Source organism: Streptomyces sp. NPDC001348, assembly GCF_053597535.1.
Window position 1 is genome coordinate 56,107 of sequence record NZ_JBSFIK010000028.1, and the last position, 53,391, is coordinate 109,497.

A 53,391-nucleotide genomic window follows, 5' to 3' on the forward strand; every position below is an offset into this window, starting at 1 on the left:
CAGCCACGCGCCGCCACGTTGACGCGCCCGACCTCCACGCCGTCCATCATTTGGTAAAAACCTCGGCCGGTGACGCCGCCGAGCACCCGATCGGCCGGAACGCGCAGGCCGTCCATGATGAGCTCGGTGGTGTCGACGCCCTTGTAGCCCATCTTGTCGATCTTGCCGGGGATGGTGAGGCCGGGCCGGACCTCGCCGAAGCCGGGCTCCTTCTCCACCAGGAAGGTCGTCATCGACTTGTGCGGCGCCGTGGCCGTTTCCGAAGGGGAGTGTCCTTCGTCACTTCTGACCAGGACGGCCACCAGGGACGAGGTTCCGCCGTTCGTCAGCCACATCTTCTGGCCGTTCAGGACGTACTCGTCGCCGTCCTTCACCGCCTTCGACGTGATCGCCGACACATCGGAGCCGAGGCCCGGCTCCGACATCGAGAACGCGCCCCTGATGTCGCCGGCCGCCATCCGGGGGAGGAAGTGGTCCTTCTGCTCCTGCGTGCCGTGCTGCTTGAGCATGTACGCCACGATGAAGTGCGTGTTGATGATGCCGGAGACCGACATCCAGCCGCGGGCGATCTCCTCGACGCACAGGGCGTAGGTCAGCAGCGACTCGCCCAGGCCCCCGTACTCCTCGGGGATCATCAGACCGAACAGGCCGAGTTCCTTCAGCCCGTCGACGATCGCTTGCGGGTACTCGTCGCGGTGCTCCAGCTCGGTCGCGACAGGAATGATCTCCTTGTCGACAAAATCCCGTACGGTGGAGAGGATCTCCTGCTGGACGTCGGTCAGACCGGCGGTCTGGGCGAGACGGGCCATGCCTACTTCTCCTGCTGCTCGGGTTCCGGGCGGCCCGGCTGCTCGCCGCCGCGCTCCTTGATGTACGTCTCGGTCGGCACCATCACCTTGCGGCGGAAGACGCACACGAGGGTGCCGTCCTGCTTGTAGCCCTTGGTCTCGACGTGGACGATGCCGCGGTCGTTCTTCGACTTCGACGGCCACTTGTCGAGCACGGTGGTCTCGCCGTAGATCGTGTCCCCGTGGAAGGTCGGCGCCACGTGCCTGAGCGACTCGATCTCCAGGTTGGCGATCGCCTTGCCGGAGACGTCCGGGACGGACATGCCCAGCAGGAGGGAGTAGATGTAGTTCCCGACGACGACGTTCTTGCCGAAGTCCGTCGTCTTCTCCGCATAGTTCGTGTCCATGTGGAGGGGGTGGTGGTTCATGGTGAGGAGACAGAACAGGTGGTCGTCGTACTCCGTGACCGTCTTGCCCGGCCAGTGCTTGTACGTCGCCCCGACCTCGAACTCCTCGTAGGTGCGTCCGAACTGCATGGCCGTCACGCCTCCGGGATCTCGAACTTGCCGGTGCGCCGCATACCCGCCGCCCGGCCCTTGCCCGCGATGACCAGCGCCATCTTGCGGCTGGCCTCGTCGATCATCTCGTCGCCGAGCATCGCGGAGCCCTTCTTGCCGCCGGCCTCGGACGTGTAGTAGTCGTACGCGTCCAGGATCAGCTCGGCGTGGTCGTAGTCCTCCTGCGACGGCGAGAAGATCTCGTTGGACGCCTCGACCTGGCCCGGGTGCAGCACCCACTTGCCGTCGAAGCCGAGGGCGGCGGCACGCTGGGCGACCTCGCGGTAGCCGTCCACGTTCCTGATCTGCAGGTAGGGGCCGTCGATCGCCTGGAGGTCGTTGGCGCGGGCGGCCATCAGGATCTTCATCAGGATGTAGTGGTAGGCGTCCGCCGGGTAACCGGGCGGCTGCTCGCCCACCACCAGCGACTTCATGTTGATGGAGGCCATGAAGTCGGCCGGGCCGAAGATGATCGTCTCGACGCGCGGGGAGGCCTGCGCGATCTCGTTGACGTTGTTCAGGCCCTGGGCGTTCTCGATCTGCGCCTCGATGCCGATCCGGCCGACCTCGAAGCCCATCGTCTTCTCGATCTGGGTCAGCAGCAGGTCCAGCGCGACGATCTGCTGGGCGTCCTGCACCTTCGGCAGCATGATGCAGTCGAGGTTCTGGCCCGCGCCCTCGACCACGGTGACGACGTCGCGGTAGGTCCACTCGGTCGTCCAGTCGTTGACCCGCACCACCCGCGTCTTGCCCGTCCAGTCGCCCTCGTTGAGGAACTTGACGATGGTGTGCCGCGCCTCCGGCTTGGCGAGCGGCGCGCACGCGTCCTCCAGGTCGAGGAAGACCTGGTCGGCCGGGAGGCCCTGCGCCTTCTCCAGGAAGCGCGGATTGCTGCCCGGTACGGCCAGGCAGGAACGCCGCGGGCGAAGGCGGTTGACGGTCGTCATGCGGGGACCTCCAGGGGGTCGAGCTGGTTCGCTTTCCGGATCTCGTCGACGATGCGGCCGATGATTCCGGTGATGTCGAAGTCCTTCGGGGTGAACACCGCCGCCACACCGGCGGACCTCAGCTGTTCGGCGTCACCGTTCGGGATGATGCCACCTGCGATCACCGGGATATCTGTGGCACCGGCCACACGGAGCCGCTCCAGCACGTCCGGCACCAGCTGGGCGTGCGAACCGGACAGGATCGACAGGCCGACCGCGTGCACGTCCTCGGCGAGGGCCGCGTCCACGATCTCCTCCGGCGTCAGCCGGATGCCCTGGTAGACCACCTCGAAGCCGGCGTCCCGGGCCCGTACGGCGATCTGCTCGGCGCCGTTGGAGTGCCCGTCCAGGCCCGGCTTGCCGACCAGGAAGCGCAGCTTGCCCACGCCCAGGTCGCGGGCGGTCGCGTCCACCCGGGCGCGGACGTCGGCGAGGGCCGAGCCCGCCTCGGCGGTGACCGCCACCGGAGCGGAGGAGACCCCGGTCGGCGCCCGGAACTCCCCGAACACCTCGCGCAGCGCCCCCGCCCACTCGCCGGTGGTGACCCCGGCGCGGGCGCACTCCAGGGTGGCCTCCATCAGGTTGTCGGTGCCCTTGGCGGCCTCCTTCAGCTTCTCCAGCGCCTTGCAGGGGCGCGGGTGGTTGAAGGGCGGCTGGTAGCGGGTGTCGCGCCACCGCTGCAGCGAGGCGATGACACGGGCCTCGACCGCCGGGTCGACCGTCTGGATCGCGGTGTCCAGGTCGGCCGTCAGCGGGTTCGGCTCGGTCGTCTCGAAGACGTTGACACCGACGATCTTCTCCTGCCCGGACTCGATCCGGGCCCGGCGCTCGGCGTGCGAGGCGACCAGCTGCGACTTGAGGTAGCCGGACTCCACGGCGGCCATCGCGCCGCCCATCTCCTGGATCCGCTCGATCTCCGCGAGGGACTCCTCGACGAGTTCGCCGACCTTCGCCTCGATCACGGTCGAGCCCTCGAAGATGTCCTCGTACTCCAGCAGGTCGCTCTCGTGGGCGAGCACCTGCTGGATGCGCAGGCTCCACTGCTGGTCCCAGGGCCGGGGCAGACCCAGCGCCTCGTTCCAGGCGGGCAGCTGGACGGCACGCGCGCGTGCGTCCTTGGACAGGGTCACGGCCAGCATCTCGAGGACGATCCGCTGCACGTTGTTCTCGGGCTGCGCCTCGGTCAGCCCGAGGGAGTTCACCTGGACGCCGTAGCGGAAGCGGCGGTGCTTGGGGTCCTCGATGCCGTACCGCTCACGGGTGATCCGGTCCCAGATGCGGCCGAAGGCCCGCATCTTGCACATCTCCTCGACGAAGCGGACGCCCGCGTTGACGAAGAAGGAGATACGGCCGACGACGTCGCCCATGCGCTCCTGCGGCACCTGCCCGGAGTCGCGCACCGCGTCCAGCACCGCGATCGCCGTCGACATCGCGTACGCGATCTCCTGGACCGGCGTGGCGCCCGCCTCCTGCAGGTGGTAGCTGCAGATGTTGATCGGGTTCCACTTCGGTATGTGGGAGACCGTGTACGCGATCATGTCGGTCGTCAGACGGAGCGACGGCCCCGGCGGGAACACATGGGTGCCCCGGGACAGGTACTCCTTGACGATGTCGTTCTGGGTCGTGCCCTGGAGCTTGGTGATGTCCGCGCCCTGCTCCTCGGCGACGACCTGGTAGAGCGCCAGGAGCCACATGGCCGTGGCGTTGATCGTCATCGAGGTGTTCATCTGCTCCAGGGGGATGTCCTGGAACAGCCGGCGCATGTCACCGAGGTGCGCGACCGGCACGCCGACCCGGCCGACCTCGCCGCGGGCGAGGACATGGTCGGAGTCGTAGCCGGTCTGCGTGGGCAGGTCGAACGCGACCGACAGGCCGGTCTGCCCCTTGGCGAGGTTGCGCCGGTACAGCTCGTTGGACGCCTCGGCGGTGGAGTGACCGGCGTACGTGCGCATCAGCCACGGCCGGTCCTTCTGACGCTCAGTCATCTATGGCCTCCGCGGTCCTCAGATGTTCCGGAAGCGGTTGATGGCGTCGATGTGCTGCGCGCGCTTGTCCGCGTCGCGCACGCCCAGGCCCTCCTCGGGCGCCATGCACAGGACGCCGACCTTGCCCTGGTGGAGGTTGCGGTGCACGTCGTAGGCGGCCTGGCCGGTCTCCTCCAGGGAGTAGACCTTGGACAGCGTCGGGTGGATCTTGCCCTTGGCGATGAGGCGGTTGGCCTCCCATGCCTCACGGTAGTTCGCGAAGTGCGAGCCGATGATCCGCTTCAGGGACATCCACAGGTAGCGGTTGTCGTACTCGTGCATGTAGCCCGAGGTCGAGGCGCACGTGGTGATGGTGCCGCCCTTGCGGGTGACGTACACGGAGGCGCCGAAGGTCTCGCGGCCGGGGTGCTCGAAGACGATGTCGATGTCCTCGCCGCCGGTGAGTTCACGGATGCGCTTGCCGAAGCGCTTCCACTCCTTGGGGTCCTGGGTGTTCTCGTCCTTCCAGAACTTGTACCCCTCGGCGTTGCGGTCGATGATCGCCTCGGCGCCCATCGCGCGGCAGATCTCCGCCTTCTGCGGGCTGGAGACGACGCAGATCGGGTTGGCGCCGCCGGCCAGCGCGAACTGGGTGGCGTAACTGCCGAGGCCGCCGCTCGCGCCCCAGATGAGCACGTTGTCGCCCTGCTTCATGCCGGCGCCGTTGCGGGAGACCAGCTGGCGGTAGGCGGTGGAGTTGACCAGGCCCGGGGCGGCGGCCTCCTCCCAGCTGAGGTGGTCGGGCTTCGGCATCAGCTGGTTGGACTTCACCAGGGCGACCTCGGCGAGGCCGCCGAAGTTGGTCTCGAAGCCCCAGATGCGCTGCTCGGGGTCGAGCATGGTGTCGTTGTGGCCGTCGCTCGACTCCAGCTCCACGCTCAGGCAGTGCGCGACGACCTCGTCACCGGGCTTCCAGGCGTTGACGCCGGGACCGGTGCGCAGGACGACGCCCGCGAGGTCGGAGCCGATGATGTGGTACGGCAGGTCGTGGCGCTTGGCCAGCTCGTTGGTGCGGCCGTAACGCTCCAGGAAGCCGAACGTCGACAGCGGCTCGAAGATCGACGTCCACACGGAGTTGTAGTTGACCGAGGAGGCCATGACGGCCACCAGGGCCTCGCCCGGTCCGAGCTCGGGCAGCGGCACCTCGTCGAGGTGGATCGACTTGCGCGGGTCCTTGTCGCGGGTCGCGAGGCCCGCGAACATCTCCGTCTCGTCCTTGTGCACGGTGATCGCGCGGTACGACTCGGGGAGCGGCAGAGCGGCGAAGTCGGCGGACGTGGCGTCCTGCGACTGGATCGCGTCCAGGATGTCCTTCACGGTCACGGTGTTGCCTCCGGCGGTGAGCGCCCTGAGGGAGGGACGCTGAGGGTTCGTCGGTGCTGCGATGAGTGCTGCTGAGGGTTGGGTGGGGTTTGCCGTCGGTTCGGCGGTGGTGCTTCGGCAGCGCTTTGTGGCGCGGGAGGTTGCCTGTGACGCAGGCGTCCGGGCGCGCAGGCCGTCCGGCTTGCGGGGACAGCCGACGCGCGAAGAGGTCGCTGCGCGCCGGCCGCCCGGACTTCCCTCAACGTATGACACCCCGTGTCAGGTCGCAAGGCACTGAGTGCCAGAACTTGCTCTCACCTGAAATCTTTACGTAACAAATGAGCGATGATCGATCGAACGGCCCCTGAAATGCCCGCGAAAACATGCCCTGACATGCCAAAACGGCCACCCCGTGGGGTGGCCGTCATCACAGGACGAGGGCGCGTTCGATGGGCGCTCAGCGCTCCTTGAGGGCCTCCTCGATGGTCCGCATGACCTCGTCCAGCGGGGCGTCGGTCCGGGCCACCGTCACCAGCACCTCGCCGTGCGGGGACACCGTGGCGGGTGCCGTCGCCGGCTGCGGGGCGGCACCGCGCCCGGCCCCGATGCCCGTACCGAAGGTCTTGCGCACGATCGCGAAAGCGTGGTCGAGCTGCGCCTCGACGTCGCCCTGGCCGCCCGCTCTGAGCCAGCGCCGCAGCACATGGTTGTGGGCGGTGACCACCGCCGAGGCGGCGACCTCGGCCAGCAGCGGGTCGTCGTTGGCGTCGTCGTCGTGCGCGTGCTCGTCGAAGTGGCCGAGGAGGTAGCGGGTGAACAGGCGCTCGTAGCGGGCCACCGACGCGATCTCCGCCTCGCGCAGGGTGGGCACCTCGCGGGTCAGCTTGTAGCGGGCGACCGAGATGTCCGGCCGGGCCGCGTACATCTTCATGACTTCCTTGATGCCGCGGCACACGGTGTCGAGCGGGTGCTCGTGCGCGGGGGCGGCGTTGAGGACCGCCTCGGCGCGGATCAGTGTGTCGTCGTGGTCGGGGAAGATCGCCTCTTCCTTGGAGCGGAAGTGGCGGAAGAAGGTGCGGCGCGCGACCCCGGCCGCGGCGGCGATCTCGTCGACGGTGGTCGCCTCGTACCCCTTGGTCGCGAACAACTCCATCGCGGCTGCCGCCAGTTCTCGGCGCATCTTGAGCCGCTGGGCGGCGGCACGGCCGCCTGCGGCACTTTCCGGCGCGTCGGGCGTAGCTGGTGTACGGGAGGACTTGGCGGGCTGGGACATGACCCGAACGTACTGCATGTCCGCAGCTCGGTGCGTGGATCCCGGGTTTCCCCCGCCCGCTCGGGGCGGGGGGCCGCCAGGCCGGGCGGGCGGGGGTGATGCCGCCGAGTCGAGCAGTCCGCCCCAGTCGCCGGGACGGTCAGCGGCGGGCATGTTCGCGGAAGCCCCGGCCGGTCTTGCGGCCGAGGCAGCCCGCGGCCACCAGGTGCTCCAGGAGAGGCGCCGGGGCCAGCCCAGGGTCGCGGAACTCCCGGTGCAGCACCTTCTCGATGGCCAGGGAGACGTCGAGCCCGACCACGTCCAGCAGCTCGAAGGGGCCCATGGGGTAGCCGCCGCCCAGCTTCATCGCCGCGTCGATGTCGTCCAGGGACGCGTAGTGCTCCTGCACCATCTTCACCGCGTTGTTGAGGTACGGGAACAGCAGCGCGTTCACGATGAAGCCCGCCCGGTCGCCGCAGTCCACCGCGTGCTTCCTGATCTTCGCGCACACCTCGCGGACCGTGGTGTGCACGTCCTCGGCCGTCAGCACCGTGCGGACGACCTCGACCAGTTTCATCGCCGGCGCCGGGTTGAAGAAGTGCATGCCGATCACGTCCTGCGGGCGCGAGGTGGCCCGGGCGCAGGCGACGACCGGCAGGGACGACGTCGTGGTCGCCAGGACCGCGCCCGGCTTGCACACCTTGTCCAGCGTGGCGAACAGCTGCCGCTTGACCTCCAGGTCCTCGGCGACCGCCTCGACGGCCAGGTCCACCTCCGCGAAGGCGTCGTAGGAGCCTGCCGGGGTGATCCGGTCCAGGGTCGCCGCGGCGGCCTCGGCGGTCAGCCGGCCCTTGTCGACCGAGCGGGCCAGGGACTTGCCGATCCGGGCCTTCACGGCTTCGGCCTTCTCCTCGCTGCGGGCGGCCAGGACGACGTCGTACCCGGCCTTGGCGAAGACCTCGGCGATGCCGGACGCCATGGTGCCGGAGCCCGCCACGCCGACGGAGCGGACCGGACGGCCGGGGGCCCTGGAACCGGCGGAGCCGGGCGTCAGCGCGTCCGGCACGACGGTCGCGCTGCCGGGTGCCTGGTACGTGTAGAAACCGCGCCCCGACTTCCGGCCGGTCAGGCCCGCCTCGGCGAGCTGCTTCAGGACCGGGGCGGGAGCGTGCAGCCGGTCACGGGACTCGGCGTACATGGCGTCCAGGACGGTCCGCGCCGTGTCGATGCCGATCAGGTCCAGCAGGGCCAGGGGGCCCATCGGCAGGCCGCAGCCGAGCCGCATCGCCGCGTCGATGTCCTCACGGGAGGCGTACTTCGCCTCGTACATCGCGGCGGCCTGGTTGAGGTAGCCGAACAGCAGGCCGTCGGCGACGAAACCGGGGCGGTCACCGACCGCGACGGGCTCCTTGCCGAGGTCGAGGGCGAGGTCCGTGACCGCGGTGACGGCCGCCGGCGCGGTCAGCACGGAGGAGACGACCTCGACCAGCCGCATGGCCGGGGCCGGGTTGAAGAAGTGCAGGCCCAGCACACGCTCCGGACGGGCGGAGTCGGCGGCCAGGCGGGTCACCGACAGGGCGTTGGTGCCGGTCGCCAGGATCGTCTCCGGCCGCACTATGCCGTCGAGTTCGCGGAAGATCCGGTGCTTGACCTCGTACGACTCGGGGGCCACCTCGATGACCAGATCGGCGTCCGCGGCGGCCGTGAGGTCGGTGCCGGTGCGCACCCGGCCGAGGAGGTCCGCGCGCTCCTGCTCGGTGAGCCTGCCGCGCTGCACGGCGCGGGCGGTGGAGGACTCCAGTGCGGCGAGCGACCCGGCGGCCTGGGCCTCGCTGATGTCGATGCCGATCACCTCGCGGCCGGCCTTGGCGAGGACCTCGGCGATGCCGGTGCCCATGGTGCCGAGACCGACCACGGCAATGGTCTTGAGCGGGGACAGAGGGGTGTCGGACAGGGGAGTGGCCATCGCGGACTCCAGGAATGAGGGTGACGACGAGGGCGCGCCGGGTGCGCCGAGGGGCGCACACCGGGGCGTGCAGAGCTGCGTGAGTGGCGGGTGCCGACCGGGCTGCTGAGCGCACACGCCCGGGTGCCGTCGCGGCGGGCGCGAACGCCCGGGGAACGGCGGATCCGACCGGCTCTGTCCCGAAGCCGCGTCGTACTGCGGTGCACGAGGTACCGAAACACGGTGCACCGAACCGACCTGTGCTCGCTACGGCCGCGTCACCAAACCGTCGCAAGCGGGTGCGAGTGGGTAACTCGCTCGTCTGAGCTTAACCGGCGGGTAACGAGCGCGCCAGCCCCTGGAGTTTGTGATGTAGGTCCCTCTCGTCCGCCAACACGCCTACGCTGGGCTTCGTGGACGAAGAGTTGCGATCGCTCACGGAGCGTTTACGGCAGGAGTCCGGGGGCTCGGCGGCGTACGAGCGCCTCGTGGCCACCGGTGACCTCGACGAACTGGCCGAGGTGCTGACCGCGGCCGGACAACCGCTGTGGGCCAGGGAGCTGGCCGCGTTCCGGCTGGGGCTGGCCGGCGACCGGCGGGCCTTCGAGTCCCTCGTGCTCCTCCTCAACCACCGCGACCCGCCGCGCTGCGCCTCCGCGGCCCATGCCCTGGCCCGCCTGGGCGACCCGCGCACCGCACGCGCCGCCGCGGCGCTGGCCACCAACGAGCTGCGCGTCGCCTACGCACTGCATCCCGTGCGGCTCCTGGTCGAACTGCGGGCCCCCGAGTCCGTGCCCGCGCTGATCACCACCCTGGAGCGACGGCTGCGCCCGCACGACCCCTACCGGCGGGTGGCCCTCGCCTGTGTGGAGGGGCTCGGCGCGCTGGGGGACGCCCGGGCCAGACGCGTGCTGAACGAGTCCCTGGCGCATCCCGCGCTCGCCGAGGCGGCGGTGCACGCGCTGGCGCGGATCCCGCAACAGCGGTGAGCCCAGGAGGTCAGCCGGCCGGCTCCCGCACGTACCGGACCTCAGGCACCTCCACCCCGCCCACCTCGAAGGGCTCCTCGGTGCCGTCCGCGCGAAACCCCGCCCGCTCGTAGAAGCGGCGGGCGGGGTCGTTCTCCTTCAGGACCCAGAGGAACACCCGCGGGCGGCCGGCGGCGGCGCAGCGCCGCATCGACTCCCGCAGCAGAGCCCGGCCGACCCCGGTGCCGCGCTGCCGATCGTCGACGTACATGGCATACAGCTCACCGTCGCCGGTGTACGTGTCGTCCTCCCGGTAAGGACCGGACGCGGCCCATCCGAGCACCTCGCCGCCCCGCTCGGCGACGAGGTTCACCAGGCTCCCGTCCCCCTGCCCGAACCGGGCCCGGCGCCGCGCCGCGTCCTCGGTCACGCTGAGCGCGTCGAGGTACGACTGCGGCATCAGTCCCCGGTAGGCGATCTGCCAGCCCCGGACACGGATCTCGGAGACACGGTCGCAGTCGGCGAGGGTCATCGGTCGAAGACGAGGGGGAGCGTGGTCCATGGCGGCACCCTAGGGACCGCCCGGCGGTGACGCCCGCGAATATTCCGGGCAGCATCGGCCAGGGCGTCTCAGCGCCTGAAGCCCAGCAGCGCGTGCAGGCCGGCGCCCGGGGAGGAGACGGCCGACGCCCGGGCGGCGGGGGGCTCCGGATCGGGCAGGGCCGGGCACACCGCGTCGGCCACGCCGGAGCCGCGCGGCACCCTGCCGTCCGCCAGATAGCCGGCCAGGTAGGTGTCCAGGCAGCGGTTCCCGCTCAGCGTGATGCCGTGGTTGCCGCCGCCCTGCTCGACCACCAGGCTCGAGCCGGCGAGCAGGCGATGGACCGTCACACCGCCCTGGTACGGGGTGGCCGCGTCGTTCGTCGCCTGGAACAGCAGCGCCGGCGGCAGCCTGTCGTTGGCGACGTCCGTCCGGCGCAGGGAGGCCGTCGGCCAGAACGCGCACGGCGCGTTGTACCAGGCATTGCTCCAGGCCATGAACGGGGCCCGTTCGTACACCGCCCAGTTGTCCTTGCTCCACTGCCGCCAGTCACGTGGCCACGCGGCGTCCCGGCACTGCACCGCGGAGTACACGGCGTAGCCGTTCTCGTCCGAGGCGCTGACGGCGCCGAGGTCCCGGTAGGCGTCGAGCAGCGGGCCGGGGTCGTCGCGGTTGACGTAGGCGGCGAAGGCCTCGGCGAGGTGGGGCCAGTAGCCGTTGTAGTAGCCGCCGGGGATGAAGGTGTCCTCCAGTTCGGAGGCGCCCACCTTGCCGCCCGCGGGACTGTGGGCGAGCGCCGCCCGCATCGCGTACCACTTGGCCTCGACCTGCCGCGGGTCGGTGCCGAGCCGGTACCTCGGGTCGTGCCTGGCGATCCACGCCATCAGGGCGCGGTGGCGGTCGTCGAAGGCGTAGTCCTGGGCGATGTTCGCCTCGTACCAGACGCCGTCCGGGTCGACCACCGAGTCCAGGACCAGGCGGCGCACCCGCAGCGGATGGAGCTTGGCGTAGACCGCCCCGAGGTAGGTGCCGTAGGAGTAGCCGAAGTAGCTGATCCGCTCGGCGCCCAGGGCCCGGCGGACGGCGTCCATGTCCTGGGCGGCGCTGACCGTGTCGAGGTACGGCAGCACACTCGCGTACTTCCTGCCGCAGGCCGCGGCGAAGGCCCGCACACGGGTCAGGCCGGCCTCCTCGAGCGCGGGTGTCGCGGGGACCGAGTCGGGGCGCACGGCGGCGAAGTGGCCGGGGGCGCAGTTCAGCGCGGGGGTGCTCCTGCCGACACCGCGCGGGTCGAAGCCGATCACGTCGTACTGGGCGGCCACGGACCGGGGCAGCGCGGAGGCGACGAAGCCGGCCAGTGCCAGACCGCTGCCGCCGGGGCCTCCGGGGTTGACCAGCAGCGGGCCCTGGTAGGTCTCCGCGGTGTGCGGGACGCGGGACAGGGCGAGGGTGATCTGCCGTCCGGACGGGTTCGCGTGGTCGAGCGGCACGTCCAGGGACGCGCACTGCAGCGTCGGGTAGGAGGTGGTGCCGCACTGCTTCCAGGCGATCCGGGCGGCGGACGCGGCCGGGGACGTGCGTGCGTCGGCGGGAGCGGCCGTGACCGATCCGGCCAGGACGAAGGCGGCAGCGCACAGCACGGCTGCGCGTGTTCTCATGGGTCCTCCCGGGACGGAGGGCGGCGGTGGCCGTGAGGCTCACGGTCCTTGCCGCATCGTCCCGGGCTGCCGGGCCGGAAGAACGCCCGGCGCCGATTGTTGACCCGATTGGGCCGTGGGATCCCCTCGAACGCTCTCAGAGCAGAGTGAGTTGGACGGGCCCGGACGTCTCCGGCTCGGCTGCCTCCGGTTCCCGTGTCTCCGGTTCCGCGGTCTCCGGCCCCGCGGTCTCCGGCCCCGCCGTCTCCGGCCCGGCCGCCGCGGGGGCGGCCGGTGCGGCCGGTTCGGCCGGGCGGATCCGGCGGTGCGTTCCCGCACGCGTGGGACCGATCCCGAACTCCCGGGCCAGCTCGTGCACCTGACGGGTCACCATGCGCTGGTACCACTTCGGCGCATAGGCGCCCTCCGCGTACAGCCGCTCGTAACGGCGCACCAGATGCGGATGGTGGTCGGTCAGCCAGGCCATGAACCACTCGCGGGCCCCGGGCCGCAGGTGCAGCACCAGCGGGGTGACGGAGGTGGCCCCGGCGGCCGCGATCGCCCGTACGGTGGCCCGCAGCTGGTCGGGATGGTCACCGAGGAACGGGATCACCGGCGCCATCAGCACCCCGCAGCCGATGCCGTGCTCGCCGAGGGTCCGTACGACGTCCAGGCGGCGCTCGGGCGCGGGTGTACCCGGTTCCACGGTCCGCCACAGCTCGTGGTCGGTGAAGCCCACGGACACCGAGATGCCGACGTCCGTGACCTCGGCGGCCCGGGCGAGCAGGTCGAGGTCGCGCAGGATCAGGGTGCCCTTGGTCAGGATCGAGAAGGGGTTCGCGCGGTCGGCGAGGGCGGAGATGATGCCCGGCATCAGGCGGTAGCGGCCCTCGGCGCGCTGGTAGCAGTCGACGTTCGTGCCCATGGCGACGTGCTCGCCCTGCCAGCGGGGTGAGGCGAGCTGGCGGCGCAGCAGCTCGGGCGCGTTCACCTTCACCACGATCTGCGTGTCGAAGCCGATGCCGGTGTCGAGGTCCAGGTAGCCGTGCGTCTTGCGGGCGAAGCAGTACACGCACGCGTGCGTGCAACCCCGGTACGGGTTGACCGTCCATTCGAAGGGCATGCGCGAGGCGCCCGGCACCCGGTTCAGGATCGAGCGGGCCCGGACCTCGTGGAAGGTGATCCCGGCGAACTCCGGCGTGTCGAAGGTCCGCGTGGCGACCGCGTCGGCGTCGAACAGAGCGATCTCGGCCCGGCCGTGCTCGGGCTCGGCTGTGAGGTTCTCCCAGCGCATGAGGCCTCCTAGGTTGCGCTGGACCCACAATAGAACAAATGTTCGCATGATCGTGCGAAGGTGCTTTCCGACCGCATCGGACAGGTCGGGGCACCCCGATTTGGGAGGCCGGGGACAGGGGTGGTTGGCTTGACCCAACCCCGAGAACACAGGTCCTGGAGGAACGCAATGGCGCAGGTCGAGGCCACTACGGAGCGGGTCGTCGCGGCGGACGCGGAGAAGGTGTTCGACGCCCTCGCCGACTACACCGGTACGCGCGCGAAACTGCTGCCCGAACAGTTCAGCGAGTACGAGGTGCGTGAGGGCGGGGACGGTGAGGGCACCCTCGTCCACTGGAAGCTCCAGGCCACCAGCAAGCGCGTCCGCGACTGCCTCCTCGAGGTCAGCGAGCCCACCGACGGAGAACTGGTCGAGAAGGACCGCAACTCCTCCATGGTCACCACCTGGCGCGTCACCCCGGCCGGCGAGGGCGGCTCCCGGGTCGTCGTCACCACCACCTGGAACGGGGCCGGCGGCATCGGCGGCTTCTTCGAGCGGACCTTCGCCCCCAAGGGCCTCGCCCGCATCTACGACGCGGTCCTCGCCAGGCTCGCCACCGAGGTCGAGAAGTAGGCCAACCTCCAAGCCGCTCAGGAGGTTTCGCCCCGCCTCACCGGTTCGAGTGGATCCCCACGGAAACCGGCCCGGTGCCGTAACTCGTCGTGCTTGCCCGTAGTTGTCGCAGCCGGCGGCAACGCGGGAACCGCGCGGCAGCGCGACGAGGGGAGCGGTACGTGGGCGGGACGACTCTGGCGCAGACCCTGGCGCAGGACGAACCGGCCGTGGCACCCGGCCGGCCCCCCGCCCCGCCGCCCGCACCGGCCGCCGTGCTCAGCCCCCGCCGGGTGCGGCTGGTCTTCGCCGGGCTGCTGCTCGCCCTGCTCCTCGCCGCCCTGGACCAGATGGTCGTCGCCACCGCGCTGCCCAGGATCGTCGGCGAACTGCACGGCCTGGACCGCATGTCCTGGGCGATCACCGCCTACCTGCTCACCTCCACCGTGGTCCTGCCCGTCCACGGCAAGCTCGGCGACCTCCTCGGCCGCAAGGGCGTCTTCCAGTGCGCCATCCTCGTCTTCGTCGCCGGCTCCGCGCTCGCCGGGCGGGCGCAGACCATGGACCAGCTGATCGCCTTCCGCGCGGTGCAGGGCGCCGGAGCCGGCGGACTCATGACCGGCGTACAGGCGATCATCGCGGACATCGTGCCGCCCCGTCGGCGCGGCCGCTTCCTCGGCCTGATCGGCGCCGCCTTCGGCCTCGCCTCCGTGGCCGGGCCCCTGCTCGGCGGCTGTTTCACCGACCACCTCTCCTGGCGGTGGTGCTTCTACGTCAACGTGCCCTTCGGCCTGCTCACCCTGGCCGTCGTCAGCGCCGTGCTGAAACTGCCGAAGCCGCCCTCCCGGGGCCGGTTCGACCTGCCCGGCGCGATCCTGCTCGCGGCGGCCTCCACCTGCCTCGTGCTGCTCACCAGCTGGGGCGGCACCCGCTACGCCTGGGACTCGCGCGTGGTCCTCGGCCTCGGCGCCGGCGCGGTGGCCGCCACCGCCCTCTTCGTCCTCGCCGAGCACCGCGCCGCCGATCCCCTCGTCCCGCTGAGGCTGTTCCGCGACCCCGTCTTCACCGTCAGCGGCCTGATCGGACTCGTCGTCGGCGTCGCGCTCTTCGCCGCCGCCGGCTACCTGCCGACCTTCGTGCAGATGGTCGACGGAGCCTCCGCCACCGAGTCCGGACTGCTCATGCTGCCCATGACCGGCGGCATCGTCGGCGGCTCCGTCGTCGCCGGGCAGCTCATCAGCCGCACCGGCCGTTACAAGGCCTACCCCGTGCTCGGCGGCGTCCTCTGCGTGGCCGGCATGTGGCTGCTGTCCCGGCTCCAGACCGACACGCCCCGGCTGCACTGCGGCATCTGGATGGCCGTCCTCGGCGCCGGCCTCGGCCTGGTGATGCCCGTCCTGGTCCTCGCCGTGCAGAACTCGGTGAACCCCGCCGACCTCGGCGCGGCCACCAGCGCCACCAACTACTTCCGGCAGATCGGCGGCAGCGTCGGCGCCGCCGTCTTCGGCACCCTCTTCACCGACCGGCTCACCGATGCCCTGCACCGGCGGCTGCCCGCGCACGCGGGCGACGGTCCCGCCACCCCGGAGTCGCTCACCCCGCAGCTCGTGCACGCGCTGCCGCCCGCACTGCGCGACGCGTACGCCGCCGCCTACGCCGACGCGATGCCCCGGATCTTCCTCCACCTGGTCCCGGTGCTCGTCGTCGGCCTGCTGCTCGCCTTCTTCCTCAAGGAGAAACCACTGGTGTCCCACAACGCCGCCGCCATCGACCAGGAGACCGTGCCGGTGACCACCCCGATCCCGCAGGCCCGACCCCAGCCTTCGGCCGGGGGGACCCCCGTCTCGCCCCGCTCGCCCTACACCGCCGGAATCCCCGTCTGCGGCACGGTGCAGCATCCCGACGGGACAGTGGTGCCCCGCGCGGCGCTCACCCTGATCGACGTGGCCGGGCGGCAGGTCGGGCGCGGCGCCAGCGGTGAGGACGGACGGTACGCGCTGGCCACCCCGGGCCCGGGCCCGTACGTACTGATCGCCGCGGCCGGCGGCCACCAGCCGCAGGCCGTCTCCGTCACCGTCGGTGAACGCCCCGTCGAACTCGACGTCGTCCTCGGCGGCGCCGGACGGCTCGCCGGCAGCGTGCTCACCGCCGACGGCACCCCCGTACCCGGCGCCACCGTCACCCTCACCAACGTGCACGGCGAGGTCGTCGCCAGTACCCGCAGCGGGCGCGAGGGCGGTTACGTCATCACCGAGCTGGTGGCCGGCGAGTACACCCTCGCCGCCAGCGCGCCCGCCTTCCGGCCCGTCGCGCTCCCCGTCACCGTCCAGGCCGCCCGGGAGACCCGCCAGGACATCGAACTCGCCGGCGGCGCCGTGCTGCGCGGCACCGTGCGGGCCGGCGGCGGGCGTCCCGTCGAGGACGCCCGCGTCACCCTGCTCGACGCCGCCGGCAACGTCGTCGACACGCTCACCACGGGAGCCGACGGATCGTTCCGGTTCGTCGACCTCGCCTCCGGCGAGTACACCGTCATCGCCGCCGGATACCCGCCGGTGGCCACGGTGCTGCAGGTGGCCGGCGGCGGCCGGACGGAACGGGACCTGCAACTGGGGCACGAAGACCGGCCGACCTGGCCGGCCTGACCGGCTCCGGCCATCGCCGCCGAGGGGCTCATAGCGTGCGCCGGAGCGCCGCGCACGGCAATTCACCAATTGCCGCACACGCGACGTACGGCGGCCGTACCGTGGAGTAGGCAGCACAGATCATGACGTGGGTCGTGCGGTGCCGACGGGGAGCCCGCGCGTCGAGGGGGAGAGAGGGTCGGGGCCATGGACCGTGGCACGGAAATGGGCGCAGGCCCCGGGGACGGCGCCGCGCCGCGGCATGCCGGGGCCGGCCGGATTCCGCTGGCCGTGGTCGTCGTCGACCGCGACGGCCTCGTGTCGCACTGGAGCACCGGCGCCCGGCGGTTGTTCGGCGTCGAGCGGGAGGACGCCGTGGGGCACCCGGCCGCCGACCTGCTGCCCGTCTCCGGGGCCCTGCCCGACGGCCTCGACACCGAACCGCTGCTGGACGCCTACGGGCCCTACGAGACGTACGACGAACTGGGCCCCGACCTGGAGGACTCGCTCGGCGGCCGGACCGCCTACCCGACGGCGGGCCGCGCCCGGATCTCCGCTCGGCACGACGACGGTTCCGGGCCGGCGGAACCCCGCGGCGACCGGCTCGACGTCCTGTGGTGGGCCTACCCGCTGGTCGGCCCGGGCCCCGCCCGGCTCCTGGTGCTCGCCGCCGACGCCGCCCGGCTGCACCTCGAGCACGGCTACGACGACGGGACCGCCGAACGCATCTCACCCGGTTTCGCCCGCCACACGGAACTCCCCGCCCCCGAGGACCTCGCCCGCCGGCTGCCCGAGATCCTGCCCAACATGGGGCCCGGCCTGAGCGGCCGCATCGTCTCGCAGGTTCTCGAACTGGGCTACCCCGTACTGGAGTTCAGCCAGTTCGACCGGGTGCCGGTGACGCCCGACTGGGGCGTGCCGCGTCGCGCGGGACGCCGTCCGCTCCAAGTCGCCGCTCAGGAGCGGACGGTGGCCGTCGTGCCCGCCGGCGCCGAGAACGACCTGGAGTACGCGGCCGTCCGCGAGCGGCTGGAGTTCCTCAACGAGGTCAGTTCCGGCATCGGTTCCTCCCTCGACCTGGGCGAGACCATCCGCGAGGTCACCAGCGCCGCCGTGCCCCGCTTCACCGACTTCGCGGGCACCCACCTGCGCGCCGCCGTCCTCGCCGGCGAGGGCTTCCCGGACGGCCCGCCGGACGCGCACACCGTGATGCACCGGGTCTGGGTCGAGCACAACGACGAACCGGGCCGCTGGGACGACACCGTGCCGGTCGGCGAGACCTTCGCCTTCCCCGAACACACCCCGTTCTACCAGTGCATGGTCACGGGCGAACCGGTTCTGATCCCGCGGGTCACCGAGGAACTGGCGGCCCGCATCTCCGGCGAGTTCGAGAAGCGCGACCTCAGGCCGCTCATCACCGGCCGCTCCCTGCTGATCGTGCCGCTCAAGGCACGCAACGTCGTCCTCGGCTTCATGGTGCTGATGCGCCGCCCCGACCGCCCGGCGTTCGACGACATGGACCGCACCACGGGCGCCGAACTCGCCGCCCGCGCGGGCCTCGTACTCGACAACGCCCGCATGTACACCTACCAGGAGAACGTCGCCGACACCCTCCAGGACAGCATGCTGCCGCAGGTCGTCCCGCGGATGGCCGGATGCGACGTCGCCACCCGCTACCTGCCCGGCACGCGCCTCGGCCGGATCGGCGGCGACTGGTTCGACACCATAAAACTGCCCGGCTCGCGCACCGCCCTCGTCGTCGGTGACGTCATGGGCCACGGTCTCAACTCCGCCGCGATGATGGGCCAGTTGCGGACGGCCGTACAGACCATGGCCGCCATGGAGACGCCGCCCGCCCAGCTGCTGCGCAACCTCGACGACCTGGCCCGGCGGCTCGGCGAGAACTACCTCGCCACCTGTCTGTACGCGGTCTACGACCCGATCCGCGGCGAACTGCAGCTCTCCAACGCGGGACACATCCCGCCCGTCCTGGTGCGCGCCGAGGACGGCCGCAGCGAACTGCTCGACCTGCCGACGGGAGCCCCCATCGGCGTGGGCGGTGTCCCCTTCGAGTCCACCGTCGTCCGGGTCTCGCCCGGCGACCGGCTGGTGCTGTGCACGGACGGCCTGGTCGAGGTACGCGGCGCCGACATCGGCGACGGACTCGCCGCGCTCTGCGAGTCGGCCGCGCACCCCGCGGCCTCCATGGACGACGCCTGCGACACGATCATCCGCGCCCTCAACACCCGCGGCGGACGCAAGGACGACGTCGCGCTGCTCATGGCCCGTCTCAACGGCGTCCCCGCCGACCACGTCGCCGAATGGCAACTCGCCCGGGAGCCGCGCGAGGTGGCCCGGGCCCGTCGGCTGGTCCGCGGGCAACTGCTCCAATGGGGCCTCGCCGCGGCGGTGGACACGGCCGAGCTGCTGGTCAGCGAGGTCGTCACCAACGCCGTACGACATGGGGACGGTCAGCGGATCGGGCTCCGCCTGGTCCGCACCGACGCGTTGTTGTGCGAGGTCACCGACGACGAACCGGCGCTGCCGGCCCTGCTCGGCGCCGGCATCCACGACGAGTCGGGCCGCGGCCTGCGCGTGGTCAGCCGCCTGGCCCGCGAATGGGGCGCCAGCGCCGCCGGTCACCGCAAGACGGTCTGGTTCGAACAAGCCCTGACGACGGCACCCCACCGGGACTGAGGCGCCGTCAGCGGCGCACGGGACGCCGCTCTGTACCCACCGGTGTGCGCCGGCTCGAACATCCGGTGAAAGGTGGGCACCCGCCCCTTGCCGGTCAGTCCGTGAACGCGATACTTCGATCACGGAACCGAACCTGGGGAGGGCGCATGAAGGTATCGGAGAACTACCGCGACAACTGGGAGAGTTACTGGCGGGAGACGTCCGACGCGCGGGGCGAGGCGATCTGGGACGCCGATCCGTCACTGAGCTCCGGACCGCACAGCGAGCTGTTCCTGCCGTACGCGGACACCACGCGCCCCATAGTCGACCTCGGCTGCGGCAACGGAACCCAGACGCGCTACCTCGCCACCCGGTTCGCCCGCGCCGTCGGCGTCGACCTCTCGCACGCCGCCATCGAGCACGCGCGCCGCGCCACGGACGGCGACACCGTCGAGTTCCAGCAGCTCGACCTGACGGACACCGAGGCCGTGCGCGCCCTGCACGACCGCATGGGTGACAGCAACGTGTACATGCGGGCCGTCGTCCATCAGAGCGAGCCGGCGGCCCGCCCGTCCGTGGCCGGGGCCGTCGCCGAGGTCATCGGTTCGCGGGGGCGGGCGTTCGTCGTCGAACTGACCTCCGACTCCCGGCAGGTGCTGAGCAGCGCCGCGGCCGGCCCCGACGGGCCGCCGCCCAAGCTGCGCCGGGTCTTCCAGCACGGGCTCAAGCCCGCCGACGCAGCCGACGACGAGATCCCGGAGCTGCTGCGCGGGGCCGGGCTCGAGATCCTCGCCGACGGCGACACGACCCTGCCGCAGACCGAGTACCTGGCCGACGGCACGCGCATCGACCTCCCCGCGCGCTGGTTCGTCCTCGCGCGCGCCGCGGCGGGCTGAGCGCCGTACGGCAGGGCGTGCCGGGTCCTGGCCCGGGGCGCCTTCGGCGCGTAGCGTGACGATGTATGAAGATCGTCATCAGTGCGGACATGGAGGGCGCCACAGGAGTCACCTGGCCGGCCGACGTGCTGCCGGGGACGCCCCAGTGGGAACGGTGCCGCACGATGTTCACCTCCGACGTGGCCGCCGCCGCCCTGGGATTCCTGGACGGCGGGGCAGAGCGCGTACTTGTCAACGAGGCCCACTGGACCATGCGCAACCTGCTCCTGGAAGAACTCGACGAGCGGGTGGAGATGCTCACCGGGCGGCACAAGGCGCTGTCCATGGTGGAGGGCGTGCAGTACGGCGACGTGGACGGCATCGCGTTCGTCGGCTACCACGCGGGCGCCGGCATGGAGGGCGTCCTGGCGCACACCTACCTGGCCAACTCCATCACCGGGGTGTGGCTGAACGGCGTACGGGCGAGCGAGGGCCTGCTCAACGCGCACGTCGTCGCCGAGTTCGGGGTTCCCGTCGTCCTCGTCACCGGCGACGACGTGGCCTGCGAGGACGCGCTCGGGTACGCGCCCGGGGCACTGAAGGTCGCGGTCAAGGACCATGTGTCCCGGTACGCGGCCGTGTGCCGGACCCCCGCCAGGACGGCCGTGGACATTCGTGCGGCGGCGAAGGAGGCGGCAGGCCTGGCGGTCCGTCACGAGCCGGTGCGAAGGGGGCCGTTCACGGTCGCCCTCGAGTTCGACGCCGAGCACCTGGCCCTCGCCGCTACCGTCGTGCCGGGGGTGGACCGCACGGGGGAACGGAAGGTGGCGTACACCAGCGACACCATGTACGAGGGCATCCGTACCTTCAAGGCGGTCACCACGATCGTCTCGGCCGCGGTGGAGGAGCAGTATGGCTGACGAGCAGGCACTGGACGAGGTCGTCGGGTTCACCTCCGACCTGATCCGGATCGACACCACCAACAGGGGCGGCGGCGACTGCCGGGAACGCCCGGCCGCCGAGTACGCCGCCGAGCGGCTCGCCGGGGCGGGACTGGAACCGGTGCTGCTGGAGCGGACCCCGGGGCGGACGAACGTCGTCGCCCGGATCGAGGGCACCGACCCGTCCGCCGACGCGCTGCTCGTGCACGGTCACCTGGACGTGGTGCCCGCCGAGGCCCGCGACTGGAGCGTCCACCCCTTCTCCGGAGAGGTCGGCGACGGCGTCGTGTGGGGGCGCGGGGCCGTCGACATGAAGGACATGGACGCGATGATCCTCGCGGTGGTGCGCTACTGGGCCCGGGCGGGCGTACGGCCCCGGCGGGACGTCGTGGTGGCCTTCACCGCCGACGAGGAGGCCAGCGCGGAGGACGGCGCCGGGTTCCTCGCCGACCGGCACGCGGGACTGTTCGAGGGCTGCACGGAGGCCGTCGGCGAGGCGGGTGCGTTCACCTTCCATGACGGCGGCGGGCGGCAGTTGTACCCGATCGCCGCCGGGGAGCGCGGCACCGCCTGGCTGAAGCTCACCGCGCGCGGGCGGGCCGGGCACGGCTCCCGGGTCAACGGGGAGAACGCCGTGACCCGGCTGGCCGCCGCCGTCACCCGGATCGGCGAGCACAGGTGGCCGCTGCGGCTCACCCCGACCGTGCGTGCGGCCCTCACCGAACTCGCCGCCCTGTACGGCGTCGGCGCCGACCTGAGGGACGTGGACGCGCTGCTGGACAAGCTGGGCCCGGCCGCGAAACTCGTGGACGCCACCGTCCGGTGCAGCGCCAACCCGACCGTGCTGGAGGCGGGTTACAAGGTCAACGTCATTCCGGGCGAGGCGGTCGCCCATGTGGACGGCCGGTATCTGCCCGGCTGCGAGGACGAGTTCGCCGCCACCCTGGACCGGCTGACCGGACCGGACGTGGACTGGGAGTACCAGCACCGGGAGGTCGCCCTGCAGGCCCCGGTGGACTCCCCGACGTACGCCCGGATGCGCGCCGCCGTCGAGGAGTTCGCACCCGAGGGCCACGTGGTGCCGTACTGCATGCCCGGCGGCACCGACGCCAAGCAGTTCTCGCGGCTGGGCATCACCGGTTACGGGTTCGCGCCGCTGAAACTCCCCGAAGGGTTCGACTACCAGGCGCTCTTCCACGGCGTCGACGAGCGGGTCCCCGTCGAGGCGCTCCACTTCGGTGTCCGTGTCCTCGACCGCTTCCTGCGGTCGGCCTAGGCGATGGGGGACGGTGTGCGCACGCTTGCCCACGGTTCCTGGCCCTCGCCCATCGACGCGGCACTGGCCGCCGCGCACGACGGACAGCCCGAATGGGTGGGCTTCGTCGGCGACGAGACGTGGTGGACGGAACCCCGGCCCGCCGAGGGCGGCCGTCGCACGCTGATGAGACGCGCGGACCGGGAGGAGGAGCCGGTGCTGCCCGCGCCGTGGGACGTGCGCAGCAGGGTGATCGAATACGGTGGCCGGCCGTGGGCCGCGGTGGTCGACGGCGGACGAACCGTCCTGGTGTTCGTGCACTTCGCCGACCAGCGGCTCTACCGCTACGAGCCCGGCGGCGAGCCCCGCCCGCTGACCCCGGTGTCCCCGGTGGGCGGCGGACTGCGCTGGGCGGAGCCGCTGGTGCTGCCGGAGCGGGGCGAGGTCTGGTGCGTACTGGAGGAGTTCACCGGGGAGGGGCCGGGCGACGTGCGCCGCGTCCTGGCCGCCGTGCCGCTGGACGGTTCCGCCGCCTCGAACCGGCAGGGCGTGCGTGAACTCACCGACGCCCGGCACCGGTTCGTGACCGGGCCGCGCCTGTCCCCGGACGGGCGCCGGGCCGCCTGGCTGGCGTGGGACCACCCGCGGATGCCCTGGGACGGTACGGAACTGATGTGTGCCGGGGTGGGTGACGACGGCATGCTGCATACCGTACGCACGGTGGCCGGTGGGCCGCAGGAATCCGTCGCACAGTGCGAATGGTCGGCGGACGGCGGTCTGCTGTATGCGAGCGACCGCAGCGGCTGGTGGAACCTGTACCGCGAGGGCGTCCCGCTCTGCCCGCGCGAGGAGGAGTTCGCCGGTCCGCTGTGGAAACTCGGGCAGCGCTGGTTCGCACCGCTGACGAGCGGGCTGATCGCCGTCGTCCACGGCCGCGGGCCGACCGCGCTCGGGATACTGGATCCAGCAACCGGTGAGGTCGTCGACGCGGCCGGACCCTGGACCGAGTTCGCGCCCACCCTGGCCGTGCGGGGGGACCGGGTGGTGGGCGTGGGGGCGGGCCCGCGCAGCGGCTACGAGGTCGTCGAGCTGGACGCCGGGACGGGACACGCCCGGGTGATCGGCGCCCGGCACACCGACCCGGTCGATCCCGCCCACTACCCCGAACCGAGGATCCGCACCTTCACCGGCCCCGGGGGCCGGGAGGTGCACGCCCACATCCACCCGCCGCACCACCCCGGCTGCGTCGCGCCCGACGGCGAACTGCCGCCGTACGTCGTACGGGCGCACGGCGGGCCCACCGGCCGGGCACCGCTCGTGCTGGACCTGGGCATCGCCTACTTCACCTCCCGGGGCATCGGGGTCGCCGAGGTGAACTACGGCGGTTCGACCGGGTACGGCCGCGCCTACCGGAACCGGCTGCGCGAGCAGTGGGGCGTCGTGGACGTCGAGGACTGCGCGGCCGTCGCCCTCGCGCTCGCCGAGGAGGGCACCGCGGACCGCCGGAGGCTGGCGATCCGGGGCGGCAGCGCGGGCGGCTGGACGGCCGCGGCCTCCCTGACCACGACCGACGTCTACGCCTGCGGCACGATCGTCTATCCCGTCCTGGACCTCATGAACTGGGCATCGGGGGAGACCCACGACTTCGAGTCGCACTACCTCCAGACTCTGGTCGGGCCGCTCGCCGAGGTGCCCGAACGGTACGCCGAACGGTCGCCGACCGAGCACGCCGACCGGATCACCGCGCCGTTCCTGCTGCTCCAGGGCCTGGACGACGTCATCTGCCCGCCCGCGCAGTGCGAACGCCTGCTCGCCCGGATCGAGGGACGGGGAGTGCCGCACGCCTACCTCGCCTTCGAGGGCGAGGGGCACGGCTTCCGGCGGGCGGAGACCCTGGTCAGGGCGCTGGAGGCGGAGCTGTCTCTGTACGCTCAGGTGTTCGGCCTGCGCCCGGCAGGCATTCCCACCCTGGAGCTGGTCACATGAAGCAGCTGGTCCGCCCCGCCCGCCTCGCCCCCGGCGCCCGGGTGGCCGTCGTCGCCACCAGCGGCCCGGTGCCCGAGGAACGGCTGCAGGCCGGGCTGGACGTGCTGCGCGGCTGGGACCTCGATCCGGTGGTCGCACCGCACGTGCTCGACCGGCATCCGGAGTTCGGCTACCTGGCCGGCACGGACGCGGACCGTGCCGCCGACCTGCAGAACGCCTGGTGCGACCCGGCCGTGGACGCGGTGCTGTGCGCCCGGGGTGGGTACGGCGCGCAGCGCATGGCCGACCTGCTCGACTGGGAGGCGATGCGGGCCGCCGGGCCGAAGGTGTTCGTCGGCTTCAGCGACATCACCGCCCTGCACGAGGCCTTCGCCACCCGGCTGGGGCTCGTCACGCTGCACGGCCCGATGGCGGCAGGCGTCGACTTCCTCAAGAACGCGCGGGCGCAGGAGCATCTGAGGGCCACCCTCTTCGCCCCGGAGACCGTCCGCGCGATCCGCTCCGACGGCCGCGCCCTGGTCCCCGGCCGGGCCCGGGGCGTCACCCTCGGCGGCTGTCTGTGCCTGCTCGCCGCGGAGTGCGGCACCCCGCACGCCCGGCCCTCGGCCCGTGGCGGACTGCTGTGCCTGGAGGACGTGGGCGAGGAGACGTACCGCCTGGACCGCTACCTCACCCAGCTGCTCCGCGCGGGCTGGCTCGACGGGGTGCGGGGGGTGCTGCTCGGATCCTGGGAGAGCTGCGAGGACTACGACCGGGTGCGCGCCCTGCTCACCGACCGGCTCGGCGCCCTCGGCGAGGTCCCCGTGGTCGAGCAGTTCGGCTTCGGCCACTGCGAGGGGGCGCTGACGATCCCGTTCGGGACCGTCGCGGAACTCGACGCGGAGGCGGGCACCCTGACGCTCGACGAGCCCGCCCTCGACTGACCGCGCGCGGGCTGCCCGAGCCCACGAGACGCCGGGCCGACGACGTCGTAGGCTGGCCGGATGCCGCATGCCGCGTCCCGATACCTCGCCGCAGGCCCCCGCGTGGGGATACGTCACTTCACCTACGAGGACGGCCCGGAGTTCGCCGCCCGCGCCCGGGAGAGCAAGGACCTGCACCATCCGTGGCTGTTCCCGCCGACCACCGAAGAGGCCTACACGGCTTACGCGGGACGGCTCATCGAGGACCCGACGAAGGCCGGGTTCCTGGTCTGCGAGAAGGACGACGGGGCCATCGCCGGGTTCATCAACATCAACAACATCGTCGGCGGCGGCTTCCAGTGCGGTGCCCTGGGCTACGGCGCCTTCGCGCACGCGGCCGGGCGTGGGCTGATGCGCGAGGGCATCGGCCTGGTGGTGGGCCACGCGTTCGGGCCCATGCGGCTGCACCGGCTGGAGATCAACGCCCAGCCCGGCAACGCCGCGTCCATCGCCCTCGCCCGCGGCGCCGGGTTCCGTCTGGAGGGCTTCTCGCCCAAGATGATCTACGTCGACGGGGACTGGCGGGACCACGAACGGTGGGCGATCACCGCCGAGATGCGGGCTTGCGGTTGACCTTCATCGTGTCGAGGTCCGTGACAGTGGACCGCAGCCCGGTGAAACCGTAGCGGAGGCCGCGCAGCGTGGTCTCCGCCCGGTCCTCCGCGATCGCCGCCGCCATCTCCTCGCCGTCCGCCGCGTCCGAGACCACCACGTACCGCAGGGAGAAGTGCTTCAGCGGCGACGGCTCGTACGAAAGCGAGCCCTCCTCGGTGAACCGCATGCTCGTCATCCCGTGCTCGGCCGCCTCCGCGAGCAGCCGCGCCCGTGCCTCCTCGGTCAGCCCGTCCCAGGTGCCCCGGACGATGACCCGGTAGGTGTGCTGCTCGCCCATGCGCTCTTCGTACCCTCCGTCGAAAACGGTTGAGGGGCGACTGTATGTCGTGAACGATGTGCCGCATGCGGAATATCGTCGTGCTGGACGCCCCCTCCAACTTAGGCCTGCGCCCACCCGCCCCCGGCACCGTGCCCGGCTGCTACAAGCTGGCCGGCGCCCTGCGGGAGCAGCGGATCGTGCACCGACTCGGTGCCGCGGAGGGCGGGGTGGTGGTCCCGCCCCGCTACGACCGGGGTGACTGGCAGGAGGGCGACGGTGTGTTCAACGCGGCCGCGCTCGCCGCGTACACCGTGAAGCTCGCCGACCGCCTCGAACCACATGTGCGCGCTGGTGACTTCCCGCTGGTTCTCGGCGGCGACTGCTCCATCCAGCTCGGCGCGTCCCTCGCGCTGCGCCGCATCGGACGGTACGGGCTCGCCGTCGTCGACGCCTCGCCGGACTTCCGGCACCCGGGCAACTCCGACCGGATCGGCGCGGCCGGCGGCGAGGAGGTCGCCCTGGGCACCGGGCGCGGGCAGGAGGACCTGACGAACCTGGAAGGGCTCGGGCCCTACCTCCGGGACGAGGACGTACGGTTCTTCGGCATCCGCGACTGCTTCGAGGAGGACCGCGTCGAACTCGCCGCTCTGAAGATGCCGGTGGCCACCGTCGGCGATCTGCGCGAGCAGGGCGCGGACACCCTGGCCCGGACGGCCGTACAGGCCTTCGAGGCGCCGCAACTCGACGGTTTCTGGGTGCACTTGGACGCGGATGTTCTCGACCCGGCGGTGATGCCCGCCGTGGACAGCCCCGACCCGGACGGCCTCGTGCCCGAGGAACTCGTCGCGCTGCTGAGCCCGTTGCTCGCCTCCCCGCGCTGCGTCGGCCTCAACGTGACCATCTACGACCCCGACCTCGACCCCGACGGCACGGTGGCCGCCCTGCTCGCCGACACCGTCGTGGCCGCCTTCGCGGACTGCTGAGGCGCGGGCGGACGGGGCTCAGCCCGCCTGGTCCACGTACTCGAACACCGCTCCGTCCGGATGCATCGCGATCAGGTTGCGGCCCACCGGGGTCGCGACCGGACCCGCGATGATCCGGGCGCCGAGGCCGGTGAGAACCCGGTGAGCCTCCTCGACGTCCTTCACGGCGATGGTCGCGGTCACCTTGCGCAACACCTCCAGTTCCGCCTCGGGGCCGCTCATCAGCAGGAACGAGCCCACGGCGGCGACCTGCACCCCGCCGCGGGCGAAACTCATCGCCCGGCCGCCGGTCAGGCGCTCGTAGAAGGGGATCGCGGTCTCGAGGTCGTCGACGTAGATGCGCAGTGCGGCTCCCTGGATATCCATACGGGCGAGCCTAGTTGGCGAAGGCCGGGCGAGGGAGATCCCTTCACCGTATCCCCTGCGCCCGCCCGGAGCGTCACGCCGGGGCGCGCCCCCATCACGGAACGCGTTATGCGTACGTGTGTGCGGGTACCCGCAGGGCATGGACCGCTTGGATCATCTTGAGCACCTGGACAGGCATCTGGTCGACGAGCTGGCGCAGGTGGCCCGCGAGACCGTGCGCGACGAACTGCGTGAGCAGACCCGCAAGAAGCGCCGCACGGCCACGCTGTACGCGGCGTCCGGCGCCGCCGCCCTGTACGCGGGCGGCGCGCTCGCACTCGCGCTGGGTCTGGCCCTGGCCACCGGCCTGCCGGGCTGGGCGGCCGCGCTGATCACCGCCGTGATCCTGGGAGTCGCGGCCTACGCGCTGCGCGGCGCAGCCCGGCCCAAGCACCCCCACCACTCCGCGGCTCCCGGTCACGTCATCGGCGGCACCCCGCCCGCCGGACCCCCCGCCGGCCTCGGCCTGCCGTACCCGCCCATGCCGAACACGGCGCCGGGCACGGGCGACGACCTGGAGGGACCGCACCACCGGGCCTGAGCCGCGTACCGGATCCGCACACCGGCCGTTCCCGGCCCCGCCGGCCCGCAGGCCGGCGGGGCCGGCTCAGCTCCCCGTCAGCTGCGGCAGCACCTTCGTGCGGTAGAAGTCGAAGAAGCCGCGCTGGTCGGGGCCGATCTGGTTGACGTAGACGCGGTCGAAACCGGCGTCGGCGAAGGCGGACAACGCGGAGACGTGCTCCTCGACGTCGTCGCCGCAGACCCGGCTCTCACGGACCTTGTCCTCGGTGATCAGGGGCTGCAGCTGCTCGAAGTGCCGCGGCGTGGGAAGGATCTGGCCCATCTCGCCCGGCAGCAGTTCGTTGGCCCACAGGTCGCGCACCCGGCGGACGGCCTCGTCGCGGTCGGTGCCGTAGCAGACCTTCGTGCCGCCGCTGACAAGTTTGGTGCTCCCGCCGCCGCCCTTGCGGAACTGGGTGACCATCTCCTCCTCCGGCATCATCGTGATGTAGCCGTCGCCCACCCGTGCGGCGAGCTGGGTGGCCTTGGGGCCGAAGCCGGAGATGTCGATGGGCACCGGTTCGTCGGGGACGGTGTAGAGGCGGGCGTTCTCCACGGTGTAGTGCGTGCCGTGGTGGCTGACCTCCTCGCCGGTGAACAGCCGGCGCATCACCTGGATCGCTTCCTCCAGCATTTCCAGCCGGATGTGCAGCGGCGGCCAGGCGTCGCCGAGGATGTGCTCGTTGAGGGCCTCGCCGGTGCCGACGCCGAGCCGGAAGCGCCCGCCGGTCATCACCGCGCTGGTCGCCGCCGCCTGCGCCACCACCGCCGGGTGCATCCGCACGGTGGGGCAGGTCACCGCCGTCTCGATCGGCAGCGACACCGCCTCCGACAGCGCGCCGATGACCGACCAGACGAACGGGGCGTTGCCCTGGGCGTCGTTCCACGGGTGGTAGTGGTCCGAGATCCACAGAGCTTGGAATCCGGCCTGTTCGGCCATGCGGGCCTGCTCCACGAGATCGGCGGGACCGTGCTCCTCGGTCGACAGGAAATAGCCGTATTCGGGCATGGGGGTGTACCTCCGCGACACGGGCGGTCGTGTCTGGTCGGACGGGGTCGGTGGAAATCCCGGCCCGGGTAACCGGACGGGGCCGGGGCGAAACGCCCCGCCGCCCCGGCGTTTGGGGGCCCTTGCCAAGGGGACGCGGTAGACCTCGGACGAGCCACACCGCCGGAGGCGCACCGTGAGTCGACCCCGCATCGTGATCGTCGGCGCCGGCTTCGCCGGATACCGGACCGCCCGCACCCTCTCCCGGCTGGCCCGGGGCCGTGCCCACATCACCCTGCTGAACCCGACCGACTACTTCCTGTACCTGCCGCTGATGCCCCAGGTCGCCGCCGGGATCCTGGAACCGCGCCGGGTGGCCGTCTCCCTCTCCGCCACCCTGCCGCGGGTGCGGCTGGTGCTCGGCGAGGCCGACGGCGTCGACCTGGACGGCCGCACCGTGCACTACACCGATCCCGAGGGCGGCGGGGGCGAGCTGGCCTACGACCGCCTCGTGCTGGCCGTCGGCAGCGTCAACAAGCTGCTGCCCATTCCCGGTGTCGCCGAGCACGCCCACGGCTTCCGCGGCCTGCCCGAAGCGCTGTACCTGCGCGACCACGTCACCCGGCAGGTGGAACTCGCCGCGGGATCCGACGACCCGAAGAGCTGCGCCGCACGGTGCACCTTCGTGGTGGTCGGGGCCGGCTACACCGGCACCGAAGTGGCCGCGCACATGCAGATCTTCACCGACCGACTGGCACGTCGGCAGCCACGCCGGCCGGGCGTGCGGCCCCGCTGGATGCTGCTGGACATCGCGCCGCGCGTACTGCCGGAGATGGACGAACGTCTGTCGTCGACAGCCGACCGTGTACTGCGTGAACGCGGCGTCGACGTCCGGATGGGCACCTCCGTGAAGGAGGCGACCCATGACGGTGTCCTGCTCACCGACGGCGACTTCGTGGAGACCCGCACCCTCGTGTGGTGCGTCGGCGTCCGGCCCGACCCGCTCGTGGAGAGCATCGGGCAGACCCTGGAACGGGGGCGCCTCATCGTCGACCCGTACCTCCAGGTGCCGGGCCGGCCCGAGGTGTTCGCGTGCGGTGACGCGGCCGCCGTACCCGACCTCGGCAACCCGGGGAAGTTCACGCCGATGACGGCCCAGCACGCCTGGCGGCACGGCGGCACGGCCGCGCACAACGTCGCCGCGTCGCTCGGGGCGGGCGAGCGCCGCCCCTACCGCCACCGTGACCTGGGCTTCGTCGTCGACCTCGGCGGCTTCAAGGCCGCCGCCGACCCCTTCGGCGTACCGCTGTCCGGTCTGCCGGCCGGCGCGGTCACCCGCGCCTACCACCTCGCGGCGATGCCCGGCAACCGTGTCCGGGTCGCCGCGGACTGGCTGCTGGACGCCGTACTGCCGCGCCAAGGCGTCCAGTTGGGTCTCGTGCGCTCCTGGTCGGTGCCGTTGGACACGGCCTCACCGGAACTCGCGCGCGTGCCCGGCGGACCGAGGCAGCCGAACGGGACGGGGCCGGGCGCGGCCCTGGACGCGGACACCGGCGACGGGCCCGCCGGGAACCCGCCCGGCGACGAACCGGCGGAGCTGCAGCCGGCCCCCGAGCCCGCCAGGAACCAACCCGGCGGCGAGCCCGCCAGGAACCAACCCGGCGGCGAACCCGCCAGGAACCAGCCGGGCGGTGAGCCCGCCAAGAACCAGCCGGGCGGTGAGCCCGCGAAGAACCAGCCGGGCGACCATCCCGCTCCGGGCCCCGTCAGGCGCCCGGACACCCCTGCGGAAGGAGACTCATGAACAGCGCCGAACTCGTCGAACTCGGGCAGCAGCTGCGCGTGGACAGCGTGCGGGCCGCCGCGGCGGCGGGCTCAGGGCATCCGACCTCCTCGATGTCCGCGGCGGACCTGGTGGCGGTGCTGCTCGCCCGCCACCTCCGCTACGACTTCGAGCGCCCCGACCACCCCGGCAACGACCGCTTCGTACTCTCCAAGGGCCACGCCTCACCGCTGCTGTACGCCGCCTACAAGGCGGTCGGAGCGATCGAGGACGGCGAACTGCTGACCTTCCGCAAGCTCGGCAGCAGGCTGGAGGGACACCCCACACCGCGGCGGCTGCCGTGGGTGGAGACCGCCACCGGCTCCCTCGGCCAGGGCCTGCCGGTCGGGGTCGGCATCGCCCTGGCCGGCAAGCGGCTGGAACGCACCGGATACCGGGTGTGGGTGCTGTGCGGAGACAGCGAGCTCGCCGAGGGGTCGATCTGGGAGGCCGCCGAGCACGCCGGGTACGAGCACCTCGACAACCTGACCGCGGTCGTGGACGTCAACCGCCTCGGCCAGCGCGGTCCCACCCGGCACGGCCACGACCTGGACGCCTACGCCCGCCGCTTCCAGGCGTTCGGCTGGCACACCGTCGAGGTCGACGGCCACGACGTGGACGCCGTCGACGGTGCCTACGGCGAGGCGGCCTCGACGACCGGGCAGCCGACCGTGATCCTCGCCCGCACCCTCAAGGGCAAGGGCGTCGCCGCCGTCCAGGACCGCGAGGGCCTGCACGGCAAGCCGCTGCCGGAGGCCGAGGAGGCGATCGCCGAGCTGGGCGGGCCGCGTGACCTCACCGTCCGGGTGCGGGAGCCGCAGGCCGCCCGTGTGCTGCACGCCGTCCACGACTCCTCCCTCGAGCTGCCGACGTACGACAAGGGCGAGAAGGTTGCCACCCGCAACGCCTTCGGGGAGGCCCTCGCCGCGCTGGGCACGGCTCGCGGCGAGGTCGTCGCCCTGGACGGCGAGGTCGGCGACTCCACCCGCACCGAGCAGTTCGCCAAGGAGCACCCCGACCGCTTCTTCGAGTGCTACATCGCCGAGCAGCAGCTCGTCGCCTCGGCCGTCGGGATGGCGGCGCGCGGCTGGGTGCCCTACGCCGCGACCTTCGCGGCCTTCCTGACCCGCGCCTACGATTTCGTGCGCATGGCCTCGATCAGCGGCTCCGGCATCAACCTCGTCGGCTCCCACGCCGGCGTCGCCATCGGCCAGGACGGGCCCTCGCAGATGGGCCTGGAGGACCTGGCCATGTTCCGGGCCGTCCACGGCTCGACCGTGCTGTACCCGTGCGACGCCAACCAGACCGCCAGGCTCGTCGCGGCCATGGCGGGCCTGGACGGCATCCGCTACCTGCGTACCTCGCGCGGCGAGAGCCCGGTGATCTACGGGCCCGACGAGGAGTTCCCGGTGGGCGGCAGCAAGGTGCTGCGTTCCAGTGACGAGGACCGGCTGACCCTCGTCGCGGCCGGGGTGACCGTGCACGAGGCGCTGGCCGCCGCCGACGCCCTGGAGGGCGAGGGCATCCGGGTCCGGGTCGTCGACCTGTACTCCGTCAAGCCCGTGGACCGGGACACCCTCCGGCAGGCCGCCGAGGAGACCGGCTGCCTGCTCACCGTCGAGGACCACCACGAGGAGGGCGGCCTCGGCGACGCCGTCCTTGACGCCTTCACCGACGGCAGGCCCGTGCCCCGGCTGGTCCGGCTCGCGGTGCGGAACATGCCGGGTTCGGCGGCACCCGACGAGCAGCTGCACGCCGCCGGCATCGACGCCGCGGCCATCGCCGCCGCCGGGCGGCTGCTGGTCGGGGAGGCGGTGGTCGGGTGACCGACGAGGTGCGGACGGTGCGCGCGGGCCGGCGCACCGTCGACGTGCACCGGCCCGGCAAGGTGCTCTTCCCCGGCGACGGCGACGGCGACGGCGACGGCAGCGGCGGCGCCGGCGACGGCGACAATGCGCAGGTGTACGACCGGAAGGGGTACACCAAGGCCGACCTCGTCGAGTACTACCGGTCCGTCGCGCCGTTCATGCTGCCGCATCTGCGCGGCCGCCCCCTGATGCTGGAGCGGTACCCGGACGGTCTCGACGGGCCCAGGTTCATGCAGAAGAACACCCCGGACCACTACCCGGGCTGGATCCCGCGGGCCGAGGTCGCCAAGGAGGACGGGACGGTCACGCACGTCGTCTGCGACGACACCGCCACCCTGGTCTTCCTCGCCGACCAGGCCTGCCTCACCCTGCACAGGTGGCTGTCGCGGACCGACCGCGGCCATGGCGTCGACCGCCCGGACCGGATGGTCTTCGACCTCGATCCCCCGGGCGACTCGGCCGCCGACTTCAGGGCGGTGCGGGAGGCGGCCCGGCTGCTGGGCGGGCTGCTGGACGACCTGCGGCTGCCGTCGGCGCTGATGACCACCGGCTCGCGCGGCCTGCACGTCGTCGTGCCCCTGGACGGCCGGCACGACTTCGAGGAGGTCCACGTCTTCGCCCGGGACCTCGCGGGTCTGCTGGCCGCCGGGCATCCCGACCGCCTCACCACCGCCGCCCGCAAGAAGGACCGCGGCGACCGGCTCTACCTCGACGTGCAGCGCAACGGCTACGCCCAGACCGCCGTGGTCCCCTTCACCGTCCGCGCGCGGCCGGGCGCACCCGTCGCCGTCCCCGTCTCCTGGGACCAGCTCGACGACCCGGACCTCGGCCCCCGCCGCTGGACCATGGAGAACGCCGTCGACCAGGCCCGCACCGATCCCTGGGCGGGCCTGCTCGGCCGCGGCCGCTCACTGGGCTCGGCCGGACGTCGGCTCGACAGACTGGTTGGCTGATGCACATACCCTTCCTGCGCAGGTCCGACGGCCCGCGCCGCCGAAGCATGCGCTCCAAAGGTTTGGCCAACGTCCTTCCGGCCACACGGAGGGGAGAGGTGGCCATGTCGAACACAAAAAACACATCTGATTCGCAGGGCTCACAGAAAGCCCAAGAATCACAGGAAACCGACAACTCGCAGGAATCACAGGAGCCACAACAGGACACCGACCGGCACACGGCGGCCAAGCACCGGCCGAGCCCGATGGAGGTGCTGCGCGATGCGCGCGCCCAGCTCGCGGAGCTCACCGGCCTCGCCCCCGAGCAGGTCTCGTCCTTCGAACAGACCGAGGACGGCTGGTCGTTGGAGGTGGAGGTGCTCGAACTCGCCAGGGTTCCGGACACGATGAGCCTGATGGCGAGCTACCAGGTCGAACTCGACCCGGAGGGCATGCTCACCGGCTACCGGCGCGTCCGCCGGTACGAACGAGGGCGGTCCGACGCACGCGGCCGCTAGGTCGCCCGCAGTCAGCACGTCCGCAAACCATCACACAGACAAGGAGGCGCGGTCGGCATGACCGTAGTCCCGGCACAGCAGACCGGCGGCGGAGGCGGCAGCAGCGGCCTCTACGACGTACTGGAACTCGTCCTCGACCGGGGTCTCGTCATCGACGCGTTCGTGCGTGTCTCCCTGGTCGGCATCGAGATCCTCAAGATCGACGTGCGTGTCGTCGTGGCCAGCGTCGACACGTACCTGCGCTTCGCCGAGGCGTGCAACCGGCTCGACCTCGAGGCCGGCCCGCGCAAGGACCCGGGCCTGCCCGACCTGGTCGGCGAGATGACCGAGTCCGGCGCCCGCGGCAAGTCCAAGGGAGCGCTGTCCGGTGCCGCCGAGACCATCTCGGACGCCTTCAAGCAGGCGCGCGACGAAGGTGAGCAGGAGTCCAGGCCGCGGCCCCGCAAGACCACGGCACGCCGGAAGGAGGAGCAGGAGTGAGCACCTACGTCTACGCCATCACCGCCGGCTCGCATCCCGCGCTCCCCGAGGGCATGGGCGGTGTGGGCGAGCCGCCCATGCCGGTGCGGATCCTGAAGGAGGGGGACCTCGCGGCGATCGTCAGCGACGCCCCCGAGGGCCTGCGTCCCAAGCGCAGGGACCTGCTCGCGCACCAGAGCGTGCTGGCCGAGGCGGGCGCGGCCGCCTGCGTGCTGCCCATGCGGTTCGGCAGCGTCGCGGCGGACGACGCCGCGGTCACCGGTGTGCTCGCCGAGCGGGCCGACCACTACAAGGAGCGCCTGCGGGCGCTGGACGGCAAGGTCGAGTACAACGTCAAGGCCACTCACGTGGAAGAGGCCGTCCTGCACCGGGTGATGGCCGAGAGTCCCGAGCTGCGTGCCCTCGCCGAGGCCAACCGCAAGTCGGGCGGCGGTAGTTACGACGACAAGATCCGCCTGGGCGAGATGGTGGCCTCGGCCGTCAAGGCCAAGGAGGCGGAGGACGCCGCCGAGGTGCAGCGCGTGCTGGCACCGCTCACGGACGCCGTGAGCGTGGGCCCCGAGTCAACGGGCTGGCTGGTCAACGTGTCGTTCCTGGTGGACCGCGGCTCGGCCGAGGACTTCCTGGCCGTCGTCGAGGAGACCCGCAGGTCCCTCGCCCACCTCGAACTGCGTGTCAACGGACCCCTGCCGCCGTACAGCTTCGTCGAGCCCGGCCCCGCCGAGCCCGCGGGCACCACGGCCGGTGCGGACGCCGGAGCGGAATAGCGCTCCGCGGGAAGCGGAGGGAGTAGCGGATGGGACTGATCGGTGAGGTGCTGCTGCTGCCGTTCGCGCCGGTGCGCGGCAGCGCGTGGGTGATCGAACAGGTGCTCCGCGAGGCGGAGCGGATCTACTACGACCCCTCCACCGTACGGGCCGAACTCGCCCGCCTCGAGGAACAGCTGGAGGCGGGCGAGATCACCGAGGAGGAGTTCGACCGGCGTGAGGACGAGCTTCTCGACCGGCTGGAGACCGGCATGGGATCCGGCGAGACGACGGGCAACGGGACAGGGATATGAACCGAACGGCGCTTGGCCTCGCACTTGGGGCCGGGTACGTCCTCGGACGTACCAAGAAAATGAAGATGGCCGTCGCGGTCGGCTCGCTGGTGGCCGGCAAGAAGCTGAACCTCACTCCGCGGGGTATCGCGGACCTCGTGAACCAGCAACTGCAGAACAATCCGCAGTTCAAGGAGATCGGCGACCAGCTCCGCGAGGACCTGCGCGGCGTCGGCAAGGCCGCGACGAGCGGCATGGCCGAGCGGCAGATGAACTCCCTCGCCGACCGGCTGCACGGCCGCACCGCCCAGGTCCGCGACCGGCTCTCGGGTGCGGTGCCCGGCACCGGGTCCGAGGAGTCCGAGGAGTCCGAGGCAGCGGAAGACACCGAGGACACCGAGGACACCGAGGACACCGAGGAGGCGGACACGGGGCGGGGGCAGGACGAGCAGGAGGAGTCCGGGAAGCCGGCCGCCAAGAAGGCGGCTGCGAAGAAGGCCCCGGCCAAGAAGGCGGCGGCGAAGACGGCTCCCGCCAAGAAGGCTGCCGCCAAGAAGGCACCCGCCAAGAAGACGGCGAAGAAGACCCAGAGCGCGGCCGGGAAGCCGGCCGCGAAGAAGACGGCCTCGACCGGCAACGCCACCCGGTCCCGGCAGCCGAAGGGTGGCGATGAAGGATGACCGAGACCCTCGGATCCGCGACCTCCGCAGCGGGCAAGGCCGCCGGCGGGGCCACCGGCGCGGCGAAGGAGAACCCCCTCACCGGCCTGGCCCACAGCGAGGCCGCCGACCGTCTGAAGGCGGAGGCCCAGGAATACCTCGCGGCGCAGGCCCAGCGACTGCTGGCCGGCTTCGGACGCAAGCTCGGTGAGACCACGGGCAAGCTCACCGACATCGCGGAGGGCAACAGCCCCGGCTTCGCCAAGCTGGCTCTCGAAGGCGGCCGCAAGATCGCCCAGGGCAAGGGCCCGCTGCGATCGGCGCTGGAGCTCGGAGCCTCCAGAGCGAAGGACACCGTCATGGACAAGCTGAAGGGCCTGGGGGGCGGCGGCAAGGGGGGCAAGCGCAAGGGCGGGGGCAACAAGCCCATCGTCATCATCGAGTCCGTCGACGTCGGCGTGCCGGTGCGCACCGCCTACGACCAGTGGACCCAGTACCAGGACTTCAGCACCTTCGCCAAGGGTGTGAAGAGCGCGAGCCGCGCCGACGACACCCACTCCGACTGGCAGGCGAAGATCTGGTGGTCCAGCCGCAGCTGGAAGGGCAGCACGGTCGAGCAGGTCCCCGACTACAAGATCCAGTGGACGACGGAGGGTGCCAAGGGCAACCACAAGGGCGTCGTCTCCTTCCACCAGCTCGACGACAACCTCACCCGCGTCCTGCTGGTCATCGAGTACTACCCGAGCGGCTTCTTCGAGAAGACCGGCAACATCTGGCGCGCCCAGGGTCGCCGTGTCCGGCTCGACCTGAAGAACTACGCACGGTTCATCACCCTCAAGGGCGAGGCGGAGGACGCCTGGCGCGGCGAGATCCAGGACGGCGAGGTCGTCAAGAGCCACGAGGACGCGGTCGCCGAGGAGGAGGAACAGAAGCAGGCCGACGAGGGCGGCGAGGAGCCGGAAGGCGAGGAGCCGGAAGGCGAGTACGAGGACGAGGCCGAAGGCGAGGAGGAAGAGCCCGAGGAGGAAGAGCCCGAGGCGGAGTACGAGGGCGACGAGGAAGAACCCGAGGCCGAGGAACCCGAGGGCGAGGTCGAGGAACCCGAAGAGGAAGAAGAGGGCGAAGAGGCTCCGTCCGCCGAGGAAGACAGCGGTGAGTACGAGGAGGAGCCCGAGGAGGAGGCCTACGAGGAGGAAGAGGAACCCGAGTACGCTGAGCGCGGGAGCCGTCGATGACGACGCCCAACCGGCTCCCCGAGCCCTATGGCCAGGGCGGGGGAGCCAACCTCGCGGACATCCTCGAGCGGGTGCTCGACAAGGGGATCGTCATCGCGGGCGACATCAGGATCAACCTGCTCGACATCGAACTGCTCACCGTGAAACTGCGGCTCATCGTCGCCTCCGTCGACAAGGCGAAGGAGATGGGCATCGACTGGTGGGAGAGCGACCCCGCCCTGTCCTCCAAAGCCCGCCGGGACGAACTCGCGCGCGAGAACACCGAGCTGCGCGAACGGCTGGCGCGGCTGGAGGAACTGCAACTGGAGCCCCGCCGCGCGCAGAGGGAGGAATCATGACCGGACTGCGGTACGTCTACGCCGTCTGCCGCCCCTTCGGCGCGCCCCTGCAGGTCCAGCTGACGGGCATCGGGGGCGCCCCGCCGGCGCTGCTGCACCACCACGGGCTGGTCGCGGTCCTCAGCACGGTGTCCGAGGCCGACTTCGCCGAGGACGCCCTGCGCGCCCGCCTGGAGGACCTGGACTGGCTGACCGCGACCGCCCGCGCCCACCAGGGCGTCATCGACGCGCTCACCACCGTCACCACCCCGCTCCCGCTGCGCCTGGCAACCGTCTTCCGCGACGACAGCGGCGTACGGACGATGATCGAGGCCCGGGAGGAGGAGTTCCGGCGCACGCTCGACCGGCTCGACGGCCGGGTGGAATGGGGAGTGAAGGTGTACGCCGACATCGCGCCGGCCCAGCCGGAAAGCCCTTCGTCGAAGCCCGCGTCGGGCCGGGACTATCTGCGGCAGCGGCGCGCGCAGACCCGGTCGCACGAGGACATGTGGCAGAAGGCCGAGGCATTCGCGGACCGTCTGTACCGGGAGCTTTCCGAAAAGGCCGAGGACTCCCGGCTGCATGCCCCGCAGAATCCAGAGCTCTCCGGGGCCTCGGGGCGGAACGTGCTCAACGCGGCCTATCTCGTGTCCCGTGCGCATTCCGAGGAATTCGTGGAAATGGTGGACAGTGCGAAAGACGACACCCCTGGGCTGCGCGTGGAACTCACCGGCCCGTGGGCGCCTTACTCCTTCGCCGGTGACGCCGTGACGCGTGCTCCGGGTGAGGGAGAGGGCGGGGAGGACGTGTGACCGTCATAGAACGCCGCGAGATCGCCCTGGTGGACCTGCTGGACCGGCTGCTGGCCGGCGGGGTGGTGATCACCGGTGACATCACGCTGCGCATCGCGGACGTGGACCTCGTCCGTATCGACCTGAACGCGCTGATCAGCTCGGTGAACGCGCAGGTCCCGTCGCCGTTCGAGTGAGGAGCCGTCATGACCACGCGCAACCGTCTGGACCTCGAGCCGGACACGGTCGAGCGCGACCTGGTGAAACTCGTCCTGACCGTCGTGGAGCTGCTGCGGCAGCTGATGGAGCGGCAGGCGCTGCGCCGCTTCGACACGGGCGACCTCACCGAGGAGCAGGAGGAGCGGATCGGGCTCACCCTGATGCTCCTGGAGGACCGCATGGCCGAGCTGCGGGACCGTTACGGACTGCGGCCCGAGGACCTGAACCTGGACCTCGGGCCGCTGGGACCACTGCTGCCCCGGGAATGACGCCTGCGCCATGGGACGCATCGGACGTACGAAGGCGTCCTCGGTGTCACCCGGGGTCAATTCACCACCTGTACCAGCGGCTCCTGCCGCCGCCCGCGGCGGTTCCGCGAACCAGGAAACCCAGCAGCCATACCACGAGAACTGCCAGGGCGATCCACCAGAGCAACTTCACCGCGAATCCGGCGCCGAAGAGAATGAGCACCAGAAGCAGAACCAGCAGGATAGGAACCATGATGTGAACCTCCTGCATTGCGGGTTTCCAGGAATTCCGTGATCAGGCTCACTTCCGGCACAGAATTTCTCCGTGCAGGACGGCGAACCAGCCGTCCTGCCGCTCGCCCCACTCCCGCCACGCCCGTGCCACCTCCGCGAGCTGCCCGGTCGTCGCGTGACCGCCCTCGGTGGCGCGGGCGGCGTAGGAGGAGGCGACGGTGCGGTCCGCCCACAGGCCGCTCCACCAGGCCCGCTCCTCGGCGGTGGCGAAGGTCCAGGTGGCGGAGGAGGCCGTGATGTCGGTGAGTCCGGCGGCCAGCGCCCAGGACTTCAGGCGGCGTCCGGCGTCCGGCTCGCCGCCGTTCGCCCGGGCCACCCGCAGGTACAACTCGAGCCAGTCGTCCAGGCCGGGCACCGCCGGATACCAGGCCATCGCGGAGTAGTCCGAGTCGCGGACGGCGATGAAGCCACCGGGCTTCGTCACCCGGCGCATCTCGCGCAGCGCCTGCACCGGGTCGCCGACGTGCTGCAGCACCTGGTGGGCGTGCACGACGCAGAAGGTGTCGTCCGGATATTCGAGGGCGTGCACGTCGGCGACGGCGAAGTCGACGTTCGCCAGGCCGCGCCCGGCCGCCGTGGCCCGCGCCTGCTCCAGGATGCCCGGTGCGTGGTCGACCCCGGTGACCTGCCCGTCGGGGACCAGCGCCGCCAGGTCGGCGGTGATGGTCCCCGGACCGCAGCCGATGTCCAGGATCCTCATGTGCGGCTTGAGCGAGGGCAGCAGGTAGGAGGCGGAGTTGGCGGCGGTCCGCCAGGTGTGCGAACGCAGCACCGACTCGTGGTGTCCGTGCGTGTAGACGGCGGTCTCCTGCGGCTTGGGCATCGCTGCACCCCATTCGGTCGTCGGTGAGTGTCACCGTACGCGCGTCGACCGAATGATGAGATCCCTTATCTCATTATCTGGACAAGGGTCCGGGGTTGACGGGGTCAGCGTGTCTGCGGGAGCGGGCGGTAGACCGTCAGTGCCTCGGGCAGCTTCTCCAGCGTCACCTCGCCCGACACCTCCGTGACCTCACCGTCGTACGCCAGCGGTGTGCCGGGCTCCACCCCGGCCAGGCGCAGCCGGCCCACCTGCACCGCCGCGTGCGCCGGGGACCGGGTCAGCGGTCCCGCCGCGGCCGCGGCGAGCAGCCGCAGCGCGGGCCTGCGGCTGCCGTGCACCACGCGGACGTCCAGCAGGCCGTCCGCCAGGTCGGCACGGCGGCCGGGCGCCAGCCCCATGCGGTGGTAGATCCCGTTGCCCACGAACAGCAGCCACAGCGGGCGGGTCTCGCCGCCGACCTCGACCGCCAGCGGATGCCGGTCGGCCCGCAGCACGCGCAGCGCCCCGAGCACCCCGGCCGTCCAGCCGCCGATCCGGCCCGACCAGCGCTCCCGCTCGCGCACCAGTTCCGGGTACACACCCAGACTGAGCGTGTTCAGGAAGACGCCCTCACGGTCACGGGCGGTGAACCGGCCGACGTCCACCCGCACCCCCTCACCCCGCTCGACGGCCCCGGCGAGGTCCCGTGCGTCCTCGACCCCGATGTCGAGGGCGAAGTGGTTGAGCGTCCCGCCGGGCAGCACCGCGAGCGGCAGCTCGTGGCGCAGGGCGACCCCGGCGGCGGCGTTCACCGTTCCGTCGCCCCCGCACACCCCCAGCACCCGGGCCCGCGCCGCCGCCTTCTCCAGCTCGGTGGGCACCTCGTCCGGGGCGCACTCGACGACCTCCGCCTTCGGCAGGGCGTCGCGCAGCGCGCGCACCCGCTCCGCGGTCCCCGAGCCGGTGTTGGCGACGATCACCAGGCCGTCGCCCTCCTCCAGCGCCGGCACCTCGGCACGGGGCCGGGCCGGCGGACTGCCCTGGGCCCGGGTCGGCACCAGGCCCCGGACCGCGTACGCGGCGCCCACGCCGAGAGCGGCGCCCGCCAGCACGTCGCTGGGGAAGTGCACACCGGTGTACACCCGGGACATGGCGACGGAGAGCGCCACCGGGGCCACCACCGCACCCCAGCCCGGTGACTCCAGGGCGACACCGGCCGCGAAGGCGGCCGCCGACGCGGAGTGCCCGGAGGGGAACGACGTGGTGATCGGCTGCGACTTCAGCCGCCGCACCAGCGGCACCGGGTCCAGTGCGGGACGCGGCCGGCGCACCGAGCGCTTGCCGAGGGTGTTGATGGTCAGGGAGGCCAGGCTCAGCGAGGCCAGGCCCCGGACGGCGGCCCGGCGGGCACGCGGGGTGCGGACGGCGGCCATGGCGGCGGCCGTCGCGAACCACAGCACCCCGTGGTTGGCGCTGCGGCTCAGCCGCGGCAGCACCCGCTCGGCGCCGGGCCAGTTCCGCTCGGCGGCCACCTCGAACAGCCGGCAGTCCAGGCCGAGCAGCTTGTCGCGCAGGGCGTGCGGGCCGGGGCGGGGGACGGTGAGGTCGACGTCTGGGCTCATGTGGGTGCGGATACCCTGAAGTGCCCGTTTCTTGTCGGCGGACATGCCCCCGACGCTGTCCGACGTGGAAGGACCCCCTATGCGCCTGCTCCTCGTCCGGCACGGCCAGACCCCGTCCAACGTCGACTTCCTGCTGGACACCGCCGTGCCCGGCCCGGGGCTGACCGAGCTCGGCGAGCGGCAGGCCGCCGCACTCCCGCGGGCACTCGCGGGCGAGGACATCGAGGCCCTGTACGCGTCCACCCTCGTCCGCACCCAGCTCACGGCGGCCCCGCTGGCCGCCGCCCGCGGCCTCGAGGTGACCGTCCGGGACGGCATACGCGAGGTGTCGGCGGGCGATCTGGAGATGCTGCCCGGCGACTCGGGCCTGGGCGAGCTGTACATGCGTACGGTGTTCGCCTGGGCGGCCGGGGACACCGCGCTGCGCATGCCCGGCGGGGAGAGCGGCACCGAGGTCCTGGCCCGGTACGACGCCGTCGTCGCGGAGGCCGCGGACAGCGGCGCCGGCACCGTCGCCCTGGTCAGCCACGGCGCCGCCATCCGCATGTGGACCGCCGCCCGCGCCGGCAACGTCGACGTGGCCTTCGCCGCCGCCCGGCCCCTCGACAACACCGGCGTGGTGGCACTGGAGGGCTCCCCGGCCGACGGCTGGAAGGCGCTCACCTGGCAGGGCACGGTCGTGGCCCCGGCGGGGGAGAGCGGACCGGCAGGCCGGCCGGTCGACGCGGCCGGATAAGCGTTTGCCCCCGGTCCCGGCCGCCCCGGAGAATGCCTCCCCATGGGACACCTGGAAGCCGCGCACCTCGAGTACCACCTCCCCGACGGGAGGACCCTGCTCGGTGACGTGTCCTTCCGGGTCGGCGAAGGCGCCGTCGTCGCCCTGGTCGGCCCCAACGGCGCCGGCAAGACCACCCTGCTCCGTCTGATCGCCGGCGAGCTCAAGCCGCACGGCGGCACGGTCACCGTCAGCGGCGGCCTCGGCGTGATGCGCCAGTTCGTGGGGTCCGTACGGGACGAGACGACCGTACGGGACCTGCTCGTCTCCGTCGCACCGCCCCGCATCCGCGAGGCCGCTCGGGCCGTCGACGAGGCCGAGCACGCCGTCATGACCGTCGACGACGAGGCCGCCCAGATGGCGTACGCCCAGGCGCTCGCGGACTGGGCCGAAGCGCGCGGCTACGAGGCGGAGACACTGTGGGACATGTGCACCACGGCCGCGCTCGGCGTCCCCTACGAACGGGCGCAGTGGCGGCAGGTGCGCACCCTCTCCGGTGGCGAGCAGAAGCGACTGGTACTGGAGGCGCTGCTGCGCGGCACCGACGAGGTGCTGCTGCTGGACGAGCCGGACAACTACCTCGACGTGCCCGGCAAACGCTGGCTCGAGGAGCGCCTGCGCGAGACCCGCAAGACGGTCCTGTTCGTCTCCCACGACCGTGAACTGCTCTCCCGCGCCGCCGACAGGATCGTCTCCGTGGAGCCGGGGCCCGCCGGCGCGGACGCCTGGGTGCACGGCGGCGGCTTCGCCACCTACCACGAGGCCCGGCGGGAACGCTTCGCCCGCTTCGAGGAACTGCGCCGCCGGTGGGACGAGAAGCACGCCCAGCTGAAGAAGCTCGTGCTCAGCCTCCGCCAGGCGGCCTCCGTCAGCCACGAACTGGCCTCCCGCTACCAGGCGGCGCAGACCCGGCTGCGCAAGTTCGAGGAGGCCGGACCGCCGCCCGAGCCGCCGCGCGAACAGGACATCCGCATGCGCCTCAAGGGCGGACGCACCGGCGTACGGGCCGTCACCTGCGAAGCCCTCGAACTGACCGGCCTGATGAAACCGTTCGACCTGGAGGTCTTCTACGGCGAACGCGTAGCCGTCCTCGGCTCCAACGGCTCCGGCAAGTCGCACTTCCTGCGCCTGCTCGCCGGCGAGGACATCGCCCACACGGGGGAGTGCAGGCTCGGGGCACGGGTCGTGCCCGGGCACTTCGCCCAGACGCACGCGCATCCGGAGCTGCAAGGCCGCGCCCTGCTCGACATCCTGTGGAAGGAGCACTCCCAGGACCGCGGCGCGGCCATGTCCCGGCTGCGCCGCTACGAACTCACCCAGCAGGCCGAGCAGAGCTTCGACCGGCTCTCCGGCGGCCAGCAGGCCCGCTTCCAGATCCTGCTGCTGGAACTGGCCGGCGCCACCGCCCTGCTGCTGGACGAACCGACCGACAACCTTGACCTGGAGTCCGCCGAAGCCCTCCAGGAGGGCCTGGAGGCCTTCGACGGCACGGTCCTCGCGGTCACCCACGACCGCTGGTTCGCCCGCTCCTTCGACCGCTACCTCGTCTTCGGCAGCGACGGCCGGGTGCGAGAGACGGCCGAGCCGGTGTGGGACGAGCGAAGGGTGGAGCGGGCCCGGTAACCGCACCGGACCCGCTCCGCAGGCTCTTCTTCCTGTCACTTCCAGCGCAGCAGCGCGCCCAGTCCGCCCGCGGGAGTGTCGTCCCCGGTGCCTTCCAGCACCGGCGCCAGGGACAGCGCGGCGGCGTCCGTCACCACGGCGGAGCGCAGCAGCGCGTCGTCGGCGCGTGCCGACCAGGAGTTCTGCTCACCGAGGATCTGCAGCTCCGTCCTGCGCGCCGCCAGCTGGTCCGGGGCCTCCCCGATCCATATCTCGCGGTGCAGGTCGGGCCCGTCCGGCCGGAGCAGCAACTCCTCCAGACGGTGCTCCCGGGCGGCCTCCACCAGCGCGGGCACGCCCTCGGCGGCCCGGGCGCGGCCCTCGTCGTCCGGGGTGCGCGCGGCCCGGAAACGGTCCAGCCGCGCCGTGACGCGGGAGCGCACCCGCTCGGCGCGCACCTGCTCCACCTCGGTGTCCAGCAGCCTGCTGCCGGTGCCGTGCGCGGCCTCCACCACGCGTTCCTCGAGCCGCTTGGGCAGCCGCCCGTGCACTTCGCGCCGCTCCCGGTCGTCACCGACCAGGATCAGCAGGTCCGCCCGTGTCTCGTCCTGGCACACGGCGAGCGCGTCGGCGATCTCCGCCGCGTTGTGCTCCCAGGTGTTCTCCACCTTCAGCTGGAAGTGGCGCTCCGACCAGTCGGCGCTGTTGGTGCGGTGGATCGGATGCTGCCGGCCGACGACCGCGCCCGCCTTCTGCCGGCCCAGCGCGCTGCGCAGCTCGAAATCGGCGCCGCGCCGGTCGATGTAGGCCACGATCGCCACCGGGTCCTCACCGGCCAGGTCCAGCAGCGGGGCCACCCGCGGCAGCGGTGCCCACACCGCGAGGCTGCCCTGCGGCGGGGGCGCCGCCAGCAGCGGGTCGAGCACGACCTCGCCGGATCGCGCGAACACGGCCCTGCCGTGCGGGTCGGGGGAGTGGCGCAGCGCCTCGATCGCCTCCTCCACCGCCCGGCACGTGGCGTCGTCCGCGCCCTGCTCCTTCAGGTCCCGCGCCATCGCCTGGGCGGTCAGGTGCAGCTCGTGCGGCGTGTCCTCCGCGTGCTGGGAGGTGTCGACGTACACGGAGGCCCAGGGGCCGGACTGTTCGTACAGTGGATTGAGAAAGGCGAGATCCATTGATTCCCTCCCGGATGCCGCTCGGGGGTAGTGCGTCCGGGGCGGGTACCCGTACCGCATGAACGCACACGACGAGCGGGACATCACGATGACCGGAGTCGATCCCAGCCGCCTGGACGACCAGCAGCTCATGAAAGAGCTCGAGACGATCCACCGCACGCGCCACGACACGTTGCTGTACGGCTCCAACGACGCGCTGCGGGCCCACAACGAGCGCATGGCCCAGCTGGAGGGCGAGTACCTGCGCCGCAACCCGCGCCGACTGGTCGCCGCGGGCCGCACCCGGGAAGGGGCCAGGGAGCGCAGCTGCGCGGAGTCGGCCTCGCCCGACGGCTCCGGGACATGACGAAGCGGGGCTCCCCGGCAAGGGGAGCCCCGCGACGAGACACCGGTCTCAGCAGCGCAGCGGCGGCCGGCCCCAGTGCCGGTGACCCGCGATCGCGGCCACGAACGCCCGGACGAAGTCCGTGTGCGCGGCCCCCGGTGCGGTGTCGGTGACCACGCCCCGGTCGCTGATCATGTGGTGGAACTCCGTCGACAGCCGCAGGCCCTCCGGCTCCAGCGCCGACAGGATCCCGACCCCCGAGCCCAGCGCCCCGATCGGCTTGCCGTGCCGGTACGCGGAGCGCACGAAGCGCATGGCGTCCGGATCGCCGGTGATCGCGGGGGTGCCGGTGGGGCCGCCGGGGAGCAGGACGGCGTCGTACAGGACGGAGGCGACCGTAGGCAGTGCGCGGTCGACCGTATACGATCGCCCGTCGACCCCCGTCACCGGTTCCTCCGTCGCCGCGAGCGCCTCCACGATCGCCCCCTCGGCCGCCAGCACCTCCCGCACGGACCCCAGCTGTTCGGCGTCCACGCCGTCGGTGACCAGCACCGCGACCTGACGGGTCCGGATGGAGCCGGAACCGCGCAGTGATTCGAGGCTCAGCGCGGGCGAGACCTGCTTGACCGTCGCCGCCTGAGCGGCCGACGGCTCGGGCACCCCGACGCCGCGCGCCACCTGCGCCGCCAGATCGCCGTCCACATGGGCGAGCTGCTCGACCGTCCGCGCCCGCACGGCCCGCGCGTCGACCTTGCCCAGCTCGAACCGGAAGGCCGCCACGATGTGCTGCTTCTCCCAGTCGGCCATGCTGTGCCAGAACAGCGCGGCCTGGCTGTAGTGGTCCTGGAAGCTGGGGCTGCGGCGGCGGATCTTCGCGCCGTCCACCCGCTCGGTGTAGTGCGTGAACGCCGAACCGCCCGCCCCGGCGTGCGCCGGGCAGCCGCCGCCGAGGGAGTTCGGGGAGTAGTTCGTACCCCGGTGGACGGCGCCCTGGTGGTAGCCGTCGCGGTGGTTGTTGCGTACCGGCGCCACCGGCCGGTTCACCGGGATCTGGGTGAAGTTGGGGCCGCCCAGCCGGATCAGCTGGGTGTCCAGGTAGGAGAAGTTCCGCGCCTGCAGCAGCGGGTCGTTGGTGAAGTCGATGCCGGGCACGACGTTGGCCGTGTGGAAGGCGACCTGCTCGGTCTCCGCGAAGAAGTTCTCCGGGTTGCGGTTCAGCACCATGCGGCCGATCGGCCGTACCGGCACCTGCTCCTCCGGGATGATCTTCGTGGCGTCCAGCAGGTCGAAGTCGAACGCGAACTCGTCCTCCTCCGGCACCAGCTGCACACCCAGCTCCCACTCCGGGTACTCGCCGGCCTCGATCGCCTGCCACAGGTCCCGCCGGTTGAAGTCCGGGTCGCGGCCCTGGCACTCCTGCGCCTCGTCCCAGACCAGTGAGTGCACGCCCGGCTTCGGCGTCCAGTGGAACTTCACGAACGTCCCGCGCCCCTCGGCGTCGACGAACCGGAAGGTGTGCACGCCGAAACCCTGCATCATCCGGTAGCTGCGCGGGATCGCCCGGTCCGACATCAGCCACATGATCGCGTGCAGGGTCTCCGGCTGCAGCGACACGAAGTCCCACAGGGTGTCGTGCGCGGACGCCCCGGTGGGGATGTCGTTGTGCGGCTCGGGCTTGACGGCGTGCACGAAGTCCGGGAACTTGATGCCGTCCTGGATGAAGAAGACCGGGAAGTTGTTCCCCACCAGGTCGTAGTTGCCCTCGGACGTGTAGAACTTCGTGGCGAAGCCCCGCACGTCCCGCACCGTGTCCGCCGACCCCTTCGGGCCCTGCACGGTGGAGAACCGTACGAACACCGGCGTCCGCACGGACGGGTCCTGCAGGAACGCCGCCCGGGTGAACTCGGCGCAGGACTCGTACGGTTCGAAGAAGCCGTACGCGCCCGCACCGCGCGCGTGCACCACCCGTTCCGGGATCCGCTCATGGTCGAAGTGGGTGAGCTTCTCCCGGAAGTGGAAGTCCTCCATCAGGGTCGGCCCGCGTTCGCCGGCCGTCAGCGAGTCGTCGGTGTGGTCGACGTCCACGCCCTGGTCGGTGGTGAGCGGACCGGCCGCCGGGTCGTCGGCGTAGTGCTTCTCGCGCTGCTGCTGCTTCCGGTCGGCCGGCGTGCCCATCAACCTGCCTCTCCGGAGAACACGTGCAGGAACGCGTCGCAGAACGCCTTGAGGTCGTCCGGCTTGCGGCTGGTGATCAGCTGGTTGGAGCCGGCGTCGCAGATCTTCACCTCTTCGTCCACCCAGGTGCCGCCCGCGTTACGGATGTCCGTCCGCAGGCTCGGCCACGAGGTCAGCGTCCGGCCGCGCACGACGTCCGCCTCGACCAGCGTCCACGGGGCGTGGCAGATCGCGGCGACCGGACGACTCCGGTCGAAGAATCCCTTCACGAACGCGACGGCCTTCTCGTCCATCCTGAGGAAGTCGGGGTTGGCCACGCCGCCGGGCAGGACCAGCGCCCCGAACGAGCCGGCCGACGTCTCGCCCACCACCTCGTCCACCGGGAACGTGTCCGCTTTGTCCAGATGGTTGAAGGCCTGTATCTCCCCGGACTTGGTCGACACCAGCACGGGCTCGTGGCCGGCGTCCGCGGCCGCCTTCCACGGTTCGGTCAGCTCGACCTGCTCGACCCCCTCGGGAGCCACCAGAAACGCGATGCGCATGATGTTCAGCATCCTTTCCGTATACGCAACTGCAACGTCTATCGTTCGTCGGTCGCGCGCCACCGGGCCTCGTCGCCCCGGCCGCGCTTCTTCCTCGCCGCCCGTCGGCAGCGCAGCAGCTCCTCGCCGTACGGCAGGAGCACACACGCGCCGATGGCGGCGCCGACGGCCGCCAGGTAACCCGGCGACAACGGCCGCCGGCGCGGCACCGGCCGCCACGCGTTCGCATCGCCCCGGCCGCCGCGCAGCAACGACCGCACCTGGTCGGCGTGCAGGCACATCAGCGCGCTCAGCCCGGCGAACGGCAGCGACTCCAGAAAGCTGTGGATGTGCTGCTCGACCGGCTTCACCTCCCGGTCGCTGTCCACCGCAGTGCGCACGTCCCACAGCGCCGTCGCCTCGTGCACCGCGGTCGCCGCGAGCTGCACCGTCAGCAGCAGCGGGTTGACCTCGTAGCGCAGGGTCAGCGCCATGGGCAGGCCCACCTCGGCCATCATCAGGGAGTGGATCAGGGACTCCTTGGTCCCGGACGTGTCCTCGATACGGGTGCGCCGGTGCATCGCCCAGTCGGCCAGGCCCGGCACGAACCAGCCCCGCAGCAGCCCGTAGAGCAGATACCGGGTGGTGGCGTCACCGACGTCGACGGTGACGCCCGTGGCCGCGATCTCCGCGGCCTGGTCCCGGCTCATCAGCGGCCCACCAGCGCCTCGGCCAGCTCCTGCACCGTGCCGTACCGGTCCTCGCGCGGCAGCCGGGCCACCGCCTCGATCAGGGCGTCCGGCGCGTTCTTGCGGCGCAGGGCCCGGGCCAGGTCGGCCGGCCCCGCCGGGAACGCGCTGCGCCCGAGGTTCCGGGCCAGCTCGAACCGGACCGTCTCCAGCGTGGCACCGGAGCGTCCCGGCGCCACCGGGCCGCCCCAGACCTCGGGGTCGTCCTCGGCGGCCGGCTCCGGGTCGTGCCACTCCTCGGTGCGCGTGGGATGCCCGGACCGGAGCAGGCCCTGGAGCTCGTGCTTCATCTCGTCGTCCCGGTGGACGCTCAGCCGGTCACTGCCTCGCTGCATGTCTCCCTCCAGATCTTCGGGGTCCGCACCGCGTACCCGGCGACCGCATGCCGACACGGGATCAAGGGGGTGAAAACCCGCCGGAAATTCAGCCGGAGAGCAGCTGCGTCCACCGCCGCCCGTGCCCGCTCTAGTCCCGGTCGTGCCCCGGCAGGAACTCCTGCACCTTCGCCTTGAAGCCCTGCTTGATCATGGATCCCCGGTCGGCGTCGCCCTTGAGGATCGATGCGGCCGTCGCCTCCATCTGCTCCCAGCTGGCGTGCGGCGGAATCGGCGGGACCGCCGGGTCGGTGAGGAACTCCACCACCGCGGGCCCGTCGGCCTCCAGGGCCGCCCGCCAGCCCGCCTCCACGTCCTCGGGCTTCTCCACCCGGATCCCGGTCAGTCCCAGGGAACGGGCGAACGCGGCGTACTGCACGTCCGGCAGCTGCTGCGAAGGCAGGAAGGACGGGGAACCCTCCATCGCCCGCATCTCCCAGGTGACCTGGTTGAGGTCCTGGTTGTTCCATACGGCGAACACCAGCCGCGGATCCTGCCACCGGTCCCGGTACTTCGCCGCGGTGATCACCTCCGCCAGCCCGTTCATCTGCATCGCGCCGTCCCCGACCAGCGCGAACACCGGCCGGTCCGGGTGCGCGAACTTCGCGCCGATCGCATACGGCACCCCGGCGCCCATCGTCGCCAGCGTCCCGGACAGCGAGCCGCGCATGCCCGGCCGCATGGTGATGTGCCGCGCGTACCAGTTGGCCACCGAACCGGAGTCGGAGGTGATGATCGCGTTCTGCGGCAGCAGCGGATCCAGCGCACGGGCCACGAACTCGGGGTTGATCGGGTCGGCCGACAGGTGCGCCCGGCGCTCCATCGTCTCGTGCCAGCGCCGCACGTTCGCGCGGACCGTGTCGAACCACTCCCGGTCCTTCGGACGGCCGCCGCGGTCGGCCTCCAGCAGCGTGATCAGCCGGCGCAGGGTCGCCTTCGCGTCGCCGACGAGATTGACCTCGTACGGGTAGCGCATCCCGACCATGTGCGGATCGATGTCGATCTGCACGGCCCTGGCCTTGCCGAACTCCGGCATGAACTGCGTGTAGGGGAACGACGAGCCGACGGTCAGCAGCGTGTCGCAGTCCCGCATCAGCTCGTACGACGGACGGGTGCCCAGCAGGCCGATGGAACCGGTCACGAACGGCAGTTCGTCACTGAGTACGTCCTTGCCGAGCAGCGCCTTGGCGACACCCGCGCCGAGCAGCTCCGCGATCTCCTGCACCTCCTCGACCGCGCCGGCGGCGCCCTGGCCGATCAGGATGGCCGGCTTGTCACCGGCGTTCAGGACCTCCACCGCCTTCCGCAGCGCGTCGTCCGTCGGGGTGGCGGTCGACTCGCTCATGCCCAGGCTGGAGGGGACCATCTTGAACTCGTGCGTGGGCGCCGAGTAGTCCAGCTCCTGCACGTCACCGGGGATGATGATCGCCGTGGGGCAGCGGCGGGCGTACGCGGTGCGGATCGCCCGGTCGAGGACGTTCGGCAGCTGCTCGGGAACGGTCACCGTCTCCACGAACTCGGAGGCGACGTCCTTGAACAGCGTGTGCAGGTCGACCTCCTGCTGGTAGGAGCCGCCCATCGCGGTCCGGTGCGTCTGCCCGACGATCGCCAGGACCGGCACATGGTCCAGTTTGGCGTCGTACAGGCCGTTGAGCAGGTGGATCGCTCCCGGACCCGAGGTCGCCGCGCACACTCCGAGCCGACCGGAGAACTTCGCGTAGCCCACCGCCTGGAAGGCGGACATCTCCTCGTGCCGGGACTGGATGAACCGTGGCTGGTCGTCGGCCCGTCCCCAGGCCGCGAGCAGGCCGTTGATGCCGTCGCCGGGATAGCCGAAGACCTGCTCCACACCCCATTCGCGCAGCCGCGCGAGGATGTGGTCGGCAACCTTGGTGCTCATCGGGACAACCTCCTGGGTGGTGAGGAAGCGGATGATCCGGTCAGCGGTGTCCGGGTCACCCCAGGGGCAGTCGGAAAACCTGTGCGGCCCCCCCGTGAGCCCGCCGGGGAAGCGGGGCAAGGGGGGTGTTTGCCTCCGGGGACCGGGGGCAGGCGCACGGGAACAGTGCTTCGGACAGGAGGCACATCTCCGTGGGAGCGGCGAGTCGTCGCCACGGGGGCGCCTGTCCGGATCGGATGCGCTCTCACGGTGACCGTCGAATCCAGCACTCCAGGGGAGTTGCGACGCACCATGCCGAACCCAGCGCGCACCAAGCACCACCCCCACGACGACGCCCCCGACACCGCGGATGCCTTCCGCCGCCTCGCCGCCCTCCCGCCCGGAGCCGAGCGTGACGCCCTGCGCGACGAGATCGTCGAGGCCTGGCTGCCCATGGCCGAGCGGCTCGCCGGACGCTTCCGCAACCGCGGCGAGAACCAAGAGGATCTGCGGCAGGTGGCCTCCCTCGGCCTGGTCAAGGCCGTCGACCGGTACGACCCCGAACTCGGCAACGCCTTCGAGAGCTACGCCGTGCCCACCGTCACCGGCGAGATCAAGCGGCACTTCCGCGACCACATGTGGACCCTGCACGTGCCCCGCCGGGTCCAGGACCTGCGCAACCGGGTCCGGTTCGCCTGCCAGGACCTCTCCCAGACGATCGTGGGCCGCCGGCCCACCGTCGCGGAGATCGCCCGGCACGCGAGCATGAGCGAGGACGACGTCCGGGCCGGGCTGGAGGCACTGGAGAGCTTCACCGCGCTGTCCCTGGACGCGGAGATGCCGGGCAGCGACGACGGCTACTCGCTGAGCGACGCCCTCGGCGCTCCCGACCCCGCGCTCGACGTCGTCGTCGACCGCGAGGCCGTCAAGCTCCGGCTGGCCGCCCTCCCCGAGCGCGAGCGGGCCATCCTCTACATGCGGTTCTTCGACGACATGACCCAGAGCCGGATCGCCGAGCAGATGGGCATCTCGCAGATGCACGTCTCCCGGCTGATCAGCCGCTGCTGCGAACGGCTGCGCGAGCAGGTGATGAGGGACGTGGCCTAGCCCACCGGCAAACCCGGCCGGTCGCCGGATCACCCGATAGGCCCCCGGCTGTCCCGCCAATGGGCTTCGGCCGCGCGCGGCGCGCGGTACGGCGGGCTGTGATGGCAGAGGAGGGCGCGCGGTCCGCGCCCGTCCCAGCCGTCGCCCCGAGGAGCCGCCCCATGCGCCGCACCGCACGCGCCCTGGCCGTCGCCGCCCTGGCCGCCGCCGCGTTCGCCACCGCCCCGGAGGCGTTCGCGAAGCCCGCCGCACAGAGCGGCCCGGGCCCCGCCCGGACCGGCGGCACCGTCACCGTCTCCGCGTCCTGCGACACGGTCGGCGGCGTGACACCCGACATGGCCGGGATATCCGGCACCGCCGACGCCTCGCCCCCGGCCGCGGACGGGACGGCCACGAACGGCGCCTGCACGGCGGACCGGGGCGCGTGGGACGAGGCCGCGGGGGGATGCGCCGGGCTCCAGCCCTGCGACGGCGTCAAGGCGCCGGAACCCGCGAGCCCCGACTGCGCGGGGGAACCGGCGTGCGCGGGCGGGACGATCCCCGGCGGCCCGGACGACGGCCGGAAGACCAAGGGCGGCTCGGACGGCGGGAAGCCCGACGGCGGCTCGGGCGGAAGCGGGAAGACCGAGGACGGCTCTAGCGACATGGGGCACACTCCGGGGGGCGGGGACGGCTCGAGTGGCATGGGGGACCTTCGTGGCAGCGGAGACGGGACCGGAAAGACCGACGGCGGCTGGGACGGCAGCGGTCAGACCGGCAGCGGAGACGGGACCGGAAAGACCGACGGCGGCTGGGACGGCAGCGGTCAGACCGGCAGCGGAGACGGGACCGGAAAGACCGACGGCGGCTGG

The 53,391-nt window shown here is 72.0% G+C and carries 52 protein-coding genes (1 of these 52 only partly in view); 30 read left to right on the forward strand and 22 right to left on the reverse strand.

Going from position 1 to position 53,391, the window contains the following annotated elements:
- The 7 genes from ACWC21_RS26635 to ACWC21_RS26665 all read right to left on the reverse strand — a co-directional run.
- On the reverse strand, nt 1-809 hold the 5' portion of the coding sequence (locus ACWC21_RS26635) for an acyl-CoA dehydrogenase family protein (protein WP_450885352.1). 406 nt of this gene lie to the left of the window's left edge; the window shows 809 of its 1,215 coding nt (coding positions 1-809); its start codon is at nt 807-809; the stop codon falls past the left edge of the window.
- Between the two features lie 2 nt (nt 810-811).
- A complete protein-coding gene (locus tag ACWC21_RS26640; RefSeq protein WP_450885353.1) occupies nt 812-1,324 on the reverse strand; it encodes a MaoC family dehydratase in 513 nt (170 codons plus the stop codon).
- A gap of 5 nt (nt 1,325-1,329) precedes the next feature.
- Nucleotides 1,330-2,292: an HpcH/HpaI aldolase/citrate lyase family protein gene (locus ACWC21_RS26645; protein WP_450885354.1), complete on the reverse strand. Its 963-nt coding sequence runs from the start codon at nt 2,290-2,292 to the stop codon at nt 1,330-1,332.
- Nucleotides 2,289-4,316, reverse strand: coding sequence for a protein meaA (locus ACWC21_RS26650; protein ID WP_450885355.1), 2,028 nt, complete (start codon nt 4,314-4,316; stop codon nt 2,289-2,291). Before ACWC21_RS26650 ends, ACWC21_RS26645 begins: the two co-directional genes overlap by 4 nt.
- Before the next feature lie 18 nt (nt 4,317-4,334).
- Nucleotides 4,335-5,678, reverse strand: a complete 1,344-nt coding sequence (gene ccrA / locus ACWC21_RS26655; protein ID WP_450885356.1) for a crotonyl-CoA carboxylase/reductase — start codon at nt 5,676-5,678, stop codon at nt 4,335-4,337.
- 436 nt (nt 5,679-6,114) lie between these two features.
- The gene (locus ACWC21_RS26660) at nt 6,115-6,930 is read right to left on the reverse strand and encodes a TetR family transcriptional regulator (RefSeq protein ID WP_450885357.1); all 816 of its coding nucleotides are present in this window, start codon (nt 6,928-6,930) and stop codon (nt 6,115-6,117) included.
- 139 nt (nt 6,931-7,069) lie between these two features.
- Nucleotides 7,070-8,875, reverse strand: coding sequence for a 3-hydroxyacyl-CoA dehydrogenase family protein (locus ACWC21_RS26665; RefSeq protein ID WP_450885358.1), 1,806 nt, complete (start codon nt 8,873-8,875; stop codon nt 7,070-7,072).
- Nucleotides 8,876-9,267: 392 nt separating this feature from the next.
- Between ACWC21_RS26665 and ACWC21_RS26670 the strand changes: the two genes are divergently transcribed.
- The gene (locus tag ACWC21_RS26670) at nt 9,268-9,843 is read left to right on the forward strand and encodes an adenylosuccinate lyase (RefSeq protein ID WP_450885359.1); all 576 of its coding nucleotides are present in this window, start codon (nt 9,268-9,270) and stop codon (nt 9,841-9,843) included.
- A gap of 10 nt (nt 9,844-9,853) precedes the next feature.
- On the opposite strand, the gene ACWC21_RS26675 is transcribed toward ACWC21_RS26670, so the two are convergent.
- The 3 genes from ACWC21_RS26675 to ACWC21_RS26685 form a co-directional block, all read right to left on the reverse strand.
- Nucleotides 9,854-10,354, reverse strand: coding sequence for an N-acetyltransferase family protein (locus tag ACWC21_RS26675; protein WP_450885360.1), 501 nt, complete (start codon nt 10,352-10,354; stop codon nt 9,854-9,856).
- 98 nt (nt 10,355-10,452) lie between these two features.
- On the reverse strand, nt 10,453-12,021 hold the full coding sequence (locus ACWC21_RS26680) for an alpha/beta hydrolase (RefSeq protein WP_450885361.1): 1,569 nt from the start codon (nt 12,019-12,021) through the stop codon (nt 10,453-10,455).
- Between the two features lie 136 nt (nt 12,022-12,157).
- A complete protein-coding gene (locus ACWC21_RS26685) occupies nt 12,158-13,294 on the reverse strand; it encodes an Rv2578c family radical SAM protein (protein WP_450885362.1) in 1,137 nt (378 codons plus the stop codon).
- Between the two features lie 168 nt (nt 13,295-13,462).
- Between ACWC21_RS26685 and ACWC21_RS26690 the strand changes: the two genes are divergently transcribed.
- From ACWC21_RS26690 to ACWC21_RS26730, 9 genes are all read left to right on the forward strand, one after another.
- The gene (locus tag ACWC21_RS26690) at nt 13,463-13,906 is read left to right on the forward strand and encodes an SRPBCC family protein (protein WP_450885363.1); all 444 of its coding nucleotides are present in this window, start codon (nt 13,463-13,465) and stop codon (nt 13,904-13,906) included.
- A gap of 161 nt (nt 13,907-14,067) precedes the next feature.
- Entirely contained in the window at nt 14,068-16,527 is a 2,460-nt protein-coding gene (locus tag ACWC21_RS26695) for an MFS transporter (protein WP_450885364.1), read from the forward strand.
- A 186-nt stretch (nt 16,528-16,713) separates the two neighbouring features.
- Nucleotides 16,714-19,203, forward strand: coding sequence for a SpoIIE family protein phosphatase (locus ACWC21_RS26700; RefSeq protein WP_450885365.1), 2,490 nt, complete (start codon nt 16,714-16,716; stop codon nt 19,201-19,203).
- Nucleotides 19,204-19,349: 146 nt separating this feature from the next.
- Nucleotides 19,350-20,078 carry a class I SAM-dependent methyltransferase gene (locus ACWC21_RS26705; protein WP_450885366.1) on the forward strand — a complete coding sequence of 243 codons (729 nt, stop codon included), beginning with the start codon at nt 19,350-19,352 and terminating at the stop codon, nt 20,076-20,078.
- Nucleotides 20,079-20,143: 65 nt separating this feature from the next.
- Nucleotides 20,144-20,977, forward strand: a complete 834-nt coding sequence (locus ACWC21_RS26710; RefSeq protein WP_450885367.1) for a M55 family metallopeptidase — start codon at nt 20,144-20,146, stop codon at nt 20,975-20,977.
- Nucleotides 20,970-22,274 (forward strand): M20/M25/M40 family metallo-hydrolase, encoded by a 1,305-nt coding sequence (locus ACWC21_RS26715; RefSeq protein WP_450885368.1) that lies wholly within the window; start codon nt 20,970-20,972, stop codon nt 22,272-22,274. Before ACWC21_RS26710 ends, ACWC21_RS26715 begins: the two co-directional genes overlap by 8 nt.
- A gap of 3 nt (nt 22,275-22,277) precedes the next feature.
- Entirely contained in the window at nt 22,278-24,239 is a 1,962-nt protein-coding gene (locus ACWC21_RS26720; protein ID WP_450885369.1) for a prolyl oligopeptidase family serine peptidase, read from the forward strand.
- Nucleotides 24,236-25,162 carry a S66 peptidase family protein gene (locus ACWC21_RS26725; protein WP_450885370.1) on the forward strand — a complete coding sequence of 309 codons (927 nt, stop codon included), beginning with the start codon at nt 24,236-24,238 and terminating at the stop codon, nt 25,160-25,162. Before ACWC21_RS26720 ends, ACWC21_RS26725 begins: the two co-directional genes overlap by 4 nt.
- Nucleotides 25,163-25,222: 60 nt before the next feature.
- Nucleotides 25,223-25,774: a GNAT family N-acetyltransferase gene (locus ACWC21_RS26730; protein ID WP_450885371.1), complete on the forward strand. Its 552-nt coding sequence runs from the start codon at nt 25,223-25,225 to the stop codon at nt 25,772-25,774.
- Here the strand turns inward: ACWC21_RS26730 and ACWC21_RS26735 are convergent.
- Complete coding sequence (locus ACWC21_RS26735) at nt 25,746-26,093, reverse strand: DUF6204 family protein (protein ID WP_450885372.1); 348 nt, start codon at nt 26,091-26,093, stop codon at nt 25,746-25,748. The genes ACWC21_RS26730 and ACWC21_RS26735 overlap by 29 nt on opposite strands.
- A gap of 65 nt (nt 26,094-26,158) precedes the next feature.
- Between ACWC21_RS26735 and ACWC21_RS26740 the strand changes: the two genes are divergently transcribed.
- The gene (locus ACWC21_RS26740) at nt 26,159-27,058 is read left to right on the forward strand and encodes an arginase family protein (protein ID WP_450885373.1); all 900 of its coding nucleotides are present in this window, start codon (nt 26,159-26,161) and stop codon (nt 27,056-27,058) included.
- An 18-nt stretch (nt 27,059-27,076) separates the two neighbouring features.
- Here ACWC21_RS26740 and ACWC21_RS26745 read toward each other — a convergent pair whose 3' ends face one another.
- Nucleotides 27,077-27,424, reverse strand: coding sequence for a VOC family protein (locus ACWC21_RS26745; protein ID WP_450885374.1), 348 nt, complete (start codon nt 27,422-27,424; stop codon nt 27,077-27,079).
- Between the two features lie 139 nt (nt 27,425-27,563).
- Between ACWC21_RS26745 and ACWC21_RS26750 the strand changes: the two genes are divergently transcribed.
- Nucleotides 27,564-28,004 carry a phage holin family protein gene (locus ACWC21_RS26750; RefSeq protein ID WP_450885375.1) on the forward strand — a complete coding sequence of 147 codons (441 nt, stop codon included), beginning with the start codon at nt 27,564-27,566 and terminating at the stop codon, nt 28,002-28,004.
- Between the two features lie 66 nt (nt 28,005-28,070).
- Here the strand turns inward: ACWC21_RS26750 and ACWC21_RS26755 are convergent, their stop codons facing one another.
- Nucleotides 28,071-29,033, reverse strand: coding sequence for an LLM class F420-dependent oxidoreductase (locus ACWC21_RS26755; protein WP_450885376.1), 963 nt, complete (start codon nt 29,031-29,033; stop codon nt 28,071-28,073).
- A gap of 175 nt (nt 29,034-29,208) precedes the next feature.
- Here ACWC21_RS26755 and ACWC21_RS26760 point away from each other — a divergent pair, with 175 nt between their 5' ends.
- The 13 genes from ACWC21_RS26760 to ACWC21_RS26820 all read left to right on the forward strand — a co-directional run bounded on the left by ACWC21_RS26760 (nt 29,209) and on the right by ACWC21_RS26820 (nt 39,161).
- Nucleotides 29,209-30,816, forward strand: a complete 1,608-nt coding sequence (locus ACWC21_RS26760) for an FAD-dependent oxidoreductase (protein ID WP_450885377.1) — start codon at nt 29,209-29,211, stop codon at nt 30,814-30,816.
- Nucleotides 30,813-32,660 (forward strand): transketolase, encoded by a 1,848-nt coding sequence (locus ACWC21_RS26765; protein ID WP_450885378.1) that lies wholly within the window; start codon nt 30,813-30,815, stop codon nt 32,658-32,660. Before ACWC21_RS26760 ends, ACWC21_RS26765 begins: the two co-directional genes overlap by 4 nt.
- A complete protein-coding gene (gene ligD / locus ACWC21_RS26770; protein WP_450885379.1) occupies nt 32,657-33,655 on the forward strand; it encodes a non-homologous end-joining DNA ligase in 999 nt (332 codons plus the stop codon). The genes ACWC21_RS26765 and ligD overlap by 4 nt, the downstream gene beginning before the upstream one ends.
- 104 nt (nt 33,656-33,759) lie before the next feature.
- A complete protein-coding gene (locus tag ACWC21_RS26775; protein ID WP_450885380.1) occupies nt 33,760-34,152 on the forward strand; it encodes a gas vesicle protein GvpO in 393 nt (130 codons plus the stop codon).
- Between the two features lie 57 nt (nt 34,153-34,209).
- Nucleotides 34,210-34,632, forward strand: a complete 423-nt coding sequence (locus tag ACWC21_RS26780; RefSeq protein ID WP_450885381.1) for a gas vesicle structural protein GvpA — start codon at nt 34,210-34,212, stop codon at nt 34,630-34,632.
- A complete protein-coding gene (locus ACWC21_RS26785; RefSeq protein WP_450885382.1) occupies nt 34,629-35,399 on the forward strand; it encodes a GvpL/GvpF family gas vesicle protein in 771 nt (256 codons plus the stop codon). The genes ACWC21_RS26780 and ACWC21_RS26785 overlap by 4 nt, the downstream gene beginning before the upstream one ends.
- 29 nt (nt 35,400-35,428) lie before the next feature.
- A complete protein-coding gene (locus ACWC21_RS26790) occupies nt 35,429-35,692 on the forward strand; it encodes a gas vesicle protein GvpG (protein ID WP_450885383.1) in 264 nt (87 codons plus the stop codon).
- A complete protein-coding gene (locus ACWC21_RS26795; RefSeq protein ID WP_450885384.1) occupies nt 35,689-36,351 on the forward strand; it encodes a DNA primase in 663 nt (220 codons plus the stop codon). Before ACWC21_RS26790 ends, ACWC21_RS26795 begins: the two co-directional genes overlap by 4 nt.
- Nucleotides 36,348-37,565 carry an SRPBCC family protein gene (locus ACWC21_RS26800; protein ID WP_450885385.1) on the forward strand — a complete coding sequence of 406 codons (1,218 nt, stop codon included), beginning with the start codon at nt 36,348-36,350 and terminating at the stop codon, nt 37,563-37,565. Before ACWC21_RS26795 ends, ACWC21_RS26800 begins: the two co-directional genes overlap by 4 nt.
- Complete coding sequence (locus ACWC21_RS26805; RefSeq protein ID WP_389153692.1) at nt 37,562-37,903, forward strand: gas vesicle protein; 342 nt, start codon at nt 37,562-37,564, stop codon at nt 37,901-37,903. Before ACWC21_RS26800 ends, ACWC21_RS26805 begins: the two co-directional genes overlap by 4 nt.
- Nucleotides 37,900-38,694, forward strand: coding sequence for a GvpL/GvpF family gas vesicle protein (locus ACWC21_RS26810; RefSeq protein ID WP_450885386.1), 795 nt, complete (start codon nt 37,900-37,902; stop codon nt 38,692-38,694). Before ACWC21_RS26805 ends, ACWC21_RS26810 begins: the two co-directional genes overlap by 4 nt.
- The gene (locus tag ACWC21_RS26815) at nt 38,691-38,870 is read left to right on the forward strand and encodes a gas vesicle protein (RefSeq protein ID WP_388796141.1); all 180 of its coding nucleotides are present in this window, start codon (nt 38,691-38,693) and stop codon (nt 38,868-38,870) included. The genes ACWC21_RS26810 and ACWC21_RS26815 overlap by 4 nt, the downstream gene beginning before the upstream one ends.
- Before the next feature lie 9 nt (nt 38,871-38,879).
- Entirely contained in the window at nt 38,880-39,161 is a 282-nt protein-coding gene (locus ACWC21_RS26820) for a gas vesicle protein K (RefSeq protein ID WP_450885387.1), read from the forward strand.
- Nucleotides 39,162-39,222: 61 nt separating this feature from the next.
- Here the strand turns inward: ACWC21_RS26820 and ACWC21_RS26825 are convergent, their stop codons facing one another.
- From ACWC21_RS26825 to ACWC21_RS26835, 3 genes are all read right to left on the reverse strand, one after another.
- On the reverse strand, nt 39,223-39,393 hold the full coding sequence (locus ACWC21_RS26825; RefSeq protein WP_388796148.1) for a hydrophobic protein: 171 nt from the start codon (nt 39,391-39,393) through the stop codon (nt 39,223-39,225).
- A gap of 48 nt (nt 39,394-39,441) precedes the next feature.
- Complete coding sequence (locus ACWC21_RS26830; RefSeq protein WP_450885388.1) at nt 39,442-40,257, reverse strand: class I SAM-dependent methyltransferase; 816 nt, start codon at nt 40,255-40,257, stop codon at nt 39,442-39,444.
- Nucleotides 40,258-40,361: 104 nt separating this feature from the next.
- Nucleotides 40,362-41,858 carry a phosphatase PAP2 family protein gene (locus ACWC21_RS26835; RefSeq protein ID WP_450885389.1) on the reverse strand — a complete coding sequence of 499 codons (1,497 nt, stop codon included), beginning with the start codon at nt 41,856-41,858 and terminating at the stop codon, nt 40,362-40,364.
- 79 nt (nt 41,859-41,937) lie between these two features.
- Between ACWC21_RS26835 and ACWC21_RS26840 the strand changes: the two genes are divergently transcribed.
- Together ACWC21_RS26840 and ACWC21_RS26845 are read left to right on the forward strand one after the other, a co-directional pair.
- The gene (locus ACWC21_RS26840) at nt 41,938-42,594 is read left to right on the forward strand and encodes a histidine phosphatase family protein (RefSeq protein WP_450885411.1); all 657 of its coding nucleotides are present in this window, start codon (nt 41,938-41,940) and stop codon (nt 42,592-42,594) included.
- 42 nt (nt 42,595-42,636) lie between these two features.
- On the forward strand, nt 42,637-44,256 hold the full coding sequence (locus tag ACWC21_RS26845) for an ABC-F family ATP-binding cassette domain-containing protein (RefSeq protein WP_450885390.1): 1,620 nt from the start codon (nt 42,637-42,639) through the stop codon (nt 44,254-44,256).
- Nucleotides 44,257-44,291: 35 nt separating this feature from the next.
- Here ACWC21_RS26845 and ACWC21_RS26850 read toward each other — a convergent pair whose 3' ends face one another.
- Nucleotides 44,292-45,410 (reverse strand): baeRF2 domain-containing protein, encoded by a 1,119-nt coding sequence (locus ACWC21_RS26850; RefSeq protein ID WP_450885391.1) that lies wholly within the window; start codon nt 45,408-45,410, stop codon nt 44,292-44,294.
- A 58-nt stretch (nt 45,411-45,468) separates the two neighbouring features.
- Between ACWC21_RS26850 and ACWC21_RS26855 the strand changes: the two genes are divergently transcribed.
- Nucleotides 45,469-45,756 carry a DUF6158 family protein gene (locus tag ACWC21_RS26855; RefSeq protein ID WP_450885392.1) on the forward strand — a complete coding sequence of 96 codons (288 nt, stop codon included), beginning with the start codon at nt 45,469-45,471 and terminating at the stop codon, nt 45,754-45,756.
- A gap of 48 nt (nt 45,757-45,804) precedes the next feature.
- Here the strand turns inward: ACWC21_RS26855 and ACWC21_RS26860 are convergent, their stop codons facing one another.
- The 5 genes from ACWC21_RS26860 to ACWC21_RS26880 all read right to left on the reverse strand — a co-directional run bounded on the left by ACWC21_RS26860 (nt 45,805) and on the right by ACWC21_RS26880 (nt 51,454).
- Entirely contained in the window at nt 45,805-47,910 is a 2,106-nt protein-coding gene (locus ACWC21_RS26860; RefSeq protein ID WP_450885393.1) for a catalase, read from the reverse strand.
- A complete protein-coding gene (locus tag ACWC21_RS26865) occupies nt 47,910-48,452 on the reverse strand; it encodes a type 1 glutamine amidotransferase domain-containing protein (RefSeq protein WP_450885394.1) in 543 nt (180 codons plus the stop codon). The genes ACWC21_RS26860 and ACWC21_RS26865 overlap by 1 nt, the downstream gene beginning before the upstream one ends.
- 38 nt (nt 48,453-48,490) lie before the next feature.
- The gene (locus ACWC21_RS26870) at nt 48,491-49,141 is read right to left on the reverse strand and encodes a diguanylate cyclase (protein ID WP_450885395.1); all 651 of its coding nucleotides are present in this window, start codon (nt 49,139-49,141) and stop codon (nt 48,491-48,493) included.
- Complete coding sequence (locus tag ACWC21_RS26875) at nt 49,141-49,515, reverse strand: DUF2795 domain-containing protein (RefSeq protein WP_450885396.1); 375 nt, start codon at nt 49,513-49,515, stop codon at nt 49,141-49,143. The genes ACWC21_RS26870 and ACWC21_RS26875 overlap by 1 nt, the downstream gene beginning before the upstream one ends.
- Before the next feature lie 130 nt (nt 49,516-49,645).
- The gene (locus ACWC21_RS26880) at nt 49,646-51,454 is read right to left on the reverse strand and encodes a thiamine pyrophosphate-requiring protein (protein ID WP_450885397.1); all 1,809 of its coding nucleotides are present in this window, start codon (nt 51,452-51,454) and stop codon (nt 49,646-49,648) included.
- Nucleotides 51,455-51,745: 291 nt separating this feature from the next.
- On the opposite strand from ACWC21_RS26880, the gene ACWC21_RS26885 reads away from it, so the two are divergent.
- A complete protein-coding gene (locus ACWC21_RS26885) occupies nt 51,746-52,540 on the forward strand; it encodes an RNA polymerase sigma factor SigF (protein WP_450885398.1) in 795 nt (264 codons plus the stop codon).
- Nucleotides 52,541-52,701: 161 nt separating this feature from the next.
- Nucleotides 52,702-53,391: hypothetical protein (locus tag ACWC21_RS26890; RefSeq protein WP_450885399.1), on the forward strand; the 690-nt coding region annotated here is incomplete at its 3' end.

Excerpts from the sequence above, each read along its gene's own strand:
- ACWC21_RS26700 (WP_450885365.1), top strand. The coding sequence starts at position 16,714 with ATGGACCGTGGCACGGAAATGGGCGCAGGCCCCGGGGACGGCGCCGCG.
- ACWC21_RS26765 (WP_450885378.1), top strand. The coding sequence starts at position 30,813 with ATGAACAGCGCCGAACTCGTCGAACTCGGGCAGCAGCTGCGCGTGGAC.
- ACWC21_RS26875 (WP_450885396.1), bottom strand. The coding sequence starts at position 49,515 with ATGCAGCGAGGCAGTGACCGGCTGAGCGTCCACCGGGACGACGAGATG.
- ACWC21_RS26710 (WP_450885367.1), top strand. The coding sequence starts at position 20,144 with ATGAAGATCGTCATCAGTGCGGACATGGAGGGCGCCACAGGAGTCACC.
- ACWC21_RS26780 (WP_450885381.1), top strand. The coding sequence starts at position 34,210 with ATGACCGTAGTCCCGGCACAGCAGACCGGCGGCGGAGGCGGCAGCAGC.
- ACWC21_RS26835 (WP_450885389.1), bottom strand. The coding sequence starts at position 41,858 with ATGAGCCCAGACGTCGACCTCACCGTCCCCCGCCCCGGCCCGCACGCC.
- ACWC21_RS26880 (WP_450885397.1), bottom strand. The coding sequence starts at position 51,454 with ATGAGCACCAAGGTTGCCGACCACATCCTCGCGCGGCTGCGCGAATGG.
- ACWC21_RS26730 (WP_450885371.1), top strand. The coding sequence starts at position 25,223 with ATGCCGCATGCCGCGTCCCGATACCTCGCCGCAGGCCCCCGCGTGGGG.
- ACWC21_RS26860 (WP_450885393.1), bottom strand. The coding sequence starts at position 47,910 with ATGGGCACGCCGGCCGACCGGAAGCAGCAGCAGCGCGAGAAGCACTAC.
- ACWC21_RS26825 (WP_388796148.1), bottom strand. The coding sequence starts at position 39,393 with ATGGTTCCTATCCTGCTGGTTCTGCTTCTGGTGCTCATTCTCTTCGGC.
- ACWC21_RS26800 (WP_450885385.1), top strand. The coding sequence starts at position 36,348 with ATGACCGAGACCCTCGGATCCGCGACCTCCGCAGCGGGCAAGGCCGCC.
- ACWC21_RS26790 (WP_450885383.1), top strand. The coding sequence starts at position 35,429 with ATGGGACTGATCGGTGAGGTGCTGCTGCTGCCGTTCGCGCCGGTGCGC.
- ACWC21_RS26660 (WP_450885357.1), bottom strand. The coding sequence starts at position 6,930 with ATGTCCCAGCCCGCCAAGTCCTCCCGTACACCAGCTACGCCCGACGCG.
- ACWC21_RS26755 (WP_450885376.1), bottom strand. The coding sequence starts at position 29,033 with ATGCCCGAATACGGCTATTTCCTGTCGACCGAGGAGCACGGTCCCGCC.
- ACWC21_RS26885 (WP_450885398.1), top strand. The coding sequence starts at position 51,746 with ATGCCGAACCCAGCGCGCACCAAGCACCACCCCCACGACGACGCCCCC.
- ACWC21_RS26845 (WP_450885390.1), top strand. The coding sequence starts at position 42,637 with ATGGGACACCTGGAAGCCGCGCACCTCGAGTACCACCTCCCCGACGGG.
- ACWC21_RS26810 (WP_450885386.1), top strand. The coding sequence starts at position 37,900 with ATGACCGGACTGCGGTACGTCTACGCCGTCTGCCGCCCCTTCGGCGCG.
- ACWC21_RS26675 (WP_450885360.1), bottom strand. The coding sequence starts at position 10,354 with ATGACCCTCGCCGACTGCGACCGTGTCTCCGAGATCCGTGTCCGGGGC.
- ACWC21_RS26865 (WP_450885394.1), bottom strand. The coding sequence starts at position 48,452 with ATGCGCATCGCGTTTCTGGTGGCTCCCGAGGGGGTCGAGCAGGTCGAG.
- ACWC21_RS26685 (WP_450885362.1), bottom strand. The coding sequence starts at position 13,294 with ATGCGCTGGGAGAACCTCACAGCCGAGCCCGAGCACGGCCGGGCCGAG.
- ACWC21_RS26640 (WP_450885353.1), bottom strand. The coding sequence starts at position 1,324 with ATGCAGTTCGGACGCACCTACGAGGAGTTCGAGGTCGGGGCGACGTAC.
- ACWC21_RS26775 (WP_450885380.1), top strand. The coding sequence starts at position 33,760 with ATGTCGAACACAAAAAACACATCTGATTCGCAGGGCTCACAGAAAGCC.
- ACWC21_RS26720 (WP_450885369.1), top strand. The coding sequence starts at position 22,278 with ATGGGGGACGGTGTGCGCACGCTTGCCCACGGTTCCTGGCCCTCGCCC.
- ACWC21_RS26645 (WP_450885354.1), bottom strand. The coding sequence starts at position 2,292 with ATGACGACCGTCAACCGCCTTCGCCCGCGGCGTTCCTGCCTGGCCGTA.
- ACWC21_RS26830 (WP_450885388.1), bottom strand. The coding sequence starts at position 40,257 with ATGCCCAAGCCGCAGGAGACCGCCGTCTACACGCACGGACACCACGAG.
- ACWC21_RS26690 (WP_450885363.1), top strand. The coding sequence starts at position 13,463 with ATGGCGCAGGTCGAGGCCACTACGGAGCGGGTCGTCGCGGCGGACGCG.
- ACWC21_RS26850 (WP_450885391.1), bottom strand. The coding sequence starts at position 45,410 with ATGGATCTCGCCTTTCTCAATCCACTGTACGAACAGTCCGGCCCCTGG.
- ACWC21_RS26735 (WP_450885372.1), bottom strand. The coding sequence starts at position 26,093 with ATGGGCGAGCAGCACACCTACCGGGTCATCGTCCGGGGCACCTGGGAC.
- ACWC21_RS26650 (WP_450885355.1), bottom strand. The coding sequence starts at position 4,316 with ATGACTGAGCGTCAGAAGGACCGGCCGTGGCTGATGCGCACGTACGCC.
- ACWC21_RS26740 (WP_450885373.1), top strand. The coding sequence starts at position 26,159 with ATGCGGAATATCGTCGTGCTGGACGCCCCCTCCAACTTAGGCCTGCGC.
- ACWC21_RS26855 (WP_450885392.1), top strand. The coding sequence starts at position 45,469 with ATGAACGCACACGACGAGCGGGACATCACGATGACCGGAGTCGATCCC.
- ACWC21_RS26870 (WP_450885395.1), bottom strand. The coding sequence starts at position 49,141 with ATGAGCCGGGACCAGGCCGCGGAGATCGCGGCCACGGGCGTCACCGTC.
- ACWC21_RS26745 (WP_450885374.1), bottom strand. The coding sequence starts at position 27,424 with ATGGATATCCAGGGAGCCGCACTGCGCATCTACGTCGACGACCTCGAG.
- ACWC21_RS26795 (WP_450885384.1), top strand. The coding sequence starts at position 35,689 with ATGAACCGAACGGCGCTTGGCCTCGCACTTGGGGCCGGGTACGTCCTC.
- ACWC21_RS26750 (WP_450885375.1), top strand. The coding sequence starts at position 27,564 with ATGGACCGCTTGGATCATCTTGAGCACCTGGACAGGCATCTGGTCGAC.
- ACWC21_RS26820 (WP_450885387.1), top strand. The coding sequence starts at position 38,880 with ATGACCACGCGCAACCGTCTGGACCTCGAGCCGGACACGGTCGAGCGC.
- ACWC21_RS26840 (WP_450885411.1), top strand. The coding sequence starts at position 41,938 with ATGCGCCTGCTCCTCGTCCGGCACGGCCAGACCCCGTCCAACGTCGAC.
- ACWC21_RS26715 (WP_450885368.1), top strand. The coding sequence starts at position 20,970 with ATGGCTGACGAGCAGGCACTGGACGAGGTCGTCGGGTTCACCTCCGAC.
- ACWC21_RS26725 (WP_450885370.1), top strand. The coding sequence starts at position 24,236 with ATGAAGCAGCTGGTCCGCCCCGCCCGCCTCGCCCCCGGCGCCCGGGTG.
- ACWC21_RS26805 (WP_389153692.1), top strand. The coding sequence starts at position 37,562 with ATGACGACGCCCAACCGGCTCCCCGAGCCCTATGGCCAGGGCGGGGGA.
- ACWC21_RS26705 (WP_450885366.1), top strand. The coding sequence starts at position 19,350 with ATGAAGGTATCGGAGAACTACCGCGACAACTGGGAGAGTTACTGGCGG.
- ACWC21_RS26665 (WP_450885358.1), bottom strand. The coding sequence starts at position 8,875 with ATGGCCACTCCCCTGTCCGACACCCCTCTGTCCCCGCTCAAGACCATT.
- ACWC21_RS26680 (WP_450885361.1), bottom strand. The coding sequence starts at position 12,021 with ATGAGAACACGCGCAGCCGTGCTGTGCGCTGCCGCCTTCGTCCTGGCC.